The organism is Falcatimonas sp. MSJ-15 (genome assembly GCF_018918265.1).
In the GTDB taxonomy this organism is placed as follows: Bacteria; Bacillota; Clostridia; order Lachnospirales; family Lachnospiraceae; genus Falcatimonas.
Genome location: NZ_JAHLQC010000020.1, coordinates 1 through 57,671, shown reverse-complemented (window position 1 = coordinate 57,671; position 57,671 = coordinate 1). Strand labels below are relative to the sequence as shown.

The 57,671-nt window shown below is 33.4% G+C and carries 55 protein-coding genes, 12 tRNA genes and 1 pseudogene; 59 read left to right on the top strand and 9 right to left on the bottom strand.

Annotated elements, in window-relative coordinates; all coding sequences use genetic code 11:
* Positions 1-387 precede the first annotated feature (387 nt).
* From KQI85_RS14035 to KQI85_RS16835, 17 genes are all read left to right on the top strand, one after another.
* The gene (locus KQI85_RS14035; RefSeq protein ID WP_216576691.1) at positions 388-2,109 is read left to right on the top strand and encodes a lectin like domain-containing protein; all 1,722 of its coding nucleotides are present in this window, start codon (positions 388-390) and stop codon (positions 2,107-2,109) included.
* Positions 2,109-2,702, top strand: coding sequence for an XTP/dITP diphosphatase (locus KQI85_RS14030; protein ID WP_216576690.1), 594 nt, complete (start codon positions 2,109-2,111; stop codon positions 2,700-2,702). Before KQI85_RS14035 ends, KQI85_RS14030 begins: the two co-directional genes overlap by 1 nt.
* Positions 2,703-2,759: 57 nt before the next feature.
* On the top strand, positions 2,760-3,239 hold the full coding sequence (locus KQI85_RS14025) for a metallophosphoesterase (protein WP_216576689.1): 480 nt from the start codon (positions 2,760-2,762) through the stop codon (positions 3,237-3,239).
* A gap of 452 nt (positions 3,240-3,691) precedes the next feature.
* A tRNA-Pro gene (locus tag KQI85_RS14020) sits at positions 3,692-3,766 on the top strand.
* Between the two features lie 15 nt (positions 3,767-3,781).
* Positions 3,782-3,852: transfer RNA gene (locus KQI85_RS14015), tRNA-Gly, on the top strand.
* Positions 3,853-3,874: 22 nt separating this feature from the next.
* Positions 3,875-3,948, top strand: a tRNA-Arg gene (locus KQI85_RS14010).
* 70 nt (positions 3,949-4,018) lie between these two features.
* Positions 4,019-4,094 (top strand) — tRNA-His (locus tag KQI85_RS14005).
* A gap of 30 nt (positions 4,095-4,124) precedes the next feature.
* Positions 4,125-4,197: transfer RNA gene (locus KQI85_RS14000), tRNA-Gln, on the top strand.
* 18 nt (positions 4,198-4,215) lie between these two features.
* A tRNA-Lys gene (locus KQI85_RS13995) sits at positions 4,216-4,288 on the top strand.
* A 24-nt stretch (positions 4,289-4,312) separates the two neighbouring features.
* Positions 4,313-4,392: transfer RNA gene (locus KQI85_RS13990), tRNA-Leu, on the top strand.
* Between the two features lie 104 nt (positions 4,393-4,496).
* A tRNA-Pro gene (locus KQI85_RS13985) sits at positions 4,497-4,571 on the top strand.
* 15 nt (positions 4,572-4,586) lie between these two features.
* Positions 4,587-4,657, top strand: a tRNA-Gly gene (locus KQI85_RS13980).
* A 22-nt stretch (positions 4,658-4,679) separates the two neighbouring features.
* Positions 4,680-4,753, top strand: a tRNA-Arg gene (locus tag KQI85_RS13975).
* Positions 4,754-4,884: 131 nt separating this feature from the next.
* Positions 4,885-4,960, top strand: a tRNA-His gene (locus tag KQI85_RS13970).
* A gap of 20 nt (positions 4,961-4,980) precedes the next feature.
* Positions 4,981-5,053 (top strand) — tRNA-Lys (locus tag KQI85_RS13965).
* A 251-nt stretch (positions 5,054-5,304) separates the two neighbouring features.
* A complete protein-coding gene (locus KQI85_RS13960; RefSeq protein ID WP_216576688.1) occupies positions 5,305-5,697 on the top strand; it encodes a cytidine deaminase in 393 nt (130 codons plus the stop codon).
* 3 nt (positions 5,698-5,700) lie between these two features.
* On the top strand, positions 5,701-5,823 hold the full coding sequence (locus KQI85_RS16835) for a hypothetical protein (protein ID WP_256448227.1): 123 nt from the start codon (positions 5,701-5,703) through the stop codon (positions 5,821-5,823).
* Between the two features lie 509 nt (positions 5,824-6,332).
* Here KQI85_RS16835 and KQI85_RS13955 read toward each other — a convergent pair.
* Entirely contained in the window at positions 6,333-7,001 is a 669-nt protein-coding gene (locus KQI85_RS13955; RefSeq protein WP_216576687.1) for a hypothetical protein, read from the bottom strand.
* Between the two features lie 2 nt (positions 7,002-7,003).
* Positions 7,004-7,312, bottom strand: coding sequence for a PadR family transcriptional regulator (locus tag KQI85_RS13950; protein ID WP_216576697.1), 309 nt, complete (start codon positions 7,310-7,312; stop codon positions 7,004-7,006).
* 245 nt (positions 7,313-7,557) lie between these two features.
* On the opposite strand from KQI85_RS13950, the gene KQI85_RS13945 reads away from it, so the two are divergent.
* The 4 genes from KQI85_RS13945 (at position 7,558) to KQI85_RS13930 (ending at position 10,341) form a co-directional block, all read left to right on the top strand.
* A complete protein-coding gene (locus KQI85_RS13945) occupies positions 7,558-8,172 on the top strand; it encodes an NUDIX hydrolase (protein ID WP_216576686.1) in 615 nt (204 codons plus the stop codon).
* A 332-nt stretch (positions 8,173-8,504) separates the two neighbouring features.
* Positions 8,505-9,122 carry a pyroglutamyl-peptidase I gene (pcp, locus tag KQI85_RS13940; RefSeq protein WP_216576685.1) on the top strand — a complete coding sequence of 206 codons (618 nt, stop codon included), beginning with the start codon at positions 8,505-8,507 and terminating at the stop codon, positions 9,120-9,122.
* A 31-nt stretch (positions 9,123-9,153) separates the two neighbouring features.
* Positions 9,154-9,714, top strand: coding sequence for an NUDIX hydrolase (locus tag KQI85_RS13935; protein ID WP_216576684.1), 561 nt, complete (start codon positions 9,154-9,156; stop codon positions 9,712-9,714).
* 24 nt (positions 9,715-9,738) lie between these two features.
* Positions 9,739-10,341 (top strand): phosphoribosylanthranilate isomerase, encoded by a 603-nt coding sequence (locus KQI85_RS13930; protein ID WP_216576683.1) that lies wholly within the window; start codon positions 9,739-9,741, stop codon positions 10,339-10,341.
* A 376-nt stretch (positions 10,342-10,717) separates the two neighbouring features.
* On the opposite strand, the gene KQI85_RS13925 is transcribed toward KQI85_RS13930, so the two are convergent.
* On the bottom strand, positions 10,718-11,944 hold the full coding sequence (locus KQI85_RS13925; RefSeq protein WP_216576682.1) for a UDPGP type 1 family protein: 1,227 nt from the start codon (positions 11,942-11,944) through the stop codon (positions 10,718-10,720).
* 55 nt (positions 11,945-11,999) lie between these two features.
* Positions 12,000-12,485 (bottom strand): CYTH domain-containing protein, encoded by a 486-nt coding sequence (locus KQI85_RS13920; protein ID WP_216576681.1) that lies wholly within the window; start codon positions 12,483-12,485, stop codon positions 12,000-12,002.
* A 181-nt stretch (positions 12,486-12,666) separates the two neighbouring features.
* Between KQI85_RS13920 and KQI85_RS13915 the strand changes: the two genes are divergently transcribed.
* The 6 genes from KQI85_RS13915 to yihA all read left to right on the top strand — a co-directional run bounded on the left by KQI85_RS13915 (position 12,667) and on the right by yihA (position 19,590).
* The gene (locus KQI85_RS13915; RefSeq protein WP_216576680.1) at positions 12,667-13,218 is read left to right on the top strand and encodes a DJ-1 family glyoxalase III; all 552 of its coding nucleotides are present in this window, start codon (positions 12,667-12,669) and stop codon (positions 13,216-13,218) included.
* Between the two features lie 166 nt (positions 13,219-13,384).
* On the top strand, positions 13,385-14,671 hold the full coding sequence (gene tig, locus KQI85_RS13910) for a trigger factor (RefSeq protein ID WP_216576679.1): 1,287 nt from the start codon (positions 13,385-13,387) through the stop codon (positions 14,669-14,671).
* A 39-nt stretch (positions 14,672-14,710) separates the two neighbouring features.
* Positions 14,711-15,292, top strand: a complete 582-nt coding sequence (gene clpP / locus KQI85_RS13905) for an ATP-dependent Clp endopeptidase proteolytic subunit ClpP (protein ID WP_216576678.1) — start codon at positions 14,711-14,713, stop codon at positions 15,290-15,292.
* Between the two features lie 78 nt (positions 15,293-15,370).
* Positions 15,371-16,675 carry an ATP-dependent Clp protease ATP-binding subunit ClpX gene (clpX, locus tag KQI85_RS13900; protein WP_216576677.1) on the top strand — a complete coding sequence of 435 codons (1,305 nt, stop codon included), beginning with the start codon at positions 15,371-15,373 and terminating at the stop codon, positions 16,673-16,675.
* Positions 16,672-18,990: an endopeptidase La gene (gene lon, locus KQI85_RS13895; protein ID WP_216576676.1), complete on the top strand. Its 2,319-nt coding sequence runs from the start codon at positions 16,672-16,674 to the stop codon at positions 18,988-18,990. The genes clpX and lon overlap by 4 nt, the downstream gene beginning before the upstream one ends.
* Positions 18,991-19,005: 15 nt before the next feature.
* The gene (yihA, locus tag KQI85_RS13890; RefSeq protein ID WP_216576675.1) at positions 19,006-19,590 is read left to right on the top strand and encodes a ribosome biogenesis GTP-binding protein YihA/YsxC; all 585 of its coding nucleotides are present in this window, start codon (positions 19,006-19,008) and stop codon (positions 19,588-19,590) included.
* Positions 19,591-19,906: 316 nt separating this feature from the next.
* Here yihA and KQI85_RS13885 read toward each other — a convergent pair whose 3' ends face one another.
* The 3 genes from KQI85_RS13885 to KQI85_RS13875 are packed head-to-tail and all read right to left on the bottom strand — an operon-like array spanning position 19,907 to position 22,523.
* Positions 19,907-20,425, bottom strand: coding sequence for a DUF4364 family protein (locus tag KQI85_RS13885; RefSeq protein WP_216576674.1), 519 nt, complete (start codon positions 20,423-20,425; stop codon positions 19,907-19,909).
* A 1-nt stretch (position 20,426) separates the two neighbouring features.
* Positions 20,427-21,359: a TIGR01212 family radical SAM protein gene (locus KQI85_RS13880; RefSeq protein WP_216576673.1), complete on the bottom strand. Its 933-nt coding sequence runs from the start codon at positions 21,357-21,359 to the stop codon at positions 20,427-20,429.
* Positions 21,360-21,371: 12 nt separating this feature from the next.
* A complete protein-coding gene (locus tag KQI85_RS13875; protein ID WP_216576672.1) occupies positions 21,372-22,523 on the bottom strand; it encodes an NADP-dependent malic enzyme in 1,152 nt (383 codons plus the stop codon).
* 536 nt (positions 22,524-23,059) lie between these two features.
* Between KQI85_RS13875 and KQI85_RS13870 the strand changes: the two genes are divergently transcribed.
* From KQI85_RS13870 to KQI85_RS13795, 17 genes are all read left to right on the top strand, one after another.
* On the top strand, positions 23,060-23,983 hold the full coding sequence (locus KQI85_RS13870) for an alpha/beta hydrolase (protein WP_216576671.1): 924 nt from the start codon (positions 23,060-23,062) through the stop codon (positions 23,981-23,983).
* Between the two features lie 152 nt (positions 23,984-24,135).
* On the top strand, positions 24,136-26,274 hold the full coding sequence (rho, locus tag KQI85_RS13865) for a transcription termination factor Rho (protein WP_216576670.1): 2,139 nt from the start codon (positions 24,136-24,138) through the stop codon (positions 26,272-26,274).
* 122 nt (positions 26,275-26,396) lie between these two features.
* Positions 26,397-26,606: a 50S ribosomal protein L31 gene (rpmE, locus tag KQI85_RS13860; protein WP_216576669.1), complete on the top strand. Its 210-nt coding sequence runs from the start codon at positions 26,397-26,399 to the stop codon at positions 26,604-26,606.
* Positions 26,607-26,707: 101 nt separating this feature from the next.
* Complete coding sequence (locus KQI85_RS13855) at positions 26,708-27,655, top strand: DUF1385 domain-containing protein (RefSeq protein ID WP_216576668.1); 948 nt, start codon at positions 26,708-26,710, stop codon at positions 27,653-27,655.
* Positions 27,648-28,481, top strand: a complete 834-nt coding sequence (prmC, locus tag KQI85_RS13850; protein ID WP_216576667.1) for a peptide chain release factor N(5)-glutamine methyltransferase — start codon at positions 27,648-27,650, stop codon at positions 28,479-28,481. The genes KQI85_RS13855 and prmC overlap by 8 nt, the downstream gene beginning before the upstream one ends.
* A 37-nt stretch (positions 28,482-28,518) precedes the next feature.
* Positions 28,519-29,595 carry a peptide chain release factor 1 gene (gene prfA / locus KQI85_RS13845; RefSeq protein ID WP_216576666.1) on the top strand — a complete coding sequence of 359 codons (1,077 nt, stop codon included), beginning with the start codon at positions 28,519-28,521 and terminating at the stop codon, positions 29,593-29,595.
* A gap of 185 nt (positions 29,596-29,780) precedes the next feature.
* Positions 29,781-30,023 (top strand): type II toxin-antitoxin system Phd/YefM family antitoxin, encoded by a 243-nt coding sequence (locus tag KQI85_RS13840; RefSeq protein WP_216576665.1) that lies wholly within the window; start codon positions 29,781-29,783, stop codon positions 30,021-30,023.
* A complete protein-coding gene (locus tag KQI85_RS17035; protein WP_371820659.1) occupies positions 30,020-30,142 on the top strand; it encodes a cell filamentation protein Fic in 123 nt (40 codons plus the stop codon). Before KQI85_RS13840 ends, KQI85_RS17035 begins: the two co-directional genes overlap by 4 nt.
* A gap of 18 nt (positions 30,143-30,160) precedes the next feature.
* Positions 30,161-30,397: a type II toxin-antitoxin system death-on-curing family toxin gene (locus KQI85_RS17030; RefSeq protein ID WP_371820658.1), complete on the top strand. Its 237-nt coding sequence runs from the start codon at positions 30,161-30,163 to the stop codon at positions 30,395-30,397.
* A 212-nt stretch (positions 30,398-30,609) separates the two neighbouring features.
* The gene (locus KQI85_RS13830) at positions 30,610-31,197 is read left to right on the top strand and encodes a hypothetical protein (protein WP_216576664.1); all 588 of its coding nucleotides are present in this window, start codon (positions 30,610-30,612) and stop codon (positions 31,195-31,197) included.
* A gap of 265 nt (positions 31,198-31,462) precedes the next feature.
* On the top strand, positions 31,463-32,440 hold the full coding sequence (locus tag KQI85_RS13825; RefSeq protein WP_216576663.1) for a substrate-binding domain-containing protein: 978 nt from the start codon (positions 31,463-31,465) through the stop codon (positions 32,438-32,440).
* 70 nt (positions 32,441-32,510) lie between these two features.
* A complete protein-coding gene (locus KQI85_RS13820) occupies positions 32,511-33,548 on the top strand; it encodes a phosphate/phosphite/phosphonate ABC transporter substrate-binding protein (RefSeq protein ID WP_216576662.1) in 1,038 nt (345 codons plus the stop codon).
* A 111-nt stretch (positions 33,549-33,659) separates the two neighbouring features.
* Positions 33,660-34,409 carry a phosphonate ABC transporter ATP-binding protein gene (phnC, locus tag KQI85_RS13815; RefSeq protein ID WP_216576661.1) on the top strand — a complete coding sequence of 250 codons (750 nt, stop codon included), beginning with the start codon at positions 33,660-33,662 and terminating at the stop codon, positions 34,407-34,409.
* An 11-nt stretch (positions 34,410-34,420) separates the two neighbouring features.
* The gene (gene phnE, locus KQI85_RS13810; RefSeq protein WP_216576660.1) at positions 34,421-35,245 is read left to right on the top strand and encodes a phosphonate ABC transporter, permease protein PhnE; all 825 of its coding nucleotides are present in this window, start codon (positions 34,421-34,423) and stop codon (positions 35,243-35,245) included.
* 13 nt (positions 35,246-35,258) lie between these two features.
* Positions 35,259-36,068, top strand: coding sequence for a phosphonate ABC transporter, permease protein PhnE (phnE, locus tag KQI85_RS13805; RefSeq protein ID WP_216576659.1), 810 nt, complete (start codon positions 35,259-35,261; stop codon positions 36,066-36,068).
* 8 nt (positions 36,069-36,076) lie between these two features.
* Complete coding sequence (locus KQI85_RS13800; protein ID WP_216576658.1) at positions 36,077-37,558, top strand: bifunctional UDP-sugar hydrolase/5'-nucleotidase; 1,482 nt, start codon at positions 36,077-36,079, stop codon at positions 37,556-37,558.
* A gap of 241 nt (positions 37,559-37,799) precedes the next feature.
* Positions 37,800-38,258: a ferritin-like domain-containing protein gene (locus KQI85_RS13795; RefSeq protein WP_216576657.1), complete on the top strand. Its 459-nt coding sequence runs from the start codon at positions 37,800-37,802 to the stop codon at positions 38,256-38,258.
* 236 nt (positions 38,259-38,494) lie between these two features.
* Here the strand turns inward: KQI85_RS13795 and KQI85_RS13790 are convergent, their stop codons facing one another.
* On the bottom strand, positions 38,495-39,484 hold the full coding sequence (locus KQI85_RS13790; RefSeq protein WP_216576656.1) for an AraC family transcriptional regulator: 990 nt from the start codon (positions 39,482-39,484) through the stop codon (positions 38,495-38,497).
* Positions 39,485-39,703: 219 nt separating this feature from the next.
* Between KQI85_RS13790 and KQI85_RS13785 the strand changes: the two genes are divergently transcribed.
* The 8 genes from KQI85_RS13785 to araA all read left to right on the top strand — a co-directional run bounded on the left by KQI85_RS13785 (position 39,704) and on the right by araA (position 49,877).
* Positions 39,704-41,908 carry a TIM-barrel domain-containing protein gene (locus KQI85_RS13785; RefSeq protein WP_216576655.1) on the top strand — a complete coding sequence of 735 codons (2,205 nt, stop codon included), beginning with the start codon at positions 39,704-39,706 and terminating at the stop codon, positions 41,906-41,908.
* Between the two features lie 261 nt (positions 41,909-42,169).
* The gene (locus tag KQI85_RS13780; RefSeq protein ID WP_253293908.1) at positions 42,170-42,832 is read left to right on the top strand and encodes a hypothetical protein; all 663 of its coding nucleotides are present in this window, start codon (positions 42,170-42,172) and stop codon (positions 42,830-42,832) included.
* 108 nt (positions 42,833-42,940) lie between these two features.
* The gene (locus tag KQI85_RS13775; protein WP_216576654.1) at positions 42,941-43,552 is read left to right on the top strand and encodes a viroplasmin family protein; all 612 of its coding nucleotides are present in this window, start codon (positions 42,941-42,943) and stop codon (positions 43,550-43,552) included.
* Positions 43,553-43,602: 50 nt separating this feature from the next.
* The gene (locus tag KQI85_RS13770; protein WP_216576653.1) at positions 43,603-44,565 is read left to right on the top strand and encodes a tRNA-dihydrouridine synthase; all 963 of its coding nucleotides are present in this window, start codon (positions 43,603-43,605) and stop codon (positions 44,563-44,565) included.
* Between the two features lie 16 nt (positions 44,566-44,581).
* Positions 44,582-46,318 carry an ABC transporter ATP-binding protein gene (locus KQI85_RS13765; protein WP_216576652.1) on the top strand — a complete coding sequence of 579 codons (1,737 nt, stop codon included), beginning with the start codon at positions 44,582-44,584 and terminating at the stop codon, positions 46,316-46,318.
* A gap of 286 nt (positions 46,319-46,604) precedes the next feature.
* Positions 46,605-47,663 (top strand): histidinol-phosphate transaminase, encoded by a 1,059-nt coding sequence (gene hisC, locus KQI85_RS13760; protein WP_216576651.1) that lies wholly within the window; start codon positions 46,605-46,607, stop codon positions 47,661-47,663.
* Between the two features lie 201 nt (positions 47,664-47,864).
* A complete protein-coding gene (locus KQI85_RS13755) occupies positions 47,865-48,164 on the top strand; it encodes a hypothetical protein (RefSeq protein ID WP_216576650.1) in 300 nt (99 codons plus the stop codon).
* Positions 48,165-48,383: 219 nt separating this feature from the next.
* Positions 48,384-49,877: an L-arabinose isomerase gene (gene araA, locus KQI85_RS13750; protein ID WP_253293907.1), complete on the top strand. Its 1,494-nt coding sequence runs from the start codon at positions 48,384-48,386 to the stop codon at positions 49,875-49,877.
* A 160-nt stretch (positions 49,878-50,037) separates the two neighbouring features.
* Here the strand turns inward: araA and KQI85_RS13745 are convergent.
* Positions 50,038-50,265 (bottom strand): annotated as a pseudogene (locus KQI85_RS13745) (alanine:cation symporter family protein); the annotation flags it as partial.
* A gap of 134 nt (positions 50,266-50,399) precedes the next feature.
* On the opposite strand from KQI85_RS13745, the gene KQI85_RS13740 reads away from it, so the two are divergent.
* From KQI85_RS13740 to KQI85_RS13710, 7 genes are all read left to right on the top strand, one after another.
* Positions 50,400-52,403 (top strand): methyl-accepting chemotaxis protein, encoded by a 2,004-nt coding sequence (locus KQI85_RS13740; protein ID WP_216576649.1) that lies wholly within the window; start codon positions 50,400-50,402, stop codon positions 52,401-52,403.
* Positions 52,393-53,370: a sugar ABC transporter substrate-binding protein gene (locus tag KQI85_RS13735; RefSeq protein WP_216576648.1), complete on the top strand. Its 978-nt coding sequence runs from the start codon at positions 52,393-52,395 to the stop codon at positions 53,368-53,370. Before KQI85_RS13740 ends, KQI85_RS13735 begins: the two co-directional genes overlap by 11 nt.
* Positions 53,371-53,547: 177 nt before the next feature.
* A complete protein-coding gene (locus tag KQI85_RS13730; protein ID WP_216576647.1) occupies positions 53,548-53,925 on the top strand; it encodes a metalloregulator ArsR/SmtB family transcription factor in 378 nt (125 codons plus the stop codon).
* A gap of 117 nt (positions 53,926-54,042) precedes the next feature.
* The gene (gene queC / locus KQI85_RS13725) at positions 54,043-54,714 is read left to right on the top strand and encodes a 7-cyano-7-deazaguanine synthase QueC (RefSeq protein WP_216576646.1); all 672 of its coding nucleotides are present in this window, start codon (positions 54,043-54,045) and stop codon (positions 54,712-54,714) included.
* Between the two features lie 24 nt (positions 54,715-54,738).
* Positions 54,739-55,251, top strand: a complete 513-nt coding sequence (locus KQI85_RS13720; RefSeq protein WP_216576645.1) for a QueT transporter family protein — start codon at positions 54,739-54,741, stop codon at positions 55,249-55,251.
* A gap of 110 nt (positions 55,252-55,361) precedes the next feature.
* Complete coding sequence (gene queF / locus KQI85_RS13715) at positions 55,362-55,859, top strand: preQ(1) synthase (protein WP_216576644.1); 498 nt, start codon at positions 55,362-55,364, stop codon at positions 55,857-55,859.
* Positions 55,860-56,041: 182 nt separating this feature from the next.
* Entirely contained in the window at positions 56,042-57,289 is a 1,248-nt protein-coding gene (locus KQI85_RS13710) for a S41 family peptidase (protein WP_216576643.1), read from the top strand.
* The last annotated feature ends 382 nt before the right edge of the window (positions 57,290-57,671 follow it).

Sequence of the window (57,671 nt, the reverse complement as noted above, 5' to 3'; positions counted from 1 at the left end):
GTCTAATTAATATAGATTAATATAGATGAGAATTATATTTGAACATAGAATTTATATGATATTTGAACAAGGAATTTATATGGTTTTACAGGGCTGAAGAATATATATTTAAAGCATTTGGCATAAAAAATAGGCAATACTTTAGATGATTACAACTGTACAATTAAAAAATGACATCGGAAATGTACGACTAAAAAGGATATTAAAATGCACGACTAAAAAAGATATCTAAAATGCATAGCTAAAAATGATATTAAAATTGTACAACTAAAAAACATCAGAATTGTATAACTAAAAAAGAATATCAGATAATAATTTTAAGTTTTGAACAATGAAAATAGAATATAGAAAATAAGAGAAATCTGGCTGATTCATAGGAGGATAAAGATGAGTAGAATAAAAATATATATTGTTCTTACTCTGATAACAGTTTTAGGAATTGTTATTCAAATTAGCGACACATATATGGCTGAAGGTGTCAGAAATACATATAAAGAGTATGTTAAGAATGATGAATGGAACAGGTTAATTGCTAAGAGTGTGAATTCTGGAAGTATCACATTTAAGGTTGATGGTAAAGAGATTGCTGGTGATGATTCTCTTTACATGGACGATAATCTTAATATTATGATACCTCTTGATAATATTAAGGCAGCTTTTCAATGTGCAACCAATTTTTATGATAAAAATACACTTGTACTTGAAAAGAATACACTTAATCTTACTATGTCAGTTGATTCTGATAAGGCTCTGATAAATGGTATGCAGCAGAATATAAATGCCGGAATAGAAGATATAGACGGGAAGTATTATGTTTCGGCACAAACGGTTGCACAGGGGCTTATGTATGATTACAACTGGTCAATTCAGGATGCAACTTTGGAACTTACGAGTAAAGTGGAAGATACGAAGATAGTACCTTATTATTATTCATATAGAGATGTAGGGCGACTTCCGGTAGCTAAGAATCAGGGACGACTTGGAACGTGTTGGGCATTTGCATCACTTACTGCGCTTGAGACATCACTGTATCCGGAAGAAAAGTCTGTATTCTCAGAGGATCATATGTCGCTTAACAGTGGTTATAATATGACTCAGAATGATGGTGGAGAATATACTATGGCTATTGCATATCTTGCATCATGGAAAGGTCCGGTATATGAGGAAGAAGATCCATATGGTGATGGCGTTACAACAGAAGGTCTTACAGCTAAAAAACATGTACAGGAAGTTCAGATTATAGACAGTAAGGATTTTGAAGGAATAAAAAAAGCAGTATACCTTTATGGAGGTGTTCAAAGTTCACTATATACATCACTTAAGAATTCTAGCAGTAGTTCAGTATATTATAATAAAGAGAAGTATGCTTATTGCTATGTTGGTACAGAAAAACCTAATCATGATATTGTAATTGTGGGATGGGATGATAATTATCCAAAAGAGAACTTTAATACAGAACTCGAAGGCGATGGCGCATTTATATGTATGAATAGCTGGGGCGAGAACTTTGGTGATGATGGTCTTTTTTATGTATCATATTATGATTCTAATATAGCAACACATAATATTTGCTATACAAAGGTTGAAGATGCAGGTAATTATGATAATATATATCAGACTGATCTGTGCGGATGGATTGGTGCGTTAGGATATTCTAATTCGGATGAAGCGTATTTTTCTAACGTATACACGGCAGTTAATGCTGAAAGTCTTGAAGCTGTAAGTTTTTATGCAACTGGTAAGGATACAGAATATGAAGTATATTGGGTGGATGATTTTGAGAATGAGGATTCTTTTGTAAAAAGAGAACCTCTTACAAGTGGTAAATTCACTTATGCCGGCTATTATACGGTTGATTTATCAAAATGTGGTAAAAAACTTGAACCGGGAAGAAAATATGCAGTTGTAGTAAGGATAAAGACACCTAATTCGACACATCCGGTTGCGATTGAGTATGTAGCCGGTGATAATACACAGACAGTTGATATAACTGATGGAGAAGGCTATGGAAGCCTTAATGGAAATAGATGGACAAGAGTTGAAGAGGCAGAGAATTGTAATGTATGCCTTAAGATGTTTACAAACATACTGACTCAGGAGGAAAAATAATGAATAGAATAGTATTTGCAACAGGTAATGAGAATAAGATGAAAGAGATCCGAGAGATTTTAGGAGATTTAAATACTGAGATTATATCTCTAAAACAAGCGGGTATAGATGTCGAGATAATAGAAGATGGTAAAAGTTTTGAAGAGAATGCGCTGATTAAAGCAAGAGCAATATGGAAAGAGACAAAAGGAATTGTTCTTGCAGATGATTCAGGGCTTGAAGTTGATTATCTTAATGGTGAGCCCGGAATATATTCAGCAAGATATCTTGGAGAAGATACATCGTATGATATTAAAAATAAAGCTATAATAGACAGACTTGAAGGTGTACCTGATGAGAAGAGAACAGCAAGGTTTGTCTGCGTTATAGCAGCAGTTTTTCCGGATGGTACAGAACTTACTACAAGAGGTACTATAGAAGGAATTATAGGATATGAGCAAAAGGGTGATAATGGATTCGGATATGATCCAATAGTATATGTACCTGAGCTTAAGAAGACAACAGCTGAATTATCTATGGAAGAGAAGAATGAGATTAGCCATAGAGGAAATGCTTTAAGAAAAATGAAAAAAAATATAATAAAGTACTTGTAAAATTGTTGTAATAATAGTATTATGTGAAAAAATAAAAACGGTTTAGGAGAGACTTATATGAAGATTTTAGTTGTCAGTGATACCCATAGGCATAATGAGAATCTCTTAACAGTTTTGAAAAAAATTGGACATATAGACCTTCTGATTCACCTTGGTGATTCAGAAGGCTCTGAGAATTATATACGACAGATTGCAAACTGCCCTGTTGAGATAATTGCTGGTAATAACGATTTCTTTTCAAGATTGGATAAGGAAAAGGAGCTTGTACTTGAAAAATATAAGGTCATGCTTACTCATGGTCACTATTATAATGTGTCTGCTGGTTTGGAATTATTGAAAAATGAAGCAATAGCGAGAGGTGCGGATATTGTTATGTTTGGACATACGCACAGGCCGCTTATAAATATTGACGATGAGGTCACAATTATTAATCCTGGAAGTCTGTCATATCCAAGACAGGATGGTCGTCGCCCTTCTTATATCATAATGGAGATTGATGATAAAGGAGAAGCACATTATACTATTAATTATCTATAGCAGGAAGTAGAGCAATAATTATATTAGATAATGTTATATATTGTTAGACATAATTTGTTGATGTTATGTTACAAAATGTATTATAGTCTTATTAAAGATACTGTTTTGGCAGTGTTGGATTTCCAATTTTTATTATGCGTGGTGTAATATATTGGTAATTTACTGTATAAGGTGGTAAAAAGAAAACTTAGAGAAAAGAGTGTATTCTGATTAAGTATATTAATTAGATATGTGAATCTTATGAAAGAATATATACATTATAATGCAAAACAAATAAGGTTTTTCTATGATAAACTACAGCTGCAGAATATGACTAATGGTTGATAAAAGAACAATGAACAATAAAAGGTCAATAAAAAATAAAAAAAATGAAAAAAGTAGTTGACATATTAAGCAACATACTATATAATAATTTTTGCGTCACGGGAAAAGACGTTAAGGAAAAACGTGAACGGGGTGTGGCTCAGCTTGGCTAGAGCGCTTGATTTGGGATCAAGAGGTCGCAGGTTCGAATCCTGTCACCCCGACTTACAATTTAATATGCGGGTGTAGTTCAATGGTAGAACACTAGCCTTCCAAGCTAGATACGTGGGTTCGATTCCCATCACCCGCTTTTAACACATAAGTGTTAATGTGTGTCCATAGCTCAGCTGGATAGAGCAACGGCCTTCTAAGCCGTGGGTCGGGGGTTCGAATCCCTTTGGGCACATTGATATTTTAGTTACTTACTTAATTGGGGACGGTAATTTAGTCCCTAATCGTATGTATAGTTATTATATGGTGGGTATAGCGAAGTTGGTTATCGCGTCAGATTGTGGCTCTGAAGGCCCAGGGTTCGAATCCCTGTACTCACCTTTGACTGTGTTAGTTGCTAGTCTGTTATAGTGGGCTATCGCCAAGCGGTAAGGCACAGGATTTTGATTCCTGCATTACGTTGGTTCGAATCCAACTAGCCCAGTTACAATTTAATAAATATGGGATATTAGCTCAGTCGGTAGAGCACTTGACTTTTAATCAAGTTGTCCGGGGTTCGAATCCCCGATGTCTCATTTCGAATTATTATAATTCGATATGCGGATGTGGCGGAACTGGCAGACGCGCTAGACTTAGGATCTAGTGGGAGACCGTGCAGGTTCGATTCCTGTCATCCGCATTGTATTGTAAATGTTTTTATGATAAAATTTTTTGTGATACAATTATAGTATTTATTTTATTGGTTCATATGGTGGTTTTATAATATAAGATCACTATTTCCCTCGGGGTGTGGCTCAGCTTGGCTAGAGCGCTTGATTTGGGATCAAGAGGTCGCAGGTTCGAATCCTGTCACCCCGACTTACAATTTAATATGCGGGTGTAGTTCAATGGTAGAACACTAGCCTTCCAAGCTAGATACGTGGGTTCGATTCCCATCACCCGCTTTTAGCACGTAAGTGTTAATGTGTGTCCATAGCTCAGCTGGATAGAGCAACGGCCTTCTAAGCCGTGGGTCGGGGGTTCGAATCCCTTTGGGCACATTATTTTATACAGCGTAGTGGAGGGACCTTGTTATTTAAAGTCCCTTTACTTGTGTAAAGATATAATCAGTATTATGATATTTCAGTTTGAACATTTGAATAGTTCATTTTACTTAGTCTTAAGTTAATATGGTGGGTATAGCGAAGTTGGTTATCGCGTCAGATTGTGGCTCTGAAGGCCCAGGGTTCGAATCCCTGTACTCACCTTTTACAATTTAATATTGTATGGGATATTAGCTCAGTCGGTAGAGCACTTGACTTTTAATCAAGTTGTCCGGGGTTCGAATCCCCGATGTCTCATTAATTAAAACGGAAGTGTTGGAAAATCAATACTTCCGTTTTTAGTTAATGTTTAAGCTGTTTGATGACTTATAGAAAAATGATAGTATAAAATAAAAGATAGATAAGCAATAGATTTAATGGAGAAATAAATCTGCATTTGGGAAAATCTGTAGATTATGATTAATATGAAAGAACTGTAGGTATAAAAGTAGCTTTGTAATTCCAGTTGAAAAACTAATAATAAAAAGATATTTAAAGGAGAGTATAAGATGGATAATAAATGGAAAGAATTATATGACGCAGCAAAAAGTGTGTTAAAACCGAGAGATGTTTCTGGAATTATTGAGGCAGGTGGAGTTTCTGCAGCAATTGAATCGGTGACAGGTAAGATATATGTTGGAGTCTGCGTAGATACAGCATGTACACTAGGCATATGTGCTGAACGAAATGCTATTTTTAATATGATTACCAATGGCGAAGATGCTATTAAGAGAGTTATAGCTATTAACAGAGATGGAAAAGCTATGCCACCTTGTGGTGCTTGCAGAGAATTTATGACACAGTTAATGCCAGAAGAATATAGTGATATTGAGATTATGATGGATTATGAAAATGACAAGGTAGTAACACTTGGAGAAATTACACCTGAATGGTGGATATAATAGGTGATATATCATAGAAATTGTCGAGTAGATGATAGTTATCCATTTGCAGTTCCGGTTAATTATTATTATGATGAACAGAATGAAAAATATATTTTCATGGTGCAAAATCAGGATATAAAGTAGATTCACTTAAGAAGAGATTAATAAGAGCATTAAAGCTGTACAGTTATATGAGATAACTATTGAGCATATGTGTGGCAAAAGAATACATGAAAAGTAAAGAATTTATATTTAATATATGCGTTTAACAGAAGAATAGTTAGTGGGTATTATGAATTAAGAAGTGAAAAGTATCATTACAATCTTTAATGGATTGTTCACAAAGGTTAACTATTTTGTTAAACGCATATGATGTTTGGCATATTCTTGTTTTGTACATACATTAATAATTGATGTTACAATATATTGTAGCTAACAACTGTATAATAATTGATGTTGCAATAAGTTGTAGCTAACAACTGTATAATAATTGATGTTGCAATAAGTTGTAGCTAACAACTGTATAATAATTGATGTTGCAATAAGTTGTAACTAATAACTGTGTAATAATTAATACTACAATAAGTTACAAATAGCAATAGTATAATAATTAATACTACAACAAGTTGCAAATAATTGTTTAAAAATAGATATTATAATACTCGTGATATTATAATATGAATCAAACTGAATAATATAATAAGTCCGATAAGTACTAATGCATGTATATTAAACATAGCAGTTCTAAGCATAAAAGACAAAGCGAGTGCAATTGACAATATAATGCAAGCTATAATTATTATCAGTTTTTCTTTTGATTCACTAAGTGAGAGTGAATTCTTGGTTATTACATGTACAAGGAATGTTGCAAATGTAATTATGGCAATTATTTGAATTAATATTCCTGGTGTTACCGGGATTGAATAAGTTACATTTTTGCCACGAATTAATCCTGCAATGAGATTGATAAAGTCTCTTGATAAGAGCATATTAATAAATAAAAGAATTGCAAGTGAAAAAGACAGAGTATCAGTAAACTCAGATATTTTTTCACCAACAGTCTTAGGTGGAAATGTGTCTATTATACTATTGCAGAAATCTTTGTAATCATCACCGACAACATCATTGATATTCTCACCTCTTTCTTGAGCAGATAATATCATCTCAGTTAGATCGTTACGAACAACTTCTATATTGTAAGCTGATAGGTTGGAACTTCTAAGGTAGCAGATCATATCGGTGAATATAGCTTGGTTCTCTTCTTTGATTTTGGAATCAAGAATATTGTTTTCTTTGTTTAAAAGTCTTGTTTCTTTATTCATAATTATACATCCCTTTCAAATAATGTGTTAACAGCGTTGCTTAATTCATTCCAGTTATCTATAAAATTGTTAAGTTCATTCTTGCCATTATCAGTAAGTGAAAAATACTTACGTTTTGGACCAACTGGTGAATCTAATTTTCTTGCACTTATAAGGCCATTTTTCTCAAGGCGTAATAACATAGGATAGATTGTTCCTTCAGAGATATCGTCAAAGCCATAGAATTTGAGTGTCTCGGATATCTCATAACCATAAGTCTCTTTTGCATCAATTACTTTTAATATGCAGCCTTCAAGTGTTCCCTTTAGCATCTGTGATGGAATCAAGTATATGCCTCCTTTCACTATCTTGTATTACATACTAGTGACTATATTGTATCGCAAGGTAGATGATTCGTCAAGTGATAAATTGTAATAAAACAGTTTGACAATGATAAATTATAATAAGACAGTTTAATACATTAATGCTTGATAAAAGGTATGGTATAGAAGTATAATACTTAGAAGAAAAGTAGAGGTTTTAAGTAATATTATTTGTAGTAAGGATGGAATTGAGAATGAATATAGAATATAGAGAGAATAGAGAATTAAAAAAGGAAGATTTACAACACCTTAAAAATACATTATTGGAACAGTTAAAAGATTATATACCATATAATGAGCAGGAAGAACGTGATAGAGCTTTCATTATTGATTTTATTAATAATAATGCGAATGCATTTGTAAGAGATAATAATGTGGCACATATGACAGCATCAGCATGGATTGTGAATAAGGCTCATGATAAAGTTCTTATGTGTTATCATAAGATATATGATTCATGGTCATGGCTTGGTGGACATGCTGATGGTGATACTAATCTTCTTAATGTAGCAATTCGTGAAGCTAAGGAAGAGAGTGGCATTAAGAATATAAGAGCTGTTAGTGATGATATATTTTCTGTAGAAGTTCTTACAGTTGACGGTCATGTAAAAAAAGGAAAATATGTATCTTCACATCTTCATCTGAATGTTACATATCTTCTAGAAGCTGATGAAGATGAAGAGCTTACAGCTAAAGAAGATGAGAATCTGGGAGTTAGATGGTTTACAGTAGAGGAGGCACTTAAGGCATCGACAGAACCATGGTTTGTTAAGAATGTATATTCAAAACTTATTGAAAAACAAAAATAATGATTTATTTTGTTAGGAATGCTTATCTTAATTAATTAATGATGAGAATAAGAATATGCAATATAATATATTATGGTTTTGATGAATAAAAAGATAACATTATGACTTAATGTCATATTAGATTTAAACGATTCAGAATGCCCTTTGATAAATAAAAAGATAACGTTATGACTTAATAACATATTAGATTTAAACGATTCAGAATGCACTTTGATAAATAAAAAGATAACGTTATGACTAATAACATATTAGATTTAAACGATTCAGAATGCCCTTTGATAAATAAAATGATAACGCTATGATATATTACAAGATAGATGAGGAGAGAGAGTATGGAGAAAAAAGTACTTATTACAGGATTTGAACCATTTGGTGGTGAGAAGATTAATCCGGCGACAGAGATTCTTAATAGATTGCCTGAGTATATAAGTGATGCAAAGATTATAAAATTAATAATTCCAACAGTTTTTAAAAAGGCATCCAAAAGAGTGATAGATATGATGGATATAGAAAGACCGGATGTTGTTATTAGCATTGGTCAGGCGGGAGGTAGAAAAGCTATAACTGTAGAGCGAGTTGCAATTAATGTTGATGATGCACTTATAGAAGATAATGAAGGGAATAAACCTATTGATGAAGTAATTAGAGAAGATGGTGAAAATGCATATTTTACAACACTTCCAATTAAGAAGATATGTCAGGAGATTAAACTTAAGAATATAGAGGCGGCAGTATCTAACTCAGCAGGGACTTTTGTATGTAATCATGTGATGTATAGTGTATTATATAAAGTAATTAAAGATAATAATATGAAGAATGTAAAAGCAGGTTTCATACATGTGCCATATCTTCCTGAACAGGCTAAGAATAAAGATAATATGCCTTCGATGGAACTTGATGATATGGTTAGGGCAATTAAGGTGGCTATAAAGACAGCAATAGTAGAATAATATAAAAAATAGAAAGTATATGGTGAAAAATATGGATTTTAGAGGAATTGAAAAAAAAGAGCAGGGAAAGTTTATTACAAGATATGATATTCATTATGAGACGGTGGATAAGAAGCAAAAGACTTATGAGATGATAAGCAGGGATAAAGATATTAATTCATTTGAAGAATTACATGGTAAAGTTGCAGATGCTGTTGTAATTATTACAACTAATGAAACGGGAGATAGGATTCTGATTAATAAAGAGTTCAGACTTGCACCTGGTGAGTGGGTATATAATTTTCCAGCCGGGCTTATTGATTCAGGCGAAGAACCGGAAGAAAGTGCAAAGCGTGAATTATGGGAAGAAACAGGTCTTGAACTGTATGAGATAGATGATTATATTGGAACAAGTTATAGTGCAGTGGGATTTAGTAATGAGACTAATGTATGTATTGTTGGTAAAGCCAGAGGTGAATTTAGAAAGAGTACATCAACTCTTGAAGAGATAGAGCCGGTATGGGTAAGTAAGGAAGAAGTGAAAGAACTTTTGAAAAATGCGAAGTTTGCAGCGAGAACACAGGCATTTTGCTATATGTGGAGTAGAAGTTAATAATTGTATAGGAAGGTTATGTATATGTTTATAAAAATATGTGGATTAACTAGTAAAAAAGAAGCAGAATTTTTAAATACAATGGATGCCGATTTTGCTGGAATGGTATTATTTTTTGAAAAAAGTAAGAGAAATATATCTTTGGATACTGCAAAGTGTATAATAAGTACTCTAAGAGCTGATATTAAAAAAGTGGCGGTTGTGGTATCGCCATCAAAAGAGCAGATAGAAGATATATGTGATTGTGGATTTGATTATATTCAGATTCATGGAAATGTTGAAAAAGATATATTGGATGCTTCGAGAATTCCGGTGCTTAAAGCATTTAATGTTAATGACATTGATAAAATTGATTATTATGAGAGCATTGATAAGATTAAAGGATATGTATTTGATGCAGCAGAACCAGGAAGTGGAAAGACTTTTGACTGGACAATGCTAAGAGATATTAAGCATAGCAAATTGTTCTTCCTTGCAGGCGGACTTACTCCGGATAATGTAGTTAAGGCAATAGAAATAGCATCGCCAGATGGAGTTGATGTGTCATCAGGAGTTGAATATGACAGTGGAATAGGTAAAGATCCGGATAAAATTAAGAGATTTATTGAGAATGTAAGACGTTCTTGATGATACTGGGGATAATTGGATGATATATCGCTAATAAATGAGTTGTAGAGAATATGTAATGCAAAAAAATGATATATAAAATATAGTATAAAATATAATATAAAGAAAAAGGTATAATAAGACATATAAACTGTAGATATACAGAATAATATCTAATCATACCTGTTAAAATAAGGATTTTAATAGTGCTAATGCCATTAAAATCCTTATTTTTAATTATCAATAGTATTTATTAATATTATAAAAGAAACATTGCTGATATCGGTAATATTGTTGATATCAGCAATGTTATTGGTATTATCATTAATGTTAGCCACATTATAGATAATGTTAATGTTAGCTGCACTATCTATAATACTAATTATGACAACACTATCTAGAATTCAATATTGTTGTATTTCATAAGTTCTCTTGCACTATCTAATGAGTCAACACCAGTTCTGTTTTTGATTGGTGCAAATTCTTTTTTACGGTCAATCTCAAATGAGAGACAATTATCCATAAGATGAATCATATCAAGAACAAGAGTCTCGAATTTGTATCCATTAGGTGATTCTGGTTTAACAAGCTCACCATTCTCATTGATATAAGGAATTTTTTTCTCTACAATATGAAGAGGCATATTCTTATTCATAATATCAATAAGTTTGTCTACTTTAAATAGGTAATTTAAAGTTACACCGAAGTTATATAAAAGCTCACCATTCTCATTTCTTGAGTTGATAATCTCATCAGTCATTTCATAGTATTCTACGATAGATGGTTTGCCATCTTCAAGACATAGTACACCAACTCTTTCTTCCGGAGCAGCTTTTCTTACTACTTTTGAACCACATACGCAACCTGCGTTAATTGTAGCACCTACAAATACAGGATCTGCAATTCTTTGTAAGACATTGTCAACAGAGAATACGTTAAGCCATTCAACGCCACGTTCGTTGATATCTTTTATAAGGCCGGCTTTAATAAGTGAAGAGAACCATCCGCCATTACCATTAGGTGATAGTGAAAGTGTATCTTTTGCTTCCATATAAAGCTTGCCATTATAATCGCAAGAAGGAGCCATCTCCTGAACGAAGAACTTAATATAATCTTTATCATAGCCAAAATAGTTCTGTTCTTCAAAGAAGTTAACAGTGTCTTCGTTATTCTTGTCGCTTGTCATAATATATAGAGGAATATAAGTACCTGTTTCGTTAACTACATCCATTATATTATTAATTAATTGTTCAAAAAGATATAGAGTCTTATTAACGCCGACATTTAACATTCCTTTTGGTTTGTCAAGTCCAAGACGTGTACCTTGTCCACCTGCTAATAGTACTGCCCCAACTTTAGTATTCTTAATAGCATTAACACCGGTAGTCCTGAATTCTGTTTCTTTTTCTTTGATTTGGTCAAGTGTAACTGCACCAAGTGGTTCAAGTTTCCCCTTTTTTGTTGCTGTTTGATGATTTTCAACTAATTTTAAAACTGAAAAATCAACATTATTAATTTGTTTCAGAAGTTTCTCTTTTGACTGTTCGCTAAGTTCATCATAATATTTTAAAAGATGTTCCTGATGAACAGATTCAAGAAGTTTTCTGGTACTTTCGTAATCCATATTTACAATCCCTTTCTTATATGTATATGATAGTAGCATTTTATACCAAAATATGTTAAATGGCAATATCATTTTTTAGACTTCTTATTTCTGATATGCTCATTGTACTCATGCGGCTGTTGTGAAACGTTTTTTCAAAAGTTACATCCTTAGCAAACCAATCGCAAGGAATATAGGCATTAGCCGAAGTTTCATCCGGAAACTCAACTTCGGCAAGAATTATACCTTCGAAATCTCTGTGAAAGATATCAAGCTCAATTGTAAGTCCGTCTTTTTCGGGAATCATATAACGTGTTTTAGAGATTATATTGCCGTCAGCTTTACTAAGAAGATGCTCATAAGCTTCTTTATTAAGAGGAAGATTATATTCTTCCCTTGACATAAGTCCACTTGATTTGTAAGTTAAGATATACTCATCGTTATCACGCCTTATTCGAACAACAGGATCAGTATTAAGATAAGCCTGTTCGATAATTCTCTTTTTATAAGAATCAAGATTATCAGGTAGTTTTTTTATTAAAAATTTACGTTCTATTTCCATAATGTATTACCTCCATAATTCTAACATCTGACAGATTGTAATAATTAATTACAGTTAATACAGATAAACTGCATCAGATGGCGAAAAATATTGTTTCGAAGTTATATATATGTTATTATGTAAAAGAATCGGAGAAACAATATATATAGTTATTATACAATAAGAAAGGATGTGTGTTCAAGTGGCAAAGGTATATGCTTTCCTTGCAACAGGATTTGAAGAAGTAGAAGCACTGGCTGTAATTGATCTATTAAGAAGAGCAGCAGTGGAAGTTGATATGATATCAGTAACAGGTGATTTGAGAGTAACAGGTGCGCATAATATAGAGATAAAAGCGGATAAGTTATTCGAAGAAGCTGATTTTAAGAATATAGATCTGTTATTCCTGCCAGGTGGTATGCCTGGAACACGTAATCTTGATACCCATGAGGGTCTTCTTGAGAAGATTATTGAATTTGACAAGGAAGAAAAATACATAGCCGCAATATGTGCAGCACCAAGCGTATTTGGACACTTAGGTATCTTAAAAGAAAGATATGCTACATGTTATCCTGGATTTGAAAAAGAACTTATTGGTGCGAAAGTTACTAATGACAAAGTTGTTGTTGATGGTCATATTATCACAGCAAGAGGTATGGGTACAGCAATTGACCTTGGTTTACAGCTTATATCAATTCTTGTTGATGAAAAAACTGCAGAAGAAAAGGCAAAAGGAATCTGCTATACAGATTAGCAGATAACAGAGCTTATTTTTCAAAAAACACATAAAAATGCGAATTTTCCACTAGCAAAATTATTATGAATATGATATAATAGGTCATTGTCTAGGTTAAAATTGGATAAGTACGCAGAATGAAAAATATAACTTATACATATATTTTAAGGAGGAAATTCAAGAAATGAGTTTACAGGTTGAAAAATTAGAAAAAAATATGATTAAGCTTACAATCGAGGCTTCAGCTGAAGATTTAGAGAAAGCTATTCAGAAAGCTTATCTTAAAAATAAAGGTAAGATTAGTGTTCCAGGTTTCAGAAAAGGTAAAGTACCTCGTGCAATGGTAGAAAAAATGTACGGCGTTGAAATCTTCTATGATGATGCAGCTAATGAATTAATTCCAGATGCATATTCAAAAGCACTTATCGAATGTGGAGAAGAAATCGTATCACAGCCTAAGATCGAAGTAACACAGATTGAAAAAGGCAAACCATTTATATTCACAGCAGAAGTTGCTGTAAAACCAGAAGTAACACTTGGTGAATACAAAGGTGTAGAAGTAGAAAAAACAGATGCTGAAGTTTCAGAAGAAGAAGTAACAGCAGAATTAGATAAAGCAAGAGAACAGAACTCAAGAACAGTTACTGTAGAAGACAGACCAGTTCAGGATAAAGATATGACAGTAATTGATTTTGAAGGATTTGTTGATGGCGAAGCTTTTGAAGGTGGAAAAGGTGAGAACTATTCATTAACAATCGGTTCACATTCATTCATCGATACATTCGAAGAACAGTTAATTGGTAAAAAAGTTGGAGAAGAATGTGAAGTTAATGTAACATTCCCAGAAGAATATCATGCAAAAGAATTAGCAGGAAAGCCAGCTACATTCAAAGTAACAATTAAAGAAATCAAAGTTAAAGAACTTCCAGAATTAGATGATGAATTCGCACAGGAAGTATCAGAATTTGATACATTAGAAGAGTACAAAGCAGATGTAAGAGCTAAGTTAGAAGAGAAGAAAAAAGACGAAGCTGAATCAGAAAAAGAAACAAAAGTAATCGACAAGATTATTGAAAATGCTACAATGGAAATTCCAGAAGCAATGATTCAGACACAGGTTAGACAGATGGCTGATGACTTCTCAAGAAGATTACAGGCTCAGGGATTAACAATTGAACAGTACTTCCAGTTCACAGGATTAACACCTGACAGATTATTCGAAGATATGAAACCAAATGCTCTTAAGAGAATTCAGTCAAGACTTGTTCTTGAAGCAGTAGCTGCTAAAGAAAATATTACAGTAACTGATGAAGATTTAGAAAAAGAGATTAATGAAATCGCTGAGATGTACAAGATGGAAGCTTCAAAACTTAAAGAAGTTATGGGCGATTCAGAAAAAGAACAGATGAAGAAAGATATTGCAGTAACTAAGGCTGTAGAATTAGTTGTAGATTCAGCTAAAGAAATCTAATACATCTGAATAAAGATAATTGGAACAGGAGGAATTAATATGAGTTTAGTGCCATATGTTATTGAACAGACTAGCAGAGGAGAGAGATCATATGATATCTACTCAAGACTGTTAAAAGACAGAATTATTTTCCTTGGAGAAGAGGTTAATGAGACTACAGCAGGCTTAATTGTATCTCAGTTATTATTCCTTGAATCTGAAGATCCTAATAAAGATATTCATTTATATATTAACAGTCCAGGTGGTTCAGTTACAGCCGGATGGGCAATATATGATACAATGAATTATGTAAAATGCGATGTTTCAACAATATGTTTAGGCATGGCAGCAAGTATGGGAGCATTCTTATTAGCTGGTGGAGCAAAAGGCAAGAGATTTGCATTACCTAATGCTGAGATTATGATTCATCAGCCTTCTGGTGGAGCACAGGGCCAGGCAACAGATATTAAGATTGTTTCAGATCATATTATCAAGACAAGAACAAGATTAAATCAGGTATTGGCTGCTAATACAGGTAAGCCACTTGATGTTATTGCTGCTGATACAGAGAGAGATAATTACATGTCAGCGCAGGAAGCTGTTGAATATGGACTTATTGACAGCGTAGTAGAAAGAAGATAATAATAGTAATTTAAGGCTCCTAAATATTTAGGAGTCTTAAGTAGCTTTATTCCCAAAATTATGAAACGAGGTGAGCTGATGGCAGGTAGAGGTAATAACGATGATAAAAAACAGTTAAGATGTTCGTTCTGTAATAAAACACAGGATCAGGTACGTAAACTTATAGCTGGTCCAAATGGAGCTTACATCTGTGATGAATGTATTGAGATATGTTCAGAGATAATTGAAGAAGAATTTGAAGACAGCATGGATAACCATGATGGTATTAACCTGTTAAAACCAAAAGAAATTAAGGAGTTTCTCGATCAGTATGTTATAGGACAGGATGAAGCAAAAAAAGTACTTGCAGTTTCTGTATATAATCATTATAAGAGAATAACATCAGGAAGAGATCTTGATGTAGATATTCAGAAGAGTAATATACTTATGCTAGGTCCAACAGGTTCAGGTAAGACTTTTCTTGCACAGACACTTGCAAAATTGTTAAATGTTCCATTTGCCATTGCAGATGCAACAGCACTTACAGAAGCAGGTTATGTCGGTGAAGATGTTGAAAATATACTTTTGAAAATTATTCAGGCAGCAGATTATGATATGGAACGTGCTGAATGTGGCATTATCTATATTGATGAAATTGATAAAATTACACGAAAATCTGAAAATGCATCAATTACAAGAGATGTATCAGGTGAAGGTGTACAGCAGGCATTATTAAAGATCCTTGAAGGTACTGTAGCATCAGTTCCACCTCAGGGAGGAAGAAAACATCCACATCAGGAATTAATACAGATAGATACAACTAACATATTATTTATATGTGGTGGTGCATTCGATGGTCTTGAGAAGATAATTGAAGCACGTATGGATCAGAAGACAATAGGATTCAATGCAACTGGTGAAGATAAAGCAGAATTCTCTAATGAAGAATTGTTCCACCAGGTGCTTCCACACGATCTTGTTAAGTTTGGTCTTATACCGGAATTCGTAGGACGTGTTCCTGTACTTGTAGCACTTGATAAGCTTGACAAAGAAGCACTTGTAAAGATTCTTACAGAGCCTAAGAATGCAATTGTTAAACAGTATAAGAAACTTTTTGAGTTAGATGAAGTTGAACTTGAATTTACTCCGGAAGCTGTTGAAATAATTGCAGAACGAAGTCTTGAGAGAAATACAGGAGCCAGAGGTCTTAGAGCTATACTTGAAGCAACAATGATGGATATTATGTTTGAGATTCCTTCAGATGATACAATTGCAAAATGTATAGTTACAAAAGAAGCAGTTCTTGGTACAGATAAGCCACTTCTTGAATATAGAACAGAACCAGTTCCAAGAAAAACTGCTAAAAAGAAATTAGTAAAAAATAATGGCGGAGAGATTGCATGAGTGAAATAAAAAAAGTTTTACCTGTTATTGCACTCAGAGGTATGACTGTACTCCCTAAGATGGTTGTTCATTTTGATGTATCGAGAAAAAAATCTATTCAGGCACTTGAAAAAGCAATGGGTGGAGATAAAGAAGTATTTCTTGTTACACAAAAAAATCCAGAGGAGTCCGATCCTTCAGCAAAAGATTTATTTAATTTTGGTACAGTTGCGACAATTAAGCAGTTAGTTAAGATGCCTAATAATGTTGTGAGAGTATTAGTTGAAGGTAATGAAAGAGCTGTAATGCAAGATCTTATAGAAGAAGATAGTGCAATGCTTAGTGGAGAGATATCAATATGTCCTTATATTAAGGAAGAAGATATTAGCGAATCAGAAGAAAAAGCAATGATACTTGTAGTTACAGATCTTCTTAAAAAATATGTTCTTGATAATACCAAAATAAGTAAAGATGTTATTAAAAATATAATAAGCATTAAAGAGATAGACAAATTGCTAAATCAGGTAGCGATTTGTCTACCTATTTATTATGAGAACAAACAGGAACTTTTAGAAAAAGATACCATCAAAGAGCGTTATAAAGCGATAACAGAATATCTCGCTAATGAGATAGAGATTCAGACTATAAAAAAAGAACTTCAGACAAAAGTGAAAGAACATATTGAAAAAAATCAAAAAGAATATGTTCTTAGAGAACAGATTAAGGTTATAAAAGCTGAACTTGGAGAAGACAGTCAGGAACAAGAGATTGACAATCTGAATGCGGCAGTTAGAAAACTAAAAGCAGATAAGACAGTAAAAGAAAGATTATATAAAGAGATAGAAAAATATAAAAATGCATCGTTTAATTCAGGTGAAGGTTCAATGATTAAGAATTATATTGATACTCTTTTAGAACTTCCATGGAACAAATCATCAAAAGATAATGATGATCTTAAGAATGCAAGAAGAGTACTCAATGAAGATCATTATGGATTAAGCGAAGTAAAAGAGAGAATACTTGAATTCCTCGCAGTTAGAAATCTTACTAAAAAAGGTGAAACACCTGTTATATGTCTTGTTGGTCCACCGGGAACAGGCAAGACATCTATAGCACGTTCAGTTGCAAGAGCACTTAATAAAGAATATGTAAGAATTAGTCTTGGGGGTGTTCATGATGAAGCTGAGATAAGAGGACATAGAAGAACTTATGTTGGTGCTATGCCGGGAAGAATCATAGATGCATTAAAGACAGCAGGAGTTAATAATCCACTTATGCTTCTTGATGAAGTTGATAAGGCGAGCAGTGATTATAAAGGTGATACTTCAGCAGCATTATTAGAAGTTCTTGATCAGGCACAGAATGATAAGTTCAGAGATCATTATGTTGAACTTCCAGTAGATTTGTCTAATGTATTATTTATAGCAACTGCTAATGACATAAGTACTATTAGCAAACCACTACGTGACAGAATGGAGATAATAGAAGTATCAAGCTATACTGAAAATGAAAAGTTTCATATTGCGAAAGATTATCTTGTGTCTAGACAGATAGAAAAGAATGGACTTAGCAAAGATAATCTTACAATAAGTGAGAATGCACTGCATACAATAATTCATTCATATACAAGGGAAGCCGGAGTGCGTAATCTTGAGAGAAAGATAAGTGCAATATGTCGTAAAAGTGCCAGAGAGATTGTTGAGAATAAGAAGACAAGAGTAAGAATAACAGAGCGTAATCTTAATAAATATCTTGGAAGAGAGCGATATGATTATATAAAAGCTAATGATGAAGATGAAATAGGAATTGTAAGAGGACTTGCATGGACTGCAGTAGGTGGAGACACACTTCAGATAGAAGTGAATGTTATGCCTGGTAAAGGTGCAATTAATCTTACAGGTCAGATGGGTGATGTGATGAAAGAGTCAGCCCAGATTGCACTTACATACGTTCGCTCTATATCGGAACAATATGATATAGCAGAGGATTATTTTGAAAAGAGAGACATACATCTTCATATTCCAGAAGGCGCAGTACCAAAGGATGGTCCTTCAGCCGGAATAACGATGGCAACAGCTATTTTGTCAGCTGTTACAGGAAGAAAAGTTAAAGCTAGTGTAGCTATGACAGGTGAGATTACACTTAGAGGAAGAGTACTTCCAATAGGTGGTCTTAAAGAAAAACTTCTAGCAGCTAATATGGCAGGAATTAAGACAGTTGTTGTACCAGAGAAGAATAGAAAAGATGTAGAAGAGCTTTCAGAAGAGATAACAAATGGAATGAAGATAGTATATGCATCAACGATGAAAGATGTATTATCAACAGCATTATGCTAAAAAAGGAGAATTGATATGGTAATAAAAAGTCTTAGCCTTGAGACTGTATGTGGAATAACAAGTAAACTGCCGGAGAATACAAAACCTGAATTTGCATTTGCCGGAAAATCAAATGTTGGAAAATCATCATTAATAAATGCATTGATGAATAGAAAATCATTTGCCAGAACATCATCACAGCCAGGTAAAACACAGACTATTAATTTTTATAATATTAATGATGTTTTATATTTTGTTGATCTACCAGGTTATGGATATGCTAAAGTTTCACAGGAGATAAAAGCAAAGTGGGGCAAGATGATAGAGAGATACCTTAATCAGTCTAAACAGCTAAAACAGGTCTTTCTTCTTATAGATATCAGACATGATCCTTCTGAAAATGATAGAAATATGTATGAATGGGTTGTATACAATGGTTATACACCGATTATTATTGCAACAAAGCTTGATAAGATAAAGAGAAGCCAGATTAAAAAGCAGGTAAAAGCTATAAAGACAGGTCTTGGAATAGGTAATGAGACAAGAGTTATTCCATTTTCAGCAGAGACAAAGCAGGGACTTGAAGATATCTGGAATGTTATTGAAGAACTTGCAGAATAAGAAAATTCATATAATGCATAGATTAAAAAATATATAAATTAAAATGTATTGAATTGAAATGCATTGAATTAAAACGTATTGAATTAAAACGTATTAAATTAAGATGTATTGAATTAAAACGCATTGAATTAAAATGTATTGAATTAAAATGTATTGAATTGAAATGCATTAAATTAAAATGTGTTGAATTAAAATGTATATACATTAAAAAATAAAAATGAGCCATATATGTAATAACAGATATATGACTCATTTTTATCTAAGCGAATAGCAAGCCTAATAAAATAAGTATATAAATTGATTAAAACTGTTCAGATTATTTCATTAATTTATCCATGACAAAAGCATAGATTGTCTGGCTTTCTTCTTTCCAGTTAACACACATTGCATCAGCCTGGGCTTCTGTAGGAACAGACAGATGCAGATCAATAAGTGGAGAACCTGCTTCTTTAACAGCAAGATGAACAGTAAAATCATTATTAGTAGATTTATAATATTCGGATATGGTGTTAACTTCGTTACGCAATTCATATTTGTTTTCAATAAGATATTGGTCGATATCGGCGATTATAGCATCAGAAATCTTTGATTTGAAAAATGACAGAGTCTCTCTGCCGCTTTTGGTAATGTGATACTGACTACTATTACGATATGTTCGAACTTCAATCAAATCAGACTCTAAAAGATCATTGATTGCATGCTGAATAGTAAAGTATGTTGTATACCCCTTATCAAGAATAAAATTAGATATCTGAGTATTAGTAAGAGGAAAGTTTACTTTATTCAGCATATATAGAATTATGAGCTTGTAAAGTGTTAATGAGTCATTAGTCATTTTAAAACCTCCGTCTATAATATTTGCCTTGATAAGCACCTCTAAGTTTAAATTCCTTATGAATATAATTAAGAACATATTTTTTGTTACTGCTCCAGGTAGGAGAGACAAGGATGGATTTTGGTCCATCGCCTGTTATTCTGTGTATTACAATATTCTCAGGTAATAATTCAATTAGTTTTATTATTATATCTGTGTATTCTTCCAAAGATAATGTTTGAAACAATCCATTTTCATAATCGGTTAAAAGGTCAGTTCTCTTAAGAACATGAAGAAGTTGTAATTTGATTCCCTGAATATCACACTTTGCAAGATAGCATATTGTAGCTTTCATATCATCAAAAGTCTCGCCTGGAAGACCTATAATAGTATGGACAATTACATCTATGTTAATAGATCGTAGATCTCTTACAGCTTTATCAAATACAGAAAGTGGATAGCCACGTCTTATATATCTGGCAGTATCTTCATTAATAGTCTGAAGTCCAAGTTCAATCCATACAGGTTTGATATGATTACATTCATCTAATATTTTTAGTATATCCTCATCAATACAGTCAGGACGTGTAGCTATTGACAGACATACAATGTCAGGATGCCTGATAGCTTCTAGATAACATTCTCTTAGATAGTTCTTATCGCCATAAGTGCCTGTAAAAGCCTGAAAATAAGCAATAAATTTGTGACCGTTGTATTTCTCGGATATAGAGCGTATACCAGATTCAATCTGACTGGTAATTGAAAGCTTACGTGAAGAAGCAAAATCACCAGAACCACCAAGGCTGCAGAATATACAGCCTCTGGTGTCTATTTTACCATCACGATTAGGACATGTGGTTCCGGCATCAAGAGCAATCTTATAGACTTTGTCATGAAAGACTTCTCTTAGATGATAATCAAGTGAATGATAAGGTTTACCATTATAATTAACCATTATAAAGTACCATTATTTAATGTGATCTTTAACAGCCTGGCTTACTACATCAGCTACTCTAGGATCGAATGCTTCAGGAAGAATATTATTCTCGTTAAGATCTTCATCAGCAACAAGACCTGCTATAGCATTAGCGGCAGCAAGTTTCATCTCTTCTGTAATCTGTTTTGCACGTCCTTCAAGAGCACCTTTGAATATGCCAGGGAAAGCAACAACATTATTAACCTGATTAGGGAAATCACTTCTTCCTGTTCCAACAACTTTAGCACCAGCTTCTTTGGCAAGGTCAGGCATAATCTCAGGAACAGGATTAGCCATTGCAAAAAGAATAGCATCTTTATTCATTGAACGAACCATATCCTGTGATACGATTCCAGGTGCAGATACACCAACGAAGATATCAGCACCATTAAGTGCATCAGCAAGAGTTCCTTTTTTCTTATCAAGATTAGTAATCTTACTCATCTCAACCTGCATCCAGTTAAGACCTTCGTCACCTTCGCAGATAATACCGGATTTATCACACATTGTAACATTCTTAAAACCATATTTTAAAAGAAGTTTTGTAATAGCAACACCGGCAGAACCAGCACCATTTACAACAACTTTACAAGCTTCTTTGTCTTTACCAGTAACTTTAAGAGCATTGATAATACCTGCAAGAACAACAATAGCAGTACCATGCTGATCGTCATGGAATACAGGAATATCAAGCATTGCTTTAAGTCTCTCTTCTATCTCAAAACATCTTGGAGCTGAGATATCTTCAAGGTTAATTCCTCCAAAAGCAGGAGCGATATTCTTAACAGTTGTGATAATCTCTTCTGTATCCTGTGTATCAAGACAGATAGGAACAGCATTGACATTACCGAATTCTTTGAAAAGTACAGCTTTACCTTCCATAACAGGCATAGCTGCAAGAGGTCCTATATTGCCAAGGCCAAGTACAGCACTTCCGTCAGAAACAACAGCTACTGTATTAGCTTTGCTTGTATATTTATAAACTGTTTCAGGCTCTTTGTGAATAACTTTACAAGGTTCAGCAACACCAGGAGTATATGCAAGTGCGAGATCCTCTCTTGTATTTATTTTGCATTTTGAAGCAGTTTCAAGTTTGCCATTCCATTCTTCATGGAGAGCTAAGGCTTTTTCGTTAATGTTCATTTATACTACATCCTTTCTGATTAGTGTACATAAGTACAATTATATATATCATATCATTATAGCAAATGCATAGCAAGTACTTTTACTTAGTGAAGAATTATAAAGAGGATAGATAACATAGAATTAAGAGAATACAATGATTAAAATATGAAATTTCCTAAATGAAGGAATTGTTCTAAAAAATGTATAAATATACACAAAAATGATATATGGTTAGAACTAAAATTCTATAAAAAGAATATAAAGAGGGCTTGATCTTGCGTAATAATGCGTATATAATGAAAAAACAAGGCATAAAATATAGACTGATAATAGATTGGCAAAATGAATAAATTCCGAAATAAAACATATAATAATTTGGAAAATAAAGGTAAATAACCTGATATCTTATTAGTTAATGTAATTGGATTATATAAGAAAAAATAATAGGAATACATGTAATACATAAATGCATGTCTGCACAGAAACATCCCGATTAATATGAGATAAATAATATATACATATTAAGAGTTGAGAAGTTGAAAGGAAGCGGTACTATGAAGAAGAAGCTATTTGTAGTTCCAGCAGTTCTTGGAACAATAGGAACTTTTTTGACACCTTATGTACTGTTCAAACGTTTTATAGGAAGATTCATAATAAAAGATGAGATGAATCTTGGCAAGGAATGGATGCCATATAAGACAGAACTTACAGTAAAATATGATGAATTAAAAGCACTGCCACATGAATCAGTTAAGATTGAATCATTTGATAAATTAATGCTTCATGCTAATTTTTATAAAGCTGGAGAACAAAGTTCTGATAAGACACTTATAGTCTTTCATGGATTCAGAGGACTTGCAATAAGAGATTTTGCCATGCAATACAGATTCTATATGGACATGGGGTATAATCTGCTGATTGTTGATATGAGAGCACATGGCGAGAGCGAAGGCAGATATACAGGATTTGGAGTGCTTGACTCATTAGACTGCGTAAGCTGGTGTGAATATATAGAATGCAGGTTTGGCAAGGAACATAAAGTTGTTCTTCATGGAACATCAATGGGAGCTGCGGCTGTAATGATGGCATGTGGAAGAAATCTTCCTGATATTGTAAAAGCTGTTATTGAAGACTGTGGATTTACCGATATTGAAGAAGAATTTAAAAATGTGCTTGGAAATACTCCGGTGAAAGTATTTTTTATAAAAGTAGCAAGCATATACTCGAAGATATTTGCCGGATACAGTTTTAAAGAATATAAAAGTACAAGTGCATTAAGAAAAGCTAAAATTCCTGTATTATTTATACATGGTGGAAGTGATGACTTTGTGCCTACATATATGGTAAGGGAATTATATGAAAGTTGTCCGACAGATAAGGATATGCTTATAGTTGATGGTGCTGGACATACTATGAGTTACGTTGTTGATAAGCAGGCGTATGAAGCAAAAGTAAAAAGTTTTTTGGAAAAAATCTAAAAAATACTTTACATTTTAGTTAATATGCGATATGATTTCAAAAATGATGTGCGGTTCAGTATTCAGCTCAATTTCTGAGGAAGATCCCAATATATTTACTAAAAAAATCAGTCGTAATATCAAATAAACATATAGGAAAAAGGAGAAAATTTATGCGTGAGAAGTTAGAGACGCTGTCTTTAGTTGATTTAAGAGCAATCGCAAAGGAGAATGGAATTAAAAATCTTACTATAATGCGAAAAAAAGAAATCATTGATAGAATATTAGAAGTTACAGAAAGAAAAGCAGCAGAAAAAGAAAAACCTGCAAAGAGAGGACCAGGAAGACCTAGGAAGACAGAGGTTAGAGAAGCTGTTACAGAGACAAAAACAGAGACAGTTGAAGAAAAACCTGTAAAGAGAGGACCGGGAAGACCTAGAAAAAATCCTGTTAAAGAAGTAGAAAATGTAGTAGTTGAGACTCCTGAAGCAGAGCCAGTTATAGAAGAACTCCCAAGAAGAACTATGGTTACAAGAAGAGCTGAGACATCAACAACACCTGAATATGTTCAGACAGAGATTACAACAGAAGAGACAAGACCTGTTAGAACAACAAGAACAGCCAGAACACCTAAGAGAGACATGAATAGAACAGAGCCTGTTACAAGAGGTGGATACAGAACATATCCTTCATCAAGAAATGACAATTATAGAAACGACTCAAGAACAGATTATCGCAATGACCAGAGAAACGATTATAGAAATGATCAAAGAGCTGATTACCGCAATGACCAGAGAAATGATTATAGAAATGATCAGAGAGATTATCGCAACGACCAGAGAAATGATTATAGAAATGATCAAAGAGCTGATTATCGTAATGATTACCGTAATGACCAGAGAACAGACTATCGCAATGAACAAAGAAATGATTATCGTAACGACCAGAGAATGGATTATCGTAACGATCAGAGAGTTGATTATAGAAATGACCAGAGAAATGACTATCGTAACGACCAGCGAGTTGATTACCGCAGCGAATCAAAAAATGATTATAGAACTGAATTAAAACAAGACAATACAGATATTGTAAAGAATGAAGTAAAACCAGAAAAGACTTATACACCAAAAGACAATGATAAATTCATTGGAAAAGATGGACAGGAATATACAAGAGAAAGTCTTGAAGGAGATCCAGCAGAAGGAATCCTTGAAGTATTATCAGATGGATATGGATTTATCAGATGTGCTAATTATCTTCCAGGAGATAATGATGTATATGTATCACCATCACAGATAAGAAGATTCAACTTAAAGACTGGTGATGTTCTTACAGGAACAACAAGAATTAAGACACAGAATGAGAAGTTCAGTGCTCTTTTATATGTAAAACAGATTAATGGACTTGATCCTGCAGAAGCAATGAATCGTAAGAATTTTGAAGATCTTACACCAATATTCCCTAATGCGAGAATAAGACTTGAAAGTCCACGAACATCACTTGCGATGAGAGTATGTGATATGATAGCACCAATTGGTAAAGGACAAAGAGGTATGATCGTATCTCCACCAAAAGCAGGTAAGACAACATTATTAAAAGATATTGCAAGATCAATAACTCTTAACAATCCTGATATGCATCTTATAATTCTTCTTATTGATGAGAGACCGGAAGAAGTAACAGATATTAAGGAATCAATCGAAGGAAGAAATGTTGAAGTAATATATTCAACATTTGATGAGACACCAGAACATCATAAGAGAGTATCTGAGATGGTATTAGAGAGAGCAAAACGTCTTGTAGAACATAAAAAAGATGTAACAATACTTCTTGATTCAATAACAAGACTTACAAGAGCTTATAATATAACAATTCCTGCAAGTGGAAGAACACTTTCAGGTGGTCTTGATCCGGCAGCACTTAATGCACCTAAGAAGTTCTTTGGTGCAGCCCGTAATATGAGAGAAGGCGGAAGTCTTACAATTCTTGCAACAGCACTTGTTGAGACAGGAAGTAAGATGGATGATGTTGTATTCGAAGAATTTAAAGGAACTGGTAATATGGAACTTGTTCTTGACAGAAAGCTTTCAGAGAAGAGAATCTTCCCTGCACTTGATCTGTTAAAATCAGGAACAAGAAGAGATGATCTTTTACTTTCAGACTCAGAACAGGAAGCAATGGCTATAGTAAGAAGAGTATTCAGTACATTAAGACCTGAAGATTCAGTAGAAAAAGTCCTTGAAATATTTGCAAGAACAAATGACAACAAGGAATTTGTTGCTATGGTTAAAAAAACACTTGCAAATATATAAGTACTATGATACAATAAGAAAGCTGTTGATTAAGGTGCAGACTGAACGTTTGGCTGCACATACTTGGAAATAGATTGATTAATATCAATTTTCATATGATTTTTTTTAAAGAGGTGAAAAAAATGAGAGAAGGTATCCATCCAAATTATTATCAGGCAAAGGTTGTTTGCAACTGTGGTAATGAGTTCGTAACAGGTTCAACAAAGGAATCAATCCACGTTGAAATTTGTTCAAAATGTCATTCATTCTATACAGGCCAGCAGAAAGCTGCATCAGCTCGTGGACGTATAGATAAGTTCAACAGAAAATACGGTATGAATTCAGACAAATAAGATTAAAGATAAGGTTGAGGTTGTAATTAATCTCAACCTATTTTTAAATTTAGATAACTAATGAACAAACAGTAAAATAATATATGTCAGGAGTATTTAAAATGAGATCATCAGGAATTGGCGGTCAGGCAGTTATTGAAGGAATTATGATGAAGAATAAAGACAAATATTCCATAGCAGTGAGAAAGCCTGACAATACGATAGAAGTAGTTGAACATGAATATGTATCTCTTATGGAAAAATATGCAATACTTAAATTACCGATTTTAAGAGGTGTTGCAAGTTTTGTTGAATCACTTATAATAGGTATGAAGACACTTACCTATTCTGCCAGTTTTTATGAAGATGAAGAAGAACCGGGTAAAGCTGAGAGAGCAGCAGGCAGAATATTTGGAGACAAGTTAGACAGTATATTGTCTGGAATAACAATATGTATTTCGATAATACTTGCAGTATTGATATTTATGGTTTTGCCATATTTTGTATCAAGTCTGTTTAAAAAATATATAGTATCTAATACGTTACTTGCAATTTTAGAAGGAGTAATAAGACTTATAATTTTTCTACTATACATATTCCTAATTTCAAGAATGAATGATATAAAAAGAGTATTTATGTATCATGGTGCAGAGCATAAATGTATTAATTGCATTGAGCATGGAATGGAGCTTAATGTAGAGAATGTAAGAAAGTCATCAAAGCATCATAAGAGATGTGGAACAAGTTTTCTTTTGGTTGTAATGATAATAAGTATTATATTCTTTATTTTTATAAGAGTTGATTCACCGGCATTAAGAGTTATTGTGAGAGTTCTATTAGTTCCTGTAATTGCCGGAGTGTCATATGAATTCATAAGGCTTGCCGGAAAAAGTGAATCAAGAATTGTTGATATATTAAGCAGACCGGGAATGTGGCTTCAGATGCTTACAACAAGCGAACCTACAGATGATATGATAGAAGTTGCGATAAAAGCAGTTGAAAAGGTATTTGACTGGAAAGCTTATCTTAATGATAATGGAATCAATATAGAGGATGTGAAATATGAGTAGATACAGAGATATACTTATGCATGGCGAAGAAGTGCTTAAGAAAGCTGATATTGCAGATCCTAAGACAGATGCGTGGATACTTCTGTCAGAAGTGTCTAAAATGTCAAGAACTAAGTATCTTATGGAATCTATGGAAGAATGTGACAGTATGCTTGAAGAACAATATAATGAAGTTATAGCAAGACGTGCAGAACATGAACCATTACAATATATAACAGGACATCAGGAATTCTATGGAATAGATATAAAAGTTAATGAGAATGTACTTATTCCAAGATTTGATACAGAGATACTTGTTGAGCAGGCACTTCATTATATAAAAGATGGCGATAGAGTACTTGATATGTGTACAGGCTCCGGATGCATAATATGTGCTATTGCAAAGAATAGTAACATTAGTCATGGCACAGGTGCAGATTTGTCAGATGGTGCTGTAAGAGTAGCTAAAGATAATGTTGTGTATAATGATATAGATAATGTAGATATTATTAAGAGTGATCTGTTTGATAATGTCAGGGAACAATATAATGTGATTGTATCTAATCCACCTTACATAAGACCGGAAGTTATTGCAGAACTTGATAGTGAAGTAAAAGACAGAGAACCATATATGGCATTATGTGGACATGAAGATGGTCTTTATTTTTACAAAGAGATAACAAAAAAAGCAAAGTCATATCTTAAGAGTGGAGGAATTCTTCTATATGAGATAGGATGTGATCAGGCAGCGGATGTTGTACAGATCATGAGACAGAATGATTATAAAGAAATAGAAGTGATTAAAGATCTTGCAGGTCTTGACCGCATAGTTAAAGGTAGATTATAATGTGCGAGTGAGATGTTAGTTAGAAAGGAAATGAAATATGTACGATAAATTAGAAGATTTGCTAATCAGATATGAAGATATCACAGCTGAATTAAGTAATCCGGCTGTAGTTGAAGATCAGACTCGTTTTCGTAAATTAATGAAAGAACAAAATGATCTTCTTCCTATTGTTACAGCATATAAAGAGTATAAAGAATGTAAACAGGCAGTTGAAGACAGTCTTGCAATGCTTGAAGAAGAGTCAGATGAAGAGATGAGAGAACTTGCCAAAGAAGAACTTAATTCTTCAAAAGCAAGAATTGAAGAACTTGAACAGGAACTTAAGATTCTTCTTCTTCCAAAAGATCCTAACGATGATAAGAACGTAATCGTAGAGATAAGAGCCGGTGCAGGCGGTGATGAAGCAGCATTATTTGCATATGAGATATATAGAATGTATGTAAAATATGCAGAGAGAAACCGTTGGAAGAGTGAACTTATAAGTGTTAATGAGAATGGAATTGGTGGATTTAAGGAAGTTGTATTCATGATCTCTGGTCAGGGTGCATATTCTAAGTTAAAATACGAAAGTGGTGTTCATAGAGTTCAGCGAGTTCCGGAGACAGAATCACAGGGACGTATTCATACATCAACAATTACTGTTGCGATTATGCCGGAAGCAGAAGAAGTTGACGTAGAACTTGATATGAATGATTGTAAGATTGATGTATTTAGAGCATCAGGTAATGGTGGACAGTGCGTTAATACAACTGACTCAGCTGTACGTCTTACACATATTCCAACAGGTATTGTTATCTCATGTCAGGATGAGAAGTCTCAGATTAAGAATAAAGAGAAAGCCTTAAAAGTATTACGTGCCAAATTATATGAACTTGAACTTGAGAAAAAACAGAGTGAAGAAGCAGCTGCAAGAAGAAGCCAGGTTGGTACAGGTGATCGTTCAGAGAAGATTAGAACATATAACTTCCCACAGGGACGAGTTACAGATCATAGAATCAAGCTTACACTTCATAGACTTGATGATATATTAGGCGGAGATCTTGATGAAGTAATTGATAGCTTAATAGCAGCCGACCAGGCAGCTAAGCTTGCTAATATGAATGAGGAAGCATAAAAATAATTTTAATGGACTTTCGAAAAAAGTATCCAGATATATGAATTGAATAAAATTGTAAAGAAAACGGTCTTTGACATAGTCAAAAGACCGTTTTCTTTTTTTAACATATAGTTTAGCTATGAAAATAGGTTGTATTTATCCTATAATATGCGTATAATATAAATGAAAGTGGGGTGCATATTATGACAATTGATACAAATACAATGATTTCTATAACAGAAGCTAATCAGAATTTTTCAAAAGTTGCCAGAGTTGTTGACGAACATGGCACAGCGGTTATTCTTAAAAATAATGTGCCAAGATATCTTGTAATTGACTTTAGCAAAGCTGAGCAGGAAAAAATAGCATCTACAGAGGATGTGTTTGCTGTATCAGAGCGTCTTATCAAACAGAATATGGAGGCTTATGAGGTACTTGCCAAATGATAAGATTGAGCAAAGAGCAGGTTATTTTACTTCATCAGCGACTGATTGAAGCTACGGGCGGTAGTAATGGCATTCGTGATGATGGTATGTTAGATTCAGCATTGGCTAATCCATTTTAGTCATTTGGAGACGAAGAATTGTATCCAAGCATACAGGCAAAAGCAGCACAGATTTGCTTTGGGATTGTAAAGAATCATCCTATGGTAGATGGAAACAAAAGATTAGGCACACATGTAATGTTAGTGTTCTTAGCATTAAATGGTTATGAACTTTCATATACACAGAAAGAACTGAGTGACACCATCCTTGATTTGGCATCTGGCAAAATAGGTGCGGAGGATATATTGCAATGGATTATAAGTCATCAAAAATAATGCATAAGATTATATGCAACTATAAAATGAATAATATATACCGAGTTAAATTATTAGAGCCATCAAAAGATGGCTTTAATAATTTAACTTAATTCCATAGCAAGTATACTAACCCGAACAACTATTATATGTAATTTTTTATACCCTTCATATAATTCATGTGAAGTTTAATGTAATTCTCTATGAATGAGAAAAGAAAGTGAGGAACTAATATGAGAAGATTAATAGCAACGTATGAGATGTATGTATATGATGATGGAAGTGTAGAAACTGTCCGTAAATCAGACAATACAGAACAAGAGATTGATACTTCAGGTTGCAGCAGTTCAATTAAACAGATAGTAGCAGTACTTGAATATGTAGCAGAATATGTAAGTGCTAATCCAAAGTCATCAAGAAAAAATAACATTGTAACGCATAATACAAGTAATAACATACAGGAAATGTCAAGTATTGACATGGAAGATGGTCTAAATAATACAACTACATCTAATCAGAATGATAAAATCGTAGGAATTAGAAGATGTGTAACAGCTGGAATTCACAAAGTGGCAACAGATTTAAACATTAAATATACTAGTGTTCACGAAAAATTTACTAAAAAATTAAACCTGACTATGGCTGAATGTAAAGACCAGATAGAGAACTATTTTGAACGAAGACAACCAACAGAAGATTCACCAAAATTAGAGGAAACACTTAGAGACGCATGTGCAGCAAGAACAAAACACGCAGATGCAGTGGCAATAGAACTCCTTATTAAGAAGCTAAGGATAGCAGTAGAAAAATATAATATGTAAAAATTTATGAATTAAAAAAATATAAAAGATGTCCTATTCTTTGATGACACAACTTGTGAATACCGATAGTAAATATAGTACAACACCTTACAAAAAGAGATATAATGTGGTAACATTTACTGTAAAAGTAAAAATGTTAAGTAAGAGTAAATAGTTATCGGTATAGCTTGAGTAAAAGTGAAGTAAAAATTTAGTAAAATTTTACGAATGTTATTGAAAAATTGTCTCTTATGAAATATAATAAAAAATCGAAAGGTGTGTGTATATGGCAACTATAAAAGATATAGCTAAAAAGGTTAATGTCTCAATATCAACAGTATCAAGAGTACTTAACAGGGATGAGACATTAAGCGTAAGTTCACAGGTTAGGGAGCAGATACTATTAACTGCGAAGGAGCTTAAGTATATTCCACCTAAAATGCGTCATGCCTCACAGAGTGAAGAACTTATAATAGGCGTTGCAGACTGGCATATAGTGAGAAAGGACAGACATAACATAGATATTGCACAGCTTGACAATATTGTGATGATGATGTCTGTGCAGGAACAAGTCAGATTTGTAAGAATGTCAAGAGATGAGAAGAGAGAACAGCTTGATGGAATAATTGCATTCGGCAATTTTACCGATGAAGAGATTAAGACTCTTAGAATGCAAAGTAATCATATAGTATTTATTAATTCCCGTCAGGACAGTTATGAATTTGATACAATAGTTATGGACTATGACAATGGCATAAATAGTATGATAGACTACCTCGTAGACTATAAAGATTACAGAAGTATAGGATATCTTGGAGGTATATATAATGCTGATGGAGTAACGATAGGAACAACACGACTTACAAGCCTTAAAGAGGTACTTACAAAGAGAGATATGTATTGTGACAAGTATTTTTATATAGGTGAGATGAGTAGTGAGAGTGGCAGAGAGATGGCACTTAAGATAATTGAATCCGGAGATATTCCAGAAGTACTCATACTTGGAAGCGATGAGATTGCGGAAGGCGCACTTGAAGTTATAAAAGAACATCGCTTAAGAATACCAAAAGATGTAGCTGTAGTCATATATAAAGACATTGATACAGTTAAGACTAAATATCCTACATATACAAGACTCGACATGCTCCCAAGAGTAGTCTGGACAACATCAGTTAATATGTTGATTGAACAGATTAAGGAGAAGAGAGAAGACAGTATGAAGGTGTTCCTTTCAACCAAATTGCAACTTGGCGACAGTGCCTGATAAAGTGTGGTATGGCAATATAAACATATTTTAATGCCATATTGAGCAAAGAAGATAGGAGAAATCAAAAATGAAAAAATTATTTGCTACATTATTAGCAGCAACAATGTGTGTAACAACATTTGTAGGATGTGGACAGAGTAAGTCAGCTGACCAAAGCAACGATAAGAAAGTAGATACATTAAATGTATACTTTGTTCCATCAAGAGATCCAGACGAGATCATAACAGCAACAGAACCATTAGGAGACATGCTTAAGACAGAACTTACAGAACAGGGATATGAAGTAGGCAATGTAAAGATAACAGTTGGTACAACATTTGAAGCAGTAGGAGAAGCTTTAGCAGCCGGTACTGCAGATGTAGGATTTATTCCAGGAAGTACATATGTACTTTATGATGACGGTGCAGATGTAATACTTACAGCACAGAGAAATGGATTAAATAAAGACTCTGATAATGCAGCAGATTGGAATGATGGCAAACCAACTGAACAGACAGATAAGATGGCTGTATCATATAGAGCATTAATTATAGCAGGACCATCAGAAAAAGGTCAGGAATTAGCAGAAATCGTTAATTCAGGTAAAGAACTTACATGGGATGAATTAGACAGTGCTAACTGGGGCGTAATGTCATCATCATCACCAGCAGGTTATGTATATCCATCATTATGGTTACAAGACAAATATGGTAAAGGTCTTACAGATCTATCAAGTGCAGTACAGTCAGATTCATACGCAAGTGCACTTGCAAGACTTGCATCAGGACAGGTTGACTGTATCTTAGCTTATGCAGACGTAAGACGTGACTATGAAGATAAATGGGAATCAGAATTTGGTGCTAAGAATTCAATCTGGGAAGACACTAATGTAATTGGTGTTACAGATCCAATCTACAATGATACAGTATGCGTAAGTAAGAATTCAAAGAATATGAATGATGACTTAAAAGCAGCTATTCAGAAAGCTTTAATTAACATTGGTAATACTGATGAAGGCAAAGAAGTAATCTCAATTTACAGCCACAAGGGATACCAGGAAGCACAGTCTTCAGATTATGATAAAGAAAGAGATGCTCAGAAATTAATTAAAGAGTTATCAAAATAATCGTAACAGACACACTTGAATAATATTTTTTAACTAATTTTGGGGATTGTTATATTTGACAGTTCCCAAAATTACTGTTAAGGTAAATATTTCTAACAAAAGGAGTAAAACATGATTGAGTTTAAAAATGTATCAAAAGTATATCCAAATGGCACAGTTGGTCTGGATAATGTAAACTTAACCATTGAACAGGGCGAATTCGTAGGTATTATCGGTCTGTCAGGAGCAGGTAAATCAACACTTCTTAGAACAATCAACAGAATGCATGATATCACAGATGGAGAACTTATAGTTAATAATCAGGAAGTAAAAAATCTAAAAGGTGCAGAACTTAGACATTTTCGTAGAAAAATAGGAATGATATTTCAGTCATTTAATCTCGTAAACAGAACAACAGTAATCCGTAATGTATTAATGGCAAAAGTACCAGAGATGTCATTTTTAAGAGTATTATTTGGAATATTTAGAAAAGAAGATAAATTAGAAGCACTTGAATGTCTTGATAAAGTAGGAATTCTTGATAAAGCATATATAAGAGCAGATCAGCTATCAGGTGGACAACAGCAAAGAGTTGCACTTGCAAGAACACTTGCACAAAATCCTGAGATTATTCTTGCTGATGAACCGGTTGCAGCACTTGATCCTGTAACAGCTAAGCAGGTAATGAATGATTTTAAAAAGATCAATAAAGACATGAATATATCAATATTAATCAATATACATCATGTAGAACTTGCACTTGAATATACAGACAGAATTATTGGTATAAGAGCAGGTAAGATTGTATATGATGGACCATCAAAAGATGTTACACCAGAAGTTCTTAATACAATATATGCAGGTAAATTACCAACTGAATAGGAGGAAATCTAATGGGAATCTATGATAAAATTTTCAAACCAAAAAAGATTACACTCTCTAATGGTAAAGTTGTTGAAGAAAAGATTACAAGAACACCACTGATAATTGCACTTATAATAATTGCAACAATTATATCTGTTAATATAACAGGATTTAGTTTTGCAACACTTGTAGATGGCATGGATCAGTTCTTCGTAATTCTTGGACAGATGTTTTGTCCACCAAACTTTGGATACATTAACAGTGTATGGGATCCACTTGTAGCGACAATTAAGATGTCACTTATCGGATCATTTCTTGGAAGTATACTTGCAATTCCATTTGCAATACTTGCATCTAATAATGTAATTCATAACAGAGTAATACTTGCAGTGATAAAAGTATTCTTAAGTATAGTAAGAACAATACCAACACTTGTTGCCGCACTTATCGGAACATATATATGGGGACTTGGAACAATGGCAGGTACATTTGCGATAACAGTATTCACATTCGCATACGTTGGAAAACAGTTATATGAACTTATTGAGACAGCAGACATGGGAGCATTTGAAGCTATGGAAGCTATGGGTTCTAATAAGACAAAAGCATTTACAACAGCAATTATGCCACAGGTTCTTCCATCATATCTCTCGGTATGTCTATTCTGCTTTGAAGGTAATGTAAGATATGCAGCAATCCTTGGATATGTAGGTGCCGGCGGACTTGGAATTATTCTTAATGAGAAGATTGGCTGGAGAGAATATGACAGTGTAGGAACAATACTTATAGTATTATTTGGAACAGTATTGATTATAGAAGCTCTGACTCATTATATGAGAAAGAAATTAACTTAGGAGGAGCCTTAATATGAATAAGAAGATTAGCGAGATGTATGAAAAAGAGCCAAAAAGATGGTATATGCAGCTAATTATAGCTTTAATAATAGTATTTTTGATAGCATGGTCAGGTTCAGGAATTAAGGCAAATGTATCAGGTGGAAGTGGTATGAGTATAGTAGGTAATATTATGTATGGTATATTCCATCCCGATACAGGACTTTTATTTAATATGACAACATCAGGTGTTGCATATCTATTACTTGAAACAGTATGTATAGCTTTTCTTGGAACAATAGTCGGAGCTGTATTGTCAGTACCACTTTCATTCCTTGCATCAGTTAACATAGTTCCAAGACCGGTTGCACTTATATTCCGTTTCTTTATAATGGCAATCCGTACAATTCCTGCAATCATCTATGGACTTATATTTATACGAGTTGTAGGACCTGGACCATTTGCAGGACTTTTGACAATGTCACTTTGTTCAATTGGTATGGTAAGTAAGATGTTCATTGAGAGTATAGAGAATCTTGATAAGAAGATCTTAGAATCAATGGATGCAGCAGGATGTACAACATTTCAGAAGATAAGACATGGAATACTTCCACAGCTATATGCAGACTTTATGTCTACAATAATATATCGTTTTGACATGAATCTTAGAGATGCAACAGTACTTGGACTTGTAGGTGCAGGTGGTATCGGTTCACCACTTATATTTGCCATGAATGCATACAAATGGAATCAGGTAGGAGCGATACTAACAGGACTTATTGTGCTCATTCTCTTAATAGAAGTAGCATCGACTAAGATAAGATATAAGCTTGTACGTGGTTAGGTGAAGATATGAGAAAAATAAATATTAATTATACTTCTGATGTTCATGGATATTTTTATCCGACAACATACGGAGATATGGAAGAGAAGAATATAGGTCTTTTTAAGTGCTATTCGCAGTTTATACATGATGAAGATACACTTACAATAGATGGTGGTGATATACTTCAAGGTTCAGCATTTAATTTTTATTGCGAGCAGGAGAGATCATCATGTGCAGAGATAGCAAAGATAATGAGTGAAGCCGGTTATGATTACTATACACTTGGCAATCATGATTTTAATTATGGTACAGGATATATGAGAGAATATATATCAGGTCATAGTGGAAGATGTCTGTGTGAGAATGTTACTGACAGGGAAGGTAGTATTCTCTTCCCGCATATCATTAGGACAATGCCTAATGGACTTAGAGTAGGAATAGTAGGAATAGTTACAGATTATGTTAATGTATGGGAAAAAAAAGAAAACATACAAGACATAATAATAACAGATCCATTTGAAGCTGCTAAGAATGCTCTTGAAGAACTAAGAGGTAAGACAGATGTTAATATATGTATATATCATGGTGGATTTGAAAGCGATTTAGATACCGGAAAGAGGCTTTCAGATACAACAGAGAATGTTGGATATAAGATATGTACAGAACTTGATTATGATCTTTTACTTACAGGACATCAGCATATGTCAGTAGATGGAAGATATATATCAGGAACTTATGTGGTACAGCCTATGGAATATGCTAAAGAATTTCATAAGATAGAGATAAAAGTATATGATAGAGATGATATTAAGATAACATCTATAAGATGTGCGGCAGATGCGAAAGCAGATGACAGATTAACTAAGATGTTTGGTGAATTCGAAAGCAAAGTTCAGGAATGGTTAAACAGACCAATAGGTTATATCAACAGAGATCTTCTTCCGGAAGATAAAGTAGTTATGGCACTTAATGGAAGTGGAATAGCACAGTTTCTTAACAGAGTACAGATTCATGCTTCGGGAGCACAATTGTCAGCAGTAGGACTTGCTAATGAGATAGCAGGATTTCATAAAAAAGTAAGCACAAGAGATGTAATAGCTACATATCCATATCCTAATACACTTGTTGTACTTGAGATAACAGGACGTAAACTTAAGAATGTATGTGAGAGAAGTGCCGAATATTTTCAGATACGAGATGGAAAAGTAACGGTGGCGGACAGTTTCCTAATTCCGAAAATAGAACACTATAATTATGATTACTACTATGGAATGGATTATAGTATAGATCCATACAGACAGATAGGTGACAGAATTACTAAGATGGAGATAGATGGAGAGCCTGTCAAAGCAGATAAGACATATACAATCTGTATTAATAACTATAGGCAGACAGGTGCCGGAGGATATCCAGATTATAAGGATTGCAAAGTCTTAAAAGAGATAAATGTAGAGATGGTTGAACTTATAATGAACTACTTCCATGATGTTAAAAATGTAGAGATCTAAATTACAATATAGAAATTAAATACTAATAGAAATTAAATACTAATAAAAATTAAATACTAGTAAAAATTAAAATTTGAAATGTAAGAATCTGGTTGTACTCTAGAAGTAAAATTAAGTTATGATATAACACTTAATCGTTTAATATAAAATATATTATATAATTGGATAAGTAAAATATCTGAATAAAATAGAAAAAATATCACATACTACTACTGTTAAAATAAGAAAGGCGGTAGAGTATATGATATTAACAGAAAAAGAGACAACAATAATCAAAGATCTACAGACACAGGAGAAAGCATGTATTGAGAAATATTCACGATACAAAGAAGAAGCAAAAGATGAAGAATTAAAAGAAATCTTTAAGAATATTGAAGAGCAGGAGAGAAAACATTTAGAGACGCTTACTAAAGTATTGAACGGAGATACACCATGTTGTGACTGTAATGATTCTAAAGGCAAAGAATATAGTCCAAAAGGAAACTATGCAGACGTAACAGATAGTGAAGATAAGAAAAATGACTGCTTCCTTGCAACAGACTGTATTGGAACTGAGAAACTTGTATCAGGAGAATACAACTCAGATGTGTTTGTATTTGGTGAGCCTGCAGTCCGTAAAGTACTTGCAGATATCCAGATAGAAGAACAGAATCATGCAGAGATGCTTTATAAATATAAAAAAGCAAACAAGATGGCATAGTAATGTAAAAATATAAAAAGTACAAACAATATAAAAATTATCAACAATATAAAAAGGTGCTGTCGCTTTAACGATTGAAAAAACGTTGAGGCAAAGCACCTTTTTCTTATTAACATACGATTTTTAAGTTACGATTTTTTATATGCCAGAGTGCACCTCCACTACTTTTAGACGGTGCTTTTTACACTCTGGCTTTAGATGGTGCTTTTTACACTTTGGCTTTAGATGGTGGTAGTTCACATTAGAGACTGAAATTTAGCAGGTGTTGTATTAAGAGTTTTTTTGAAAATACGAATAAAGTAAGCTGAATCATTATAGCCACAAGCATAAGCAACTTCACTTACAGATATTGTGGAATTGTCAAGAAGCATCTTTTTAGCAATATTGATTCGGTAGAGATTAAGATACTCTATCGGTGTCTTGGTAGTAAGAGATTTGAATATTTTACAAAAATATCTTTTGTTAAATCCGGCAGTTCTTGCGAGATCATCTAATGATATATTCTCACTGTAATGATTCTCAATATAAGAAAGTGCCGGTTTTATGCTGTCTGATAATCTTAGATAATGCATAGAATCTTCAGACGGATTCTGATAGAAGTTATGTGCATCAAGTTCACCAAAGAAAGCAAATAGATAACTTACAAAAATGAATTTATTCATATTATCGAAATCAATATCGCTGTCATCGATATGAATATCTTTAGTATTAACATTGCTATTATCAATAATATTATTATGAATATAATCAGTATTAATACTACTATGAATATCATTAGCATTAATATTATATTTATCAATAGTGCCTGAACTAATATAGCTATGGCAGGAATGAATTAGCTCAAATAGTTTCTCGCATATTCTAACAGCTGAGATTAATTCATTAATATTATTCTTAAGATGAAGTCTGTCAAAAGAATCAGAGAGAGAAAGAGAACCTATAATAGTATTAAAATCAAACACAATGCTCTCATATTCACAGTTAGTCCATTCACCACTGTGCAGATCACCTGAACTTACAAGATAATAATTGCCACTTGTAATAGACATAGTCTGACCACATGATGTGAGAGTGAGAGTACCTGATATAACATGAATAATCTCCCATTCAGGATGCCAGTGATATGGAAAACTTGAGGTTACAGGATTCTTCTTAAAATAATAAAATGCGACAGGAAATGAATCATTACCATGACTAGCATGTTCTCTATAATTAATATACTGCATAAAAATCCTCCTTTTTTAGCATGTAACAATTAGTATGATTAAATATGTGATTACAAAATAGCATTTTCTAACAATATAAAAAAGTGAATATTGTCCTATTTTTAAATATTATACTGCTATATGAAATTCGTAGCAAGTATTATAATATGAATAAAGGTTGTATGTATTAATAATTATGAGTTTACAATTAATTATCAGGATATCAAGGAGGTTATAATTATGAATCTATTAAGAGAAGTTAGAGATGGAAGTGTTACGGAATTAGTCTATGAGACAGGAAGTCTGTATATAACAGTATATGACAATGACGCAGTCCGTATATCAGAGAATAAGAGTATAGAGAGTTTTGCGATTGAGAATATGACTGCAAAGCCGGTTAAGAATGTTACAGTAACTGAGAATAGTGAAGATAATGATATCAGATATACTCTGACAAGTGGTAATATCGTAATTAATATAAAAGATAATATGTTAACAGACGTATTCTATAAGGGAAGACTTCTTATGTCAGATTATGATGGCAAGCGTATAAAGGAAGCTAAGAATCCATACGAAGACCTTGCGATAGTTGAACTTGAAGGACATACAGTTGGTAAAGAAACAGATGATAATGATGAGAAAGTTACAATAATCAAAAAACTTCAAAAAGAAGATGCAATATATGGACTAGGCGATAAGCCGGGAACACTTAACAAGCGAGGATATTCATATATTAACTGGAATACAGATGATCCGGCACCACATGTTGACAGCTTCAAATCATTATATAAATCAATTCCATTTTTTATGGTACTTGGTGATGATTATTGTTATGGAATATTTGCAGATAATACATACAAGACAACATTTGATTTTGGATATGAGAATGAGAAATATTATTATATAGAGCATGAAAAAGGAGAACTTGATTACTACTTTATTCCGGGAGATGATATGGCAGCAGTTGTTAAGTCATATACACAGTTTACAGGAACAACACCACTCTATCAGAGATGGATATATGGAAATCATCAGAGCAGATGGGGATATTTTACACAGGACGAAGTAAGCAGCCTTGCTGATGAATTCAGAGCCAATGATATACCACTGGATGTAATCCACATGGATATAGATTATATGAATGGTTATAGAGTATTTACATTCGATGATAAGAAGTTCCCTAATGTTAAGAAATTGTCAGATAAACTTGCATTACAGGGCATAAAGCTTATATCCATAATAGATCCGGGTGTAAAAAAAGATGAGAACTATTATATGTATAACGAAGGTATGAAGATGGATGCATTCGCACATGACGCAGATGGAAGCGTATATGAGAACGCAGTATGGCCGGGAACAGCAGTATTTCCTGATTTTACCAAAGAAGAAGTGAGAAGATGGTGGGGTGAGAAGATGCAGGTTCTTCTCGATAATGGAATTCGTGGTGTATGGAATGATATGAACGAACCGGCAAGTTTTAACGGACCACTTCCAGATGATGTAAAGTTTGATAAGGGAACTCATGCAAAGATTCACAATGTATATGGACATCTTATGGCAAAAGCTACATACGAAGGTCTTGCAAGACATGATAATAACAGACGACCTTTTGTTCTTACAAGAGCTGCATACGCAGGAAGCCAGAAGTATTGTGGTGGATGGACAGGCGATAATCATAGTATATGGTCACATATAAGTCTTTCACTTGAACAGATATGCAATCTGTCAATAAGTGGAATGGCAATGTGTGGAAGTGATATAGGTGGTTTTGGAAGTGATACGACACCGGAACTTCTTGTAAGATTCTATGAAGCAGCAGTATTTGCACCATTTTTTAGAAATCATTCAGCTATGGGAACACGTCATCAGGAACCTTTTAGATTCGGTAAAGAGACTACGGATGCCATTAGAAAAACTATTAAGTTAAGATATAGATTCATACCATACATATATGATCTTGCAAGAGAATGTGAGAAGAGTGGAGAACCTATAGTAAGACCACTTGTATATGAATATCCACAGGATAAAAATGTGCGTAATATATCAGATGAATATATGCTTGGTAGTAATATAATAGTCGCACCTGTTGTGGCAGCAGGCAAGATGGCAAGAGAAGTATATCTTCCAGAAGGAATATGGTATGACTATTATACAGGTGAGCAATATGAAGGCGGAAGATACATACTTGCAGATGCACCACTTGATAAAGTGCCATTATATATAAAAGCAGGAGCAATAATTCCGGTAGCAGACGGTGAGATTAATTCAACAGAAGATATTACACCAGATAAGATTAAGATACTTACATATCCAGGTGAAGGAAGATATGTACATTATGAAGACGATAATGAGACATATGCATATAGAGATGGAGTATATATTGCAACTGAATATACACTTAAAGGTGATAGACTTGAGAAGAAGATTATACATAGCGGTATGTAATTAGAAATTGATATATGTAGAATATGAAAAAAAGTGCAGCCATTTGGCTTGCACTTTTTTTCATACTATTTTATGTAACCGGTAAATGAATAAGAATCTCCTTCAAATACAATATAAAATTCAGTGTTACTTTTTATATTAGAAAATTGAAAAGTAGCAGTTTTACCAGCACTGATTTTTGTTTTTTGTGTTGTAAATGCAATATTTAACACTTCATCAAGAATAAAATATTTAAAAAGGTTATATATTGCGAGTGTTGGAATGGCTGTTGTACAGATGATAACGCAAGTAGAATTAAATTTTTTGCGAACACTATTTGCCATGGCATGTATAATAAGTATTCTACAATTAAAAAAAGAAAATAATACAGAATATAAAAAATATGTAACAATATATACGATATATCAAATTGTATCATATATAATATGTGCAATATGTGCGGCAACATCAAGTGCTGCAAGTGAAACGTTCTGTTTCTATCTTTTACCAGCTATATTAGGCAGTGTAATGACACTTGAAGGTGGTATTATATGGGTGGTTCTTGGAATTATATTATACTATTCATATAATAATAAGAGATTGACAGCAATATATTATATAATATATGTGTCTATATATGAAGTATGTTTTGCATCAGATATAATAATTACAATATTGATAAAAATACGTAAAATAATACCTTATATAGGATATGGATTAACAGAATGTCTACAATATATATTAGAGACAGTAATAGGAATATCGCCAATGAATATAGGAGGAGATTTATTTAGTGAAAATTATTATTTTATGATGATTGGAGCACTTCCTATGATATTAAGTTATAATGGTAAAAAAGGATATAATATTAAATACTTTTTCTACATATTCTATATTCTACATATATTAATACTGTGGTTTATTTCGCAAAAAATCATATTTTAATTATCTGATATGGTATTACAATCCTAGATTAATAGCCTTTTGACCACTTCCACATAATGTGCTATTATAGAGAACAAAATAACATCAATGAAATGGAGAGTGATACAGATGGCTTCCAAATTTTACGCAGTCAGAAAAGGTAAAAAGACAGGGATATTCATGAAATGGGACGAATGTAAGAGTCAGGTTCAAGGATACTCGGCGGCGGAATATAAGAGCTTTAAGACAAGAGAAGAAGCATTAGAATACCTTAATAATGAAGCTGTAAAGACAAATATAGAGAAAAATGTTGCTAAAGAGCCACTTAATATATATGCTTTTGTAGATGGTTCATTCAATCAGTCAACAGGAACTTATGGATATGGTGGATTCTTAATGCATGATGGAATTAAGGAAGTACTACAAGGTTCAGGTAATGATGCCGAGATGGCATCAATGCGTAATGTTGCAGGTGAAGTGCTTGGAAGTATGGCAGCTATTAAGAGAGCGATAGAACTTAACCTTACAGAGATAGCGATATATTATGACTATATGGGAATAGAACAGTGGGCGACAGGCTCATGGAAACGTAATAAAAAAGGAACAATAGACTATTACAATTATATCCAGTCAGTCAAAGATAAGATAACTATTCACTTTGTAAAAGTAAAAGGACATTCAGGTGTTGATGGTAATGAAGAAGCAGACAGACTTGCCAAGAAAGCAGTTGGAATTGTGTAAAATTTTATTTTTGTAAATATAGTTAAAAATACGAAAGAGAGGAATAAAATATGCAATTTTACCTTGCACCGATGGAAGGGATAACTGGGTATATATACAGGAATGCGTATAGAGATTTCTTTGGAGATATAGACAAATACTTTACTCCATTCATAGCAGCGACAAGTCACAAAGGGTTAAAATCAAGAGAACTTAGAGATGTACTTCCAGAGAATAATGAAGGAATTGAAGTTGTTCCACAGATATTAACCAATAATGCCACAGACTTTATAACAACAGTTGATAAGCTAAAACAGTTTGGCTACAAGGAAGTGAATCTTAACCTTGGATGTCCGTCAGGAACAGTTGTATCCAAATTCAAAGGATCTGGTTTCCTTGCAAAAAGAGAGATGTTAGATGAATTCCTTGCAGAGATATTTGACAGATGTGATATTAAGATATCTCTAAAGACAAGACTTGGCAAAGATTCACCGGATGAATTCTATGAGCTTATTAATATATTTAACAAGTATCCAATGGAAGAATTAATAATACATCCGAGAGTTCAAAAAGATTACTATAAGAATACACCTAATATGGCTGTATTTGCAGATGCGATGAAACTTAGCACTAACAGAGTATGTTATAATGGTAATATTTTTAAAAAAGATGATTATGACAAGCTTGTAAGTGATTATAAAGAACTTGACAGAGTGATGATTGGACGTGGAATAATAGGCAATCCAAAGCTTGTTAATGATATAAAGACAGGTGATTATACACTTGATAAAGACACATTAAGGTCGTTCCATGACAGAGTATTTGGAGATTATTATGAACTATTACAGGATCAGAGAAGCGTAGTCTTTAAGATGAAAGAGATGTGGTTCTATATGGGAGCTATGTTTGAAGACGCAGACAAGTATCTTAAGAAGATAAGAAAAGCTAATACAAGAGGAGATTATGAAGCGGCAGTCAATCAGATATTCAGAGAACTTACGCTTAATCCTGCTAATGGATTTTACTTTGGATAATAAGGAGAAAATGAAAATGGATAAACAAAAATGGGAAAAATTTTTTTCATATTATAAACCATATAAAGGTCTGTTTTTAAAAGATATGTTTTTTGCAATTCTTGGTGCAGCGATAACGCTTGTAATACCAATGATTACAAGATACATAACAGGAACAGTTATATATATGGATGCAGATGTGGCACTTAAGAAGATTCTTATGCTTGCTGCAGCTATGATAGTACTTGTACTTATTGAATGTTATAGCAATTATTATATAGCCAATTATGGTCATATAATGGGTGCTAAGATGGAATATGATATGAGAGCAGAGATATTTGCACATTATCAGAAACTGTCATTTAAGTTCTTTGATAATGAAAAAGTAGGACAGTTAATGTCAAGAATAACTAATGATCTATTTGATATAAGCGAATTATTCCATCATGGACCGGAAGATATTGTAATATCTATTATAAAATTCATAGGTTCATTTACAATTCTTGCGATGATTAACCTTAGACTTGCACTTATAGCATCAGCGATATTACCGGTTATGTTTATATATGCTTATTATTTTAACAAACAGATGAAGAGAGCATTCAAGAATAACAGAGCCAAGATTGCAGCTATTAATGCAAGAATAGAAGATAACTTATCAGGAATAAGAGTAGTCAAATCATTTGCCAATGAGAATATCGAGATGGAGAAGTTCAAAATCGGTAATGATGGTTTCCTTGCAAGTAAGAGTAACAGTTATAAATATATGGGAGGATATAATGCAGGACTTGGTGCATTTACAACACTTATAACAATTATTGTAATTGTAGCAGGAACTATATTCATAACACAAGGCAAGACTAATGTAAGTGATCTTATTACATTTCTTCTATATATTAATAACTTCACAGATCCTGTTAAAAAACTTATAAGTTTTACAGAACAGTTCCAGAATGGAATCTCAGGATATGAGAGATTCTATGAGATAATAACAGTTGAACCTGATATAAAAGACAGCGAAGATGCAATTAATGTTGATGGATTTAAGGGAGAGATTGAATTTGACAATGTATCATTTAAATATGAAGATGAGACGCCAGAAGTACTCTCTAATATCAATCTTGATGTAAAAGCCGGTGAATATGTGGCACTTGTAGGTTCGTCAGGAGCAGGAAAATCAACGATGTTAAGCCTTATTCCACGATTCTATGATGTTAATGAAGGAACGATTAAGATAGATGGAATGGATATCAAGAAGATTAGATTAAAAGATCTTCGTAACAATATAGGTATAGTACAGCAGGATGTATATCTATTTGCAGGTAATGTATATGAGAATATCAGATATGGAAGACCTGATGCGACTTATGAAGAAGTAATAGAAGCTGCCAAGAATGCTAATGCACATGAATTCATAATGAGTCTTCCTAATGGATATGAGACAGATATCGGACAGAGAGGAATCAAACTCTCTGGTGGTCAAAAGCAAAGACTCTCAATAGCAAGAGTATTCCTTAAGAATCCACCGATACTCATATTTGATGAAGCAACAAGTGCACTTGATAACGAGAGTGAGAGAGTTGTTCAGGAATCACTTGAGAAGTTAGCTAAGAACAGAACTACACTTGTAATAGCACACAGACTCTCAACAATCCGTAATGCAGAGCGAATTGTTGTACTCACAGAAGACGGAATTGCAGAAAGTGGTACACATGAACAGCTTCTTGAGAATAGAGGAATATACTATAACCTGTATAATTCAGTAACATTGTAATAGATTAATAATAATTTTTAAAACATATCTTTGATAATCTTCTGATAATCAATCTGTAAGTTAAGACGCAGATTGAATCAGAAGATTTTTTTATAAAAAATATGAAGTAAAAAATATGAAAGATAATTATCATTAAATATTGTAAATTAAAGTGGTGCAGTAAAAGAGTTTGTGATATACTTAGAACCATAATATGATGATGCCAGACTAAAAAGGTATAAGAATCAAAATTGCAACTTTTGACATTGGCATTATATAGTACAAGTATGAAAGGAAGTTTGAGAATATGAAAGCATGGGAAAATAATCTACGTCAGGTTGTGCCTTATGTTCCGGGAGAACAGCCAAAGAGAAGTAAGATGATAAAACTTAATACTAATGAGAATCCATATCCACCGGCACCGGGAGTAAGAGATGCACTTGATGCTGTAGAAGAAGACTTGTTAAGACGTTATCCAGATCCAACATCAGAAGTGCTTAACAGTACAATAGCTAATTATTATGGAGTAAAGACATCACAGGTATTTACGGGAGTAGGTTCAGACGATGTACTTTCGGTAGCATTTTTAACATTTTTTAATTCAGACAAGCCAGTATTCTTCCCTGACATTACATACTCATTCTATAAAGTATGGGCAGATGTATATAGAATACCATATGCGACAATGCCACTTGATAAGAACTTCAAGATAGTAAAAGAAGACTATTATCCAGAAAATGGTGGAGTAATATTCCCTAATCCTAATGCACCGACAGCCATATATATGGGACTTGATGAAGTTCGTGACATAATAGAACATAATAGAGATGTAATAGTTATTGTAGACGAAGCATATATTGATTTTGGTGGAGAATCAGCATTATCACTTATAGACGAATATGACAACCTTGTTGTAGTTCAGACATTCTCTAAGTCACGTTCGCTTGCAGGACTTAGAATAGGATATGCAATAAGTGGCAATGAGAGACTTATAAAAGCAATGAACGATGTAAAGTACTCAATTAATTCATATACAATGAATCAGACAGCCATATATGCAGGTGCAGAATCAATAAAAGACAAAGAATATTTTACAAAACAGGTTAATAAGATAATTGCAACAAGAGAAAAAACAGTAAAAGAGTTAGAAGAACTAGGCTTCACATGCCTGCCATCAAAAGCCAATTTTGTATTTGCAAAACATGACAAAGCAGCAGCAAAAGATATATTTGAACAGTTAAAAGCAAGAGATATATTTGTAAGATATTTCAATCAGCCCCGAATCGACAACTTCCTTAGAATAACGATAGGAACTGATAAAGAGATGGAAGAGCTTGTAAGTGCATTAAAAGACATAATTGGATAAAACATGACAGGAAAGCGATTATAGATACTTAGGCATAGGCAAAAACATTACATTAAGAAAAAGTAAAGGAAATGAAATAAAAAATTAAGAAATTTGTAATAATTTCGCAGTGGAAATGTAAAGAATTTGTGATAAACTGTTAATAGGTAATTAAACACAAGGGATTAATTTATTATAAATAATTAAGTGGAGGGGATGACTATGACAGTGTTTGATGTCGCAAAATGTTTGAATACGAAGAAATTTGTTGAAGCATTTGATAACCAGACGATAAGCGGTGTGGCAATAGAAGCTAAGGATGTAAAATTCAATTATCTGTACATACCACTTAATCTGTCAGGTACACAGCGAATGAAGGAGACATATCGTGCGATTGCAAAGGGAGCAAGTGCAGTTCTGTGGGAAAAGGGAGTTCCTGGAGAACCGGAAGATTTTGCAATAATATATGTCGATGATTTAAAAAGAGCACATGTAAAACTTATTAATGAGCATATGTTTTAAAATGTAGCGGCAGTATAAAGATAAGATCCTCAGCCAATATTAAAGGCTGAGGATTTTTTATACAACAAGACTATATAAAAAAATAAAATATTTTACAAAAAAACACTTGTAAAGATGTATGTACAAGTTTATAATAAGGATATGGGTAACAAAAACTATATAATGTATAATAAAGGCAGCAATATGGGAGAGTGCTGTCGGAATAATGGAGGAAGAATAATGGAGACAAAGAATTACAAGTTTTGGTTTTGTACAGGCTCACAGGATCTCTACGGAGACGAGTGTCTAAGAAAAGTAGCAGAACATTCAGCAAAGATAGTAGAAGGACTTAATGCATCAGGCAGACTTCCATACGAAGTAGTGCTTAAGCCAACATTAATCAGTCAGGCATCAATAAGACAGACTATGAATGATGCTAATAATGATCCTATGTGTGCAGGTGTTATAACATGGATGCATACATTCTCACCAGCTAAGATGTGGATACTTGGCCTTAAAGAGTACAAGAAGCCATTATGTCATTTACATACACAGTTCAACAAAGAGATACCATACGAGACAATAGATATGGACTTTATGAATGAGAACCAGTCAGCACATGGTGACAGAGAATATGGACATATCGTGTCAAGAATGGGAATAGAGAGAAAGATAATAGTAGGACACTGGACAAGTGAATCAGTTATGAACAAGCTTGCCGACTGGATGATTACAGCAATAGGTATTATAGAATCATCACATATAAGAGTATGTAGATTTGGTGATAATATGAACAATGTTGCAGTAACAGAAGGCGACAAAGTAGAAGCACAGATTAAGTTTGGATGGGAGATAGACCATTACTGTGTTAATGATCTTGTAGAATATGTTAATGCTGTTGCAGACGGAGATGTAGAAGCACTTGTAGAAGAATACTATAGCAAATATAAGATAATAGATGAAGGACGTGACCTTGACGAATTCAGAAGACACGTTGCAGTTCAGGCAAGACAGGAGATAGGAATAGAGAAGTTCCTTGTAGATAATAATTATCAGGCAGTTGTAACACACTTTGGAATGCTTGGAGGATTACAGCAGCTTCCAGGACTTGCAATTCAAAGACTTATGGAAAAAGGATATGGTTTTGGTGCAGAAGGTGACTGGAAAGTAGCTGCAATGGTAAGACTTATGAAACTTATGACAGCCGGCAAAAAAGATAAAAAAGGAACATCAATGATGGAAGACTATACATACAACTTAGTTCCTGGTAAAGAAGGAATACTTCAGGCACATATGTTAGAAGTATGTCCATCAATCGCAGACGGCGATATCGGAATTAAAGTATGTCCATTATCAATGGGTAACAGAGAAGATCCTGCAAGACTTGTATTCACATCAAAAGAAGGATCTGGTATAGCAACATCACTTATAGATCTTGGAGATAGATTCAGACTTTTAATCAATGCAGTTAACTGTAAAAAAGTTGAAAAGCCAATGCCAAAACTTCCGGTAGGAACAGCATTCTGGACACCTGAACCAAGCTTTGAGACAGGACTTGAGAGCTGGATACTTGCAGGTGGTGCACATCATACAGCGTTCACATACGACTTAACAGTAGAGCAGATGGCAGACTGGGCAGCAGCAATGGGAATCGAGAGCGTTATAATCGACAAAGATACTAATATCAGAGATTTGAAGAACGAGCTTAGATGGAATAGTATTGCATATAGATAATAAGTCCACAACATTAAAAAGCCAACCAACATAACCTAACATATACTAGAAAAAGCACGTCTTTTCACATGGACGTGCTTTTTTATATAAACTATATTTGTATTTAATACATATATTACGTGAAATATATGTATTATTTAAAAAAGAACAATCATATCACTTACTCAGCTTTATCAGCAATATGTGCATTCTCAACAATATTACCTGAATCTTTCGCAACACTTTCTTTTGATTTACGTTCAAAGTAAGCATTAGTCTCTTTGACAACAACACCACTAAGAGTGACAAGAGCTATAAGATTAGGCAGAGCCATAAGTCCGTTAAAGATATCAGCGATAGTCCATACAGCTTCGACAGTCATATAAGGAACGATAAATACGGCAAGAATAATTTTATCAAAAAAATAAAAAAACTATTGGTGAAGAATATAATTAAATTTCCGATATTATAATTATAATTAATTGTGAAATAGGACAAAATCTATAGAGATAAAAGAGCGGTTCTATTTAGAAGGAGTATGCGATGGAAAAGAAGAAAAACGGAAGTCTAAAAACAAAAATATTAATAATCATACTGCCTATTGTAGCACTTATGATAATAGTTCTTACGACAGTTTCGTATAAAATATCATCCTCTGAAATAAAGAGTATGTCAAAAGAGACACTTGAATCTTCGATAAAATCACAAAATAAAGAGATTGTCGCATGGATGGATGAAAAATTATCAGCAGCAGAAGCATTAAAATCAGCATTAGAGAATGGAGATTTAACTAATGTGCAGATTAATAATATACTAGACGGATACTATTCTAAAGACTCAGATTTTGTAAATGGAATATATATTGGAGATGAAAAAGGTAATCTCTATAAAGCAACACAATCATCAAAGACAGAGACTAATGTGACAGACTCACAATGGTATAAAGAAGGTCTTACAAGAATTAATCTTGAATATGGAGATGCTTATGTTAATAGTAATGGACAAAGTGTAATAAGTGCGACAGGAATAATAGATGATGGCAAAGAAGAAATAAAAGTACTTGCTGCAGATGTTACATTAGACAGAATAAGAATAATTGTTAATTCTAATGTAGAGATGGAAGATGCACAGACATTCCTCGTTGACGCCAATGGCTATACTATATTAAGTCACAGAAAAGGAGAACTTGTAGGAACATCAATTAAAGATGTAACATCAGATCCAATGATGGCAGATGTATTAAAATGCATTGAAGATGGCAAACTTACAACTACAATAATGGATGATTATGAGATAGCTTTTAAAAAAGTTGATAATACAAGCTGGATATTAGTATCATATATACCAATGAGTACTGTATTATCACAAGTAAATATGTTGAGAAATTATATGATAATTATAGGTATTATATGTACAATTATATTACTTGTAATAATAGAAAGAGTAATTCATATATCAATAAAACCAGTTAAAGAACTGACAGAAGTTATCACAGCGATGTCATCAGGTGACTTTACAATAGAAGTAAAAGAAAAAGGTAATAATGAGATTACGGTTATGTTCCAGAGTGTGCGTGAATTTATGGATTCAATGAAGCGGATAATAAGCCAGATAGGTGCAGTATCAAAAAGACTTGAAGGACAGGCAATATCTAGCAGTAAAGCAGCAGAAGAGATGCAAGATGCATCAAAACATCAGCAGGGTTCGATGCAGGGACTTAATGATACAGTAGATGCTCTTGTCGGCTCAGTTAATGAGATAGCTGAAAATGCAACAACACTTGCAGGTGTAGTAGCAGATACAAGAAAAAATAGTATGGAAGTTACAGTCAAGATGGAAGATACAGTAGTCGTGACAGAAAAAGGCCGTCATGATATGGAAGACGTAAAAAATGCAATGAACGTAATATCGGAATCTATATCAACTCTTGAGGATGCTGTTAATAAAGTAGGAACAGCATCAGATGAGATAACTAAGATAGTTGGAATGATAAGTGAGATTGCAGAAGAGACCAATCTTTTATCACTTAATGCATCGATTGAAGCTGCAAGAGCCGGAGAAGCAGGAAGAGGATTTGCAGTTGTAGCAGGTGAGATAGGAACACTTGCAGGAAATAGTGCAAAGTCAGCACAAGACATAGCGGAACTTATTGAAAAAATACGAATATTAGTATCAGATTGCGTAAAGCAGTCAGACTCTAGTGCAGAACAGATATATAACAGCAGACAGCTTATAGATACAGCACTTGATACATTTCAGAAGATATATGGCAATATCAATGAGACTAATGCACTTATTAATGATGTAATGGATAAGATAACACAGGTAGATGATGTAGCGACTAATGTAGCTGCAGTATCACAGGAACAGGCGGCAAGTGCAACTATGATACTTGAGACTTCAGAGAATATGGTAACACAGGCAGAGAGTATTCTTATGAATAGTAGTAAAGTCGCAAAAGACTCAAAAGAACTTGCTACAAGTGCCACAGAGTTAGACACTAATATAAAAGTATTTAAAGTTGGAGGAAACGGTGATGAAAAATAGTAATATAAAAAAGATTATAGCCGGAATATGTCTTTTAACAATGACATTAACAGGATGTAGTAATAGTAAGAATAATTCATCAACTGCAGGTTCTGGTGTTAAGATTCTATATACATATTCTCTTGAAGAAGGCAATACATTCAGAGATGAATTAGCACAGTCAGCTAAGGAATATGCTGATAGTGTTGGTGCAACAATTGATTTTGCCTATGCGGGTGACGACTTAGAGACACAGGTTAATGATATAGATACAGCGGCACAAAAGGGATATGATGTAATAATATGTATTCCGGAAGATGCAGATACTGCACGTCAGCTTATTGCGGCAGCAAATGGTCTTCCAATCGTATTTTTAAATTCAGCTCCGGATGATGATGTATTAAAAGCAGATAGATATGTATATGTAGGATCAGATGAGGGAGTTGCAGGAGAATATCAGGCACAATATATTCTAAATAAATTGTCAGGAGTTAAAAATGTAGTAGTACTAAAAGGCAGCAAAGGTCATTCTGCGACAAGAGGAAGAACAGAATCACTTGTAGATACACTAACTGCTAACGGAATATCGATAGTATATAATGATTATGCAGACTTTAATACAGACATAGCAAAAAAGATGTTCAATATATTCTTAAAAACAGGAAAACAATATGATGCAATATGCTGCAACAATGATGCAATGGCATTAGGTGTAATTGAAGCATTAGAAGAACATGGAATTAACCCGGAAGATGTTCCGGTTCTCGGTGTTGATGCGACAGCTAAAGGATGTGAAGCGATAAAAGATGGAAAGATGGCATATACTGTATATCAATCAGCAAGCAAACAAGGCGAATACGCAACACGTTCAGCCATAGAACTTGCACGAGGTAAAAGTTTGGCTGATATGGAATATACAGCAGATGATCTTATACATGTATGGGTTCCATTTGAAGAAGTAGACGCATCTAATGTAGATAATTATTAAAAATAAAAACAGTATTGCAAGATATAAGAGTATTATAGAAACCGGCTTTATAAGTCGGTTTTTATAATATTAACAAGCGATTTTACCGGAAATAGTTTTAAAATATCAGGATATGCGATATACTAAATATAGTTAATGTTAAAAGTAATGAATAAATCACTGAAAGCAGGTAAAATAATGAAAGAATTAAATTATAAAGATATTGATAAAGAACTTGAATGTGAATATATACATATACACGAAGATATTGTAAAAGAAGTCATAGAAGATCTGCCAGAGGAAGAAGAACTATGTGATCTTGCAGACTTTTTCAAGATATTTGCAGACACAACAAGAATAAAGATACTATATGTGCTCTCAAAACATGAGATGTGTGTATGCGATATATCACAGCTGCTTAAGACAAGCCAGTCAGCAATATCACATCAGTTAAGAACACTTAAACAGATGAAACTTGTTAAGAATAGAAGAGAAGGAAAGACAATATTCTATTCATTATCAGATGATCATATAAAGAGTATTATAAGTCAGGGACTTGAACATATTAATGAATAAAAAATCCCTTGCATATAGTAAATATATGGAGTACACTTAGAAAGGTGCCTTATGGCACCTTTCTTTACGACAGTTCGTAACCATCCTGTCGTTAAATAAAACTATGGAGGAAATTATATGAAAGCACTAATTCTATTCAGTGGTGGAGTTGATTCAACTACAGCACTCGCAATGGCTGTCCATGAATATGGAAAAGATGAAGTAATAGCACTCTCAATATCCTATGGACAAAAACACATCAAAGAGATTGAAGCAGCAGATAATATTGCAAGTTACTACGGTGTCACACACATGAAACTTGACATGCAGGCAATATTTGAACAGAGTAACTGCTCACTACTCACTCATTCAGACAGGGAGATTCCGATGGAGAGCTACAAAGAACAGCTTGACAAGACAGGGGGTAATCCTGTATCTACTTATGTTCCATTTAGAAATGGTCTGTTTCTGTCAGCAGCAGCAAGCATAGCACTATCAAAAGAATGTAGTTATATATACTATGGTGCGCATAAAGATGATGCAGCAGGCAATGCATATCCGGATTGCAGTGAAGTATTTAACAATGCAATCAATACAGCAATATATGAAGGCAGTGGCAGACAGTTAAAGGTAATTGCACCATTTATTACATCTACAAAAGCAGATATTGTAAAAAAAGGTATCGAATTAAAAGTTCCATATGAAAAGACATGGAGCTGTTATTTTGGTGGAGAAAAACCATGTGGTAAATGTGGTACATGTCTTGACAGAAAGAAAGCATTCGAGATAAACGGACTAGACTTAATATAGTAAACGAAAGAGCAGGTAGAAAAAATGAATATAGAAATTAGTAAGAAAAAAGAAAATATCAATGAACAGGCAAAAAATAAGACACAGATTCAGAAACTTACAATATCAGGTATGACAATAGCATTATATTGTGTAATTATGTATTTTACACAAAGCTTTGCATTTGGAGCATATCAGATAAGAATAGCAACATCAATGTATGCACTTGCATATATATATCCATTCCTTGTAATACCACTTGGATTAGCTAATTTTGTATCTAATCTGCTTGGAGGAATGGGACTTGTAGATATGATAGGAGGATGTGTTGTAGGAATTATAACAAGTCTTCTTGTTGTTGGAGTTAAGAAAACTAAGATAAGCAGCTATTTTGTAATAATACCAATTATTCTTATTCCAGGATGCGTAGTTCCAATATGGCTGTCAGGCTTCACAGGAGTACCATATCCGGCACTTGCACTTAACTTATGCATAGGACAGGCAATACCGGCAGTATGTGGTGCATTTTTAATAAAAATATTAAAAAAAGTATTATAATGATAATACTTAGTAACATTTTGATATTATTAAAAAAATAATGAATTAATTATAAAAAACAATAATTTGATTATTGAAAAATAATTAGAAATACAATCGGAGGAATAAAAATGGCAGGAAGAAATGAAGAAGAATTAAAAGGTGTAACACAGCTTGGAGCTGCAAAAACAGTATACAGAGATGATTATGCACCGGAAGTATTAGAGAGTTTCCCTAATAAACATACAGATAATGATTATTTTGTAAAATTCAACTGTCCGGAATTTACAAGTCTGTGTCCTAAGACAGGACAGCCGGATTTTGCGACAATCTATATATCATATATACCGGATCAGAAGATTGTAGAGAGCAAATCATTAAAATTATATCTGTTCAGTTTCAGAAACCATGGAGATTTTCATGAAGACTGTGTAAATATAATAATGAAAGATCTTATAAAACTTCTTGATCCAAAATATATAGAAGTATGGGGCAAATTCACACCAAGAGGTGGATTATCAATAGATCCATACTGTAACTACGGTAAAAAAGATACTAAGTGGGAAAAGATGGCATTTGACCGTCTTGTAAATCATGATATGTATCCGGAAAAAGTTGATAACAGATAATTGTTGTCTAATACTCAATATTGTATTATACTGCTACTGTGAAAAAGCGTTAACAGATATAATATATTTGACTAAATCGCAGGTATATATCTGCGATTTAATCAAATAATGAAGAAAGACTCTGTATAAGCTAAAGAAAAATATCTGATAAGAATAACAGATAGAAGACGGAGAGGTACGATATGAGAAAGACAGAGATTTTTGAAGATGTAGTTAAAATAACTAAGGAAGATGCGTCATTTTGTAAAGACATAATAATTGATGAGAGTGGATATCGAGATAAAATATCAGATGATATGTCAGATAGAGATTTCCTTTTTTTAATGAAACAATATATTGGTGAATATGGAGTAAAAGGACATTTTGCATTCTATGATACACAGGATGATAAAGTTGTACCATTTCGAGTAAGAAGATATGAAGATGCATTGTATGTTACGGGTGCAGCAAAAGATTCGTATGTAAAAAAAGGTGATAAAATAACTAAAATAGACGGACTTACAATAGAACAGGCAGAACAAAAATATAAAGCAATTCTATGTGGAGAAGAAAAAGAACGTCAGGGAACTGGATTTTTAACACTTATTAATTTTGCTAAAGAAATAGAAGTATGTGATGTTGATGGAAATGTCAGAATACAAGAAGTTAGATATGGCAGATATAATGAATGTGAAGAACCTTATGTATCCAAGAAGATAAGAGATGATGTAGCATATCTTAAATTAATGGACTTTGCAGGCGAAGAACAGATTAACAGTCTTATAAGTGATAATGACAATGAGATTACCAACAGCAGATATCTTATAATTGATGTGAGAAAGAATGACGGTGGTTCTAATACTGCATATTATCCAATATATAAGTATGCACTTCCGGCAGGAAAACAATTAAAAGATGTATATCATCCGGTAACTAATACTGAGATTAATTATTCAGAACGTAATGTGGCACTTAGATTAGCACTGTTAGAAGAATATGAAAAACAGGAACTTCCAGATGAGACAAGAGAGGTTCTTGGTGTCCTAAAAGATGAACTATTGTCAAATAGAGGAAAAGGATTTGTAAGACTTCCAGAAGAAGAGATGTTACCAGAAGCAGTAGGAGTACAAAGACCGGAGAAGATTATAATTATTACTGATTATGAATGTGGATCTTCAGGCGAGATGTTTGTTAAAGAGATAGGAGCACTTGATAAAGTAACTGTAATTGGAAGACCGACAATGGGAATTATGGATTATGCTGATGTTGCAGTAATAGACTATGATAATTATAGCTTAAGTTATCCGACTTCAAGAGATCTGGCAGTAGATGAAGGCACAGGAATGAAAAATAAAGGTGTTCAGGTAGACAAATATATCAAATGGACACAGGAACATCTTGTTAAGGATGTGGATCTTATAGAGGCACTTAATATGTTGGGGGTGGAATAAGAATATTAAGGTGGAATTAAGATATAAAAAGTTGGGGGAAGTTATACTGTTGATGTCAGAATGAATAGTTCAGCTGGAAATGGTAAGTGGTTCAGAAATTTAGGCGATGGATTTACGGGAGAACTGCCTGGTAATTCCGTCCAAGTAAGTGGTTCGAATGTAAGATTAAGATTTTCTAATGATATAACAACCCCAGTAAATGTTCAAGTAATAGGTAATTGGAAAAGTAATTAAAAAGTAAAGTCAAACAGTTAATAATAAATGGGGCTGTGAAAAAAGAATAGTCCCGAAAAAAAGAAAGACCAAGAGTTTATAATAAACTCAAGGTCTTTCTTTATGTTATAATTAATTTGTGAAAAAAATTAATAACATAATCTATTCT

Coding starts and splice junctions, on each gene's coding strand:
- yihA (WP_216576675.1), top strand. CDS start 19,006: ATGGTAATAAAAAGTCTTAGCCTTGAGACTGTATGTGGAATAACAAGT.
- KQI85_RS13930 (WP_216576683.1), top strand. CDS start 9,739: ATGTTTATAAAAATATGTGGATTAACTAGTAAAAAAGAAGCAGAATTT.
- KQI85_RS13785 (WP_216576655.1), top strand. CDS start 39,704: ATGAATCTATTAAGAGAAGTTAGAGATGGAAGTGTTACGGAATTAGTC.
- KQI85_RS13825 (WP_216576663.1), top strand. CDS start 31,463: ATGGCAACTATAAAAGATATAGCTAAAAAGGTTAATGTCTCAATATCA.
- KQI85_RS13925 (WP_216576682.1), bottom strand. CDS start 11,944: ATGGATTACGAAAGTACCAGAAAACTTCTTGAATCTGTTCATCAGGAA.
- KQI85_RS14025 (WP_216576689.1), top strand. CDS start 2,760: ATGAAGATTTTAGTTGTCAGTGATACCCATAGGCATAATGAGAATCTC.
- KQI85_RS13735 (WP_216576648.1), top strand. CDS start 52,393: ATGAAAAATAGTAATATAAAAAAGATTATAGCCGGAATATGTCTTTTA.
- KQI85_RS14035 (WP_216576691.1), top strand. CDS start 388: ATGAGTAGAATAAAAATATATATTGTTCTTACTCTGATAACAGTTTTA.
- KQI85_RS13790 (WP_216576656.1), bottom strand. CDS start 39,484: ATGCAGTATATTAATTATAGAGAACATGCTAGTCATGGTAATGATTCA.
- KQI85_RS13770 (WP_216576653.1), top strand. CDS start 43,603: ATGCAATTTTACCTTGCACCGATGGAAGGGATAACTGGGTATATATAC.
- KQI85_RS13795 (WP_216576657.1), top strand. CDS start 37,800: ATGATATTAACAGAAAAAGAGACAACAATAATCAAAGATCTACAGACA.
- KQI85_RS13880 (WP_216576673.1), bottom strand. CDS start 21,359: ATGGTTAATTATAATGGTAAACCTTATCATTCACTTGATTATCATCTA.
- KQI85_RS13950 (WP_216576697.1), bottom strand. CDS start 7,312: ATGCTAAAGGGAACACTTGAAGGCTGCATATTAAAAGTAATTGATGCA.
- KQI85_RS13775 (WP_216576654.1), top strand. CDS start 42,941: ATGGCTTCCAAATTTTACGCAGTCAGAAAAGGTAAAAAGACAGGGATA.
- KQI85_RS13765 (WP_216576652.1), top strand. CDS start 44,582: ATGGATAAACAAAAATGGGAAAAATTTTTTTCATATTATAAACCATAT.
- rpmE (WP_216576669.1), top strand. CDS start 26,397: ATGAGAGAAGGTATCCATCCAAATTATTATCAGGCAAAGGTTGTTTGC.
- KQI85_RS13820 (WP_216576662.1), top strand. CDS start 32,511: ATGAAAAAATTATTTGCTACATTATTAGCAGCAACAATGTGTGTAACA.
- KQI85_RS13855 (WP_216576668.1), top strand. CDS start 26,708: ATGAGATCATCAGGAATTGGCGGTCAGGCAGTTATTGAAGGAATTATG.
- KQI85_RS13800 (WP_216576658.1), top strand. CDS start 36,077: ATGAGAAAAATAAATATTAATTATACTTCTGATGTTCATGGATATTTT.
- KQI85_RS13870 (WP_216576671.1), top strand. CDS start 23,060: ATGAAGAAGAAGCTATTTGTAGTTCCAGCAGTTCTTGGAACAATAGGA.
- KQI85_RS13830 (WP_216576664.1), top strand. CDS start 30,610: ATGAGAAGATTAATAGCAACGTATGAGATGTATGTATATGATGATGGA.
- KQI85_RS13840 (WP_216576665.1), top strand. CDS start 29,781: ATGACAATTGATACAAATACAATGATTTCTATAACAGAAGCTAATCAG.
- KQI85_RS13755 (WP_216576650.1), top strand. CDS start 47,865: ATGACAGTGTTTGATGTCGCAAAATGTTTGAATACGAAGAAATTTGTT.
- KQI85_RS13875 (WP_216576672.1), bottom strand. CDS start 22,523: ATGAACATTAACGAAAAAGCCTTAGCTCTCCATGAAGAATGGAATGGC.
- KQI85_RS13710 (WP_216576643.1), top strand. CDS start 56,042: ATGAGAAAGACAGAGATTTTTGAAGATGTAGTTAAAATAACTAAGGAA.
- rho (WP_216576670.1), top strand. CDS start 24,136: ATGCGTGAGAAGTTAGAGACGCTGTCTTTAGTTGATTTAAGAGCAATC.
- araA (WP_253293907.1), top strand. CDS start 48,384: ATGGAGACAAAGAATTACAAGTTTTGGTTTTGTACAGGCTCACAGGAT.
- clpP (WP_216576678.1), top strand. CDS start 14,711: ATGAGTTTAGTGCCATATGTTATTGAACAGACTAGCAGAGGAGAGAGA.
- KQI85_RS17035 (WP_371820659.1), top strand. CDS start 30,020: ATGATAAGATTGAGCAAAGAGCAGGTTATTTTACTTCATCAGCGACTG.
- KQI85_RS13945 (WP_216576686.1), top strand. CDS start 7,558: ATGAATATAGAATATAGAGAGAATAGAGAATTAAAAAAGGAAGATTTA.
- KQI85_RS13885 (WP_216576674.1), bottom strand. CDS start 20,425: ATGACTAATGACTCATTAACACTTTACAAGCTCATAATTCTATATATG.
- queC (WP_216576646.1), top strand. CDS start 54,043: ATGAAAGCACTAATTCTATTCAGTGGTGGAGTTGATTCAACTACAGCA.
- queF (WP_216576644.1), top strand. CDS start 55,362: ATGGCAGGAAGAAATGAAGAAGAATTAAAAGGTGTAACACAGCTTGGA.
- phnE (WP_216576660.1), top strand. CDS start 34,421: ATGGGAATCTATGATAAAATTTTCAAACCAAAAAAGATTACACTCTCT.
- KQI85_RS13780 (WP_253293908.1), top strand. CDS start 42,170: ATGGCTGTTGTACAGATGATAACGCAAGTAGAATTAAATTTTTTGCGA.
- prfA (WP_216576666.1), top strand. CDS start 28,519: ATGTACGATAAATTAGAAGATTTGCTAATCAGATATGAAGATATCACA.
- clpX (WP_216576677.1), top strand. CDS start 15,371: ATGGCAGGTAGAGGTAATAACGATGATAAAAAACAGTTAAGATGTTCG.
- hisC (WP_216576651.1), top strand. CDS start 46,605: ATGAAAGCATGGGAAAATAATCTACGTCAGGTTGTGCCTTATGTTCCG.
- lon (WP_216576676.1), top strand. CDS start 16,672: ATGAGTGAAATAAAAAAAGTTTTACCTGTTATTGCACTCAGAGGTATG.
- pcp (WP_216576685.1), top strand. CDS start 8,505: ATGGAGAAAAAAGTACTTATTACAGGATTTGAACCATTTGGTGGTGAG.
- KQI85_RS13935 (WP_216576684.1), top strand. CDS start 9,154: ATGGATTTTAGAGGAATTGAAAAAAAAGAGCAGGGAAAGTTTATTACA.
- KQI85_RS13920 (WP_216576681.1), bottom strand. CDS start 12,485: ATGGAAATAGAACGTAAATTTTTAATAAAAAAACTACCTGATAATCTT.
- phnE (WP_216576659.1), top strand. CDS start 35,259: ATGAATAAGAAGATTAGCGAGATGTATGAAAAAGAGCCAAAAAGATGG.
- KQI85_RS13740 (WP_216576649.1), top strand. CDS start 50,400: ATGGAAAAGAAGAAAAACGGAAGTCTAAAAACAAAAATATTAATAATC.
- KQI85_RS13960 (WP_216576688.1), top strand. CDS start 5,305: ATGGATAATAAATGGAAAGAATTATATGACGCAGCAAAAAGTGTGTTA.
- KQI85_RS13720 (WP_216576645.1), top strand. CDS start 54,739: ATGAATATAGAAATTAGTAAGAAAAAAGAAAATATCAATGAACAGGCA.
- KQI85_RS13955 (WP_216576687.1), bottom strand. CDS start 7,001: ATGAATAAAGAAACAAGACTTTTAAACAAAGAAAACAATATTCTTGAT.
- KQI85_RS13730 (WP_216576647.1), top strand. CDS start 53,548: ATGAAAGAATTAAATTATAAAGATATTGATAAAGAACTTGAATGTGAA.
- tig (WP_216576679.1), top strand. CDS start 13,385: ATGAGTTTACAGGTTGAAAAATTAGAAAAAAATATGATTAAGCTTACA.
- KQI85_RS14030 (WP_216576690.1), top strand. CDS start 2,109: ATGAATAGAATAGTATTTGCAACAGGTAATGAGAATAAGATGAAAGAG.
- phnC (WP_216576661.1), top strand. CDS start 33,660: ATGATTGAGTTTAAAAATGTATCAAAAGTATATCCAAATGGCACAGTT.
- prmC (WP_216576667.1), top strand. CDS start 27,648: ATGAGTAGATACAGAGATATACTTATGCATGGCGAAGAAGTGCTTAAG.